This is a genomic window from Cupriavidus pauculus, from assembly GCF_008801835.1.
Classification (GTDB): Bacteria; Pseudomonadota; Gammaproteobacteria; order Burkholderiales; family Burkholderiaceae; genus Cupriavidus; species Cupriavidus pauculus.
Window position 1 is genome coordinate 1 of sequence record NZ_VZOW01000023.1, and the last position, 56,636, is coordinate 56,636.

Below are 56,636 nucleotides of genomic sequence, written 5' to 3' on the forward strand. Positions count from 1 at the left end.
AGCCGACTCCACTCGACGCTGGGCTACGTCAGCCCCATGACGTTCGAGAAAAACTGGTCCGCAGCTCAGCAACACCGGGCTGCCTAATTCCCTCGGTTATGGGATTCGTGGAACAGGGGCAAGGTCATTTTTCCTCACGCAAAGACTTGGGTGCACCGGCAAAGTCTCTTAAAACCATGCAGTCCGTAAATCCAATCTCCAGATTATTTGCTAATGTGCGAACGGCCGTCGCGCCGCCAAAGTAGGAATCCACGTCTTCGTTCCAAATTTCGACGGCGTCAAAGCCAGCATTCTTTGCTGCACGCAGTTTTTCCTCCGTATTTCCTCCCAAAACGATCAGATTCAGAAACATTTCGTTTTGCAAGTGCGAGCCTGCCACTGCCATATTCAGCTCCAAAATAAGTCTATCGAATTTCGCACATGCACAAGGACCGTGCCCTCGCCAACTAGCCGAGCATCATTGGCAACGCGTTACAGCATCCCTTCAATGCGGATTCTTTCGTTTGCGACGTACGACAACCAAAGCCGTTAGGACGACAACAATCAATATTGAAACAGCTACCCGCTATTTTACGGTAGAGACTATGTCCGCAGATTCAAGGGGCTGTTCCAGTGGCTTAAACATAGTCGTAAGACTACCTCATAATTTAAGCGTTACCAGTGTCCGTTTTTTGCGGGGGCCGGCCCACTGCAGACGACGCTGCGCTATAGCAGTGGTACGCACTAAGCCAGTATGCAGTGGGTACTCCGTGCGGAAGAAGCGCAAGAAGGTGACAACCAAGGGCAGGCTGCGCTACCAGATCGCGGAGGGGCCATCTCAAAGCGGAAAAGATCAGGAACACGTGCGAGCTGAAGGGGTCACCGGTACAGGAGGCACGCAAAGGCCAGTCTGCGGGCGAAGTTGGTGCGACCTGATCTCACCCCAGATACGCACTTACCGAACAGAAACTCAACCGGCCGCGCGAACCGGCGACCATAAGGCGATGGCCGACGAGGGGAGTGATCTACCTTGAAAGGCTGTACTGGCCGCCGCGACGGATTGCGGCCCGATAGGCGGGGCGTCCGTGGAGTCGATTGATCCATCCGTCGAGATTGGGTCGATCGTGCCGTAACCCATACACACCGGCAAGCTCTCCGACAAAGCTCATCTGGACATCAGCAGCACTGAATTGCTCCCCCAGAAGGTAACGCCGGCCTTCGAGGGAAGACTCAACGTAGCCCAAGTGATTGGTCAGCTCACTTGTTATTCGCGGGTGCAATGGTGCGCCTGCATCACCGATGCGATCGACATAGAGCTTCAGCAACAGCGGAAGCATCGCGGAACCCTCAGCATAGTGCAGCCACTGCACGTATCTTTCATAATCAGGACTGTCCGGATCCGGCTGGAGGAAACTGCCGTATTTCCGAACCAGATAGTCGATGATGGCTCCAGACTCGTGAATGACGGTGTCCCCATCCACGATCACAGGCGACTTTCCTAGCGGATGGATGGCGGCCAGTTCTGGAGGCGCAAACCGAGTTGACGAATCACGCGTGTAGAACTGGATTTCGTATTCTCGACCGAGCTCTTCCAGAAGCCAGAGAACACGTTGCGATCGGGACTCGTTGAGATGATGGACAACGATCATTGATAGACTCCAACCCCGCAGACGGGGACCATTAAAGTGGGATAGCGATCCACACGATGCCTGTCGAACTGGCTATTCCAAACCAGCTTTGAGCGCATACGAACTGGTCGAAGCGACCCTCATGTGTGGCGGCGCCTGATGCGGGCTACTGTAGCATAAATTACCGTCTGGTAACTTATGTCGGTAACCGGGACATCGCAAGTCATAGGCACTCGCCATTGCTGGACAAACTCAGGGCCTGCGCGGAGAAACGTGGCCGACTCGCCCAATCAGGATGACAGACAGCGGCATGCACCATAGCTTGCCAACGATGGCATCGTCGCTTATAATTTCGTCATTATGCGAAATCTCGAATGCCCATGATCGAACTGGTAGAGCAGTTCAAGGCGCTTTCCAGCGAAGTGCGGCTCCAGATTCTGGAGTGGCTCAAGCAGCCTGAATATAACTTTCCGCCAACCCATGCCCCGAATGGCTGGGCCGAAGGTGTGTGTGTCACGCATATTCAGCAAAAGGTCGAGATGTCGCCCTCAACAGTCTCCACGCATCTGTCGATTCTCCAGCGTGCCGGTCTGGTCGAAACGAGTCGCGTGGGTCAGTGGACGTATTACCGCCGTAACGAAAAGGCCATCGCTCAGTTGGCCCGACGCATTGGAAAAGATCTGTAATGATTGGTTGCCCCCTTTATTTAGCCCATAATTTCGTTAATTTCCGAAATTAAGAATTGTAGCTGCATGATTTCCCGGCAAAAGCAGCCCGCCACTCACCCCATGTACCAATCGAGGACATACACATGACTCAAGACCTGCTTTTCAGTCCTACGCGGCTTGGCCGCATCGAGATCGCCAACCGCATCGTCATGGCACCACTGACACGCAGCCGCGCAGACGACGCCACAGACGTCCCATCTCCCTTCGCCGCCGACTACTATTCCCAACGCGCGAGCGCAGGTCTCGTGATCACAGAGGCAACCCAGGTCAGCCTCATGGCCAAAGGCTATGTTGCGACACCCGGGATCTACAATGACGATCAGGTACGCGCCTGGGCGAAGGTGACAGATGCTGTGCATGCCGCCGGGGGCAAAATTGTCCTCCAGTTGTGGCATGTCGGCCGCAGCAGCCACCCTGACCTCCTGCCGGGACATGCCTCGCCTGTCGCGCCGTCCGCCATTCAGGCGGATTCCATTGCGTTTACGCCTGAAGGTCCAAAGCCTTGCGCAGTGCCGACAGCGCTTGACCACGCGGGCATCCGCGAAACAGTGGCGGACTTCGCCAGGAGTGCCGCGAACGCGCGTCTTGCTGGTTTCGACGGCATCGAAATTCATGGCGCAAACGGTTACCTGATCGACCAGTTCATCCGTGACCGCACCAACCAGCGCACAGACGAGTACGGTGGTTCGGCAGAGAATCGGGCGCGCTTTGCCGTGGAAGTCGCAACGGCGGTTAGCGAGGCCTGGGACGCTGGCAATGTAGGTATTCGCCTGTCGCCTTTTGGCACCTACGGAGACATGGGGGACAGCAATCCGGAAACGACATTCAGCACCGTAATCGAGCTGCTCAATCCGCTCGGCCTCGCCTACCTTCACATGGTCGAGGAGTTTCCGTTCGCCAACATCCAGATGGATTCGGGTCGTCCCGCGGATCAAAGCCAGCACGCCGTCTTTGACCGGCTCCATGCACTTTGGAAAGGTGCCTACATCTCGAATGGCGGCTTCACAGCCGATAAGGCCCGCAGCTATCTTCAACGCGGTCGTGCCACTGCGGTTTCGTTTGGCCGGCCGTTCATCGGCAATCCTGACCTTGTCGAGCGACTGCGCGGCAACCAGCCATTGGCGGCTGCTGACAGCAGCGTCTATTACGGCGGCGGCGCCAACGGGTACACGGATTTCCCCACTTTTTCCGGCTGATCATTTTCGGAATTCCCGAAATACAGAACCCGGATAAATGGGAACTCGGGTGGCGGTAACTGTAGCGGTAACCAGAAACCATCACGGTTTGCTGGCACAGCCAGCTGCCGCCCGCGTTTGTACGCTGCCGGCGAGAGAAGCAGACACGCATACCAAGCAGATAAGCCGTTGAGCGCGAATCTTCCTCTTGAGAAGCGGCTGCTGCTGTCCGGGAAGCGTCCCTGGCATTGCGCAGCAAGCGCTCTATTAATAGCTTTTAACTGTCATCATCAACTTGCCCGATGATTGTAGACGACCGGTCTAGTTTCAGGGTAAGATACAAACCATGACTAATGCCACGAACGACGTCCGCCAACATATCCTCGATACCGCCCGGATCATTATCGCGGGAAAGGGCTTCAGCGCCGTGGGCCTGAACGAGGTTCTCCAGGCTTCCGGCGTGCCGAAGGGTTCCTTCTACCATTACTTCGGCTCCAAGGAGGCCTTTGGCGAAGCGCTGCTGGAGGATTACTTCGCCGATTACCTGGCTTCGCTCGATAATCTGCTGAGTCGTCCTGATCTTTCCGCAGCACAGCGACTGATCGCCTATTTCGAGTACTGGCTGGAGACCCAGGCAGCCTGTGACCCGAAGGGCAAGTGTCTGGCGGTCAAGCTGGCTGCGGAGGTCAGCGACCTCTCCGAGGCGATGCGTTTAGTTCTTGAACAGGGCACCACGCGAGTGATCGCGCGTTTGGCCAGCGCCATCGAGGATGGCGCCAGCGACGGCTCGCTTCCGGTTGAGCTGGATGCCAGTACAACGGCGAACACGTTGTACCAGTTGTGGCTGGGCGCGAGCCTGCGCGCCAAGCTCACGCGCGACCGTGTACCCATGGAGGCCGCGCTGGCTGCTACGCAGGGCCTGCTAGGCCTGTCTTCTCATCTTCGACGCTGCGCCTGACAGACAGAAAAAAGTCCTCGTAGCTTTTGTTTTTTTGCCCAAACTGCATACGACCGGTCTAATTCAATCAGATGACAAACTTTGCTTCCACGCACGCACATGAGTCCGTTTCGGCCGTCCTTTTCAGGAGTCAGCGATGACCACTGCGATCCTGCAAACCCGCATCGTACTTGCCTCACGCCCCTCGGGTGAGCCGACGCCAGACGACTTCCGGCTGGAACAGGAATCGCTGCCTGAGCCAGGCAAGGGCCAGCTCCTGCTGCGCACGCTGTACCTCTCGCTCGACCCGTATATGCGGGGGCGAATGAGCGATGCTCCGTCCTATGCTCCACCCGTAGCGCTAGGCGAGGTGATGACCGGCGGCGCGGTGAGCCGGGTGGAGGTTTCGCACGACCCGGCATTCAAGGTTGGCGACCTGGTCGTCGGCGACACGGGTTGGCAGAGCCATACGCTTTCCGACGGTCGTGGACTGGTCGTGCTCGATTCCCGGACCACGAATCCTTCGCTGGCGCTGAGCGTGCTCGGCATGCCCGGCTTCACCGCCTACCACGGCCTGCTGAACATCGGCCGGCCGCAGCCGGGCGAGACTGTGGTCGTCGCCTCCGCCATCGGCGCGGTCGGCTCGGTAGTTGGGCAGCTTGCCCGGCTAAAGGGCGCGCGCGCCATCGGCATCGCCGGCGGGCCGGAAAAATGCCGCTACGCGCGCGAAGCGTTCGGCTTCGATGTCTGCCTCGACCACCGCGCGCCCGACTTTGCCGAACAACTGGCTACCGCGACGCCGCAGGGTATCGACGTCTACTACGAGAACGTCGGCGGCACGGTGCTCGACACCGTGCTGCCGCGACTGAACGTCGGCGCCCGCGTGCCGGTGTGCGGGCTGATCGCCCACTACAACGACACCGACCTGCCACCTGGCCCGGACCGCATGCCGATGATGCTGGGGCTGGTTCTGCGCAAGCGCCTGCTGCTGCAGGGTTTCATCATCGGCGACCACTACGCCGACGGTTTCGCGGCGTTTCAGCGCGACATGGGCGCATGGGTCGCCGAGGGCAAGGTCTCGGTCCGCGAAGACTTCGTCGAGGGCCTGGAACATGCGCCCCAGGCGCTGATCGACCTGCTCGCCGGCAGGCACTTCGGCAAGGTCGTGGTACGAGTCGGCACCCCCTGAGTCTTTCACTTCGAACCTCCAAAGGAGAGCCGCTATGGCCAATATTCTCGTCATCCTCACTTCGCACGACCAACTCGGCAACACTGGCAGGAAAACCGGCTTCTGGCTGGAGGAACTGGCTGCCCCCTACTATGCCTTCCTCGATGCCGGCGCGAAGCTGACCCTGGCCTCGCCCAAGGGCGGCCAGCCGCCGCTCGACCCCAAGAGCGACGAACCCGACGCCCAGACCGAGGCGACCCGTCGCTTCCTGGCCGACGCTGACGCGGTCAAGGCCCTGGCCAACACCCGCAAGCTGGCCGAGGTCGCCATCGGCGACTTCGATGCAGTGTTCTATCCCGGCGGCCACGGCCCGCTATGGGACCTGGCTGAAGACCCGGTCTCGATCGGTCTGATCGAAGCGGCGGTCAAGGCGAACAAGCCGGTCGGAACGGTCTGCCACGCACCTGGCGTGCTGCGCCACGTCAAGGATGCCGACGGCAAGCCGCTGGTCGCCGGCAAGCAGGTGACCGGTTTCAGCAACAGCGAGGAGGCTGCGGTTGGCCTGACCGATGTGGTGCCGTTTCTGGTCGAGGACGTGCTCAAGGCCAATGGCGGTCATTACAGCAAGGGCGGCGACTGGCAGTCCCACGTGCTGACCGACGGCCTTCTGGTCACCGGCCAGAACCCTGCCTCGTCCGCCGACGCCGCCAAGGCGCTGCTCGCCCTTCTGTGAGGAGATTGAACATGTCCGCTTACGTGGTTTTCCTGCGCGAACGCACCCTCGACGCCACCGAACTTGACATCTATGCGAGGCAGGCTCCAGCCGCGCGCGAAGGACACGATCTGACGCCGCTGGCGTTCTATGGCGATTTCGAGGTGCTGGAGGGACCGGCGATCGAGGGCGGCGTGATCCTGCGCTTTTCCGACATGCAGGCCGCACGCGCCTGGTATCACAGCCCCGCTTACCAGGCAGCACGGGTGCACCGGTTCAAGGGCGCGGACTACCGCGTGCTGTTGCTTGACGGCATCGGCGCGACACCTGCGGCCTGAGTCCCCTAACACGCACAGGATTCTGGAATGACTTCCCATCAGATCGACCCAGCCTCCGCATGGCAGGCCCGCTATGGCGAGGCCGCCGCCCTGCCGCTGCCCCCTGTTCCCGCCGCGCTGGCCGCGCTGCTGGAGCACCGATCAGTGCGCGCCTACACCGATCAACCGGTCGACGACGAGGCACTTCAACTCGCCATCGCTGCCGCGCAATCAGCCTCCAGTTCGTCCAACCTGCAGCCATGGAGCGTGATCGCCGTGCGCGACCCCGCGCGGCGCGCCCGCCTGGCCGCGTTGGCCGGCGGTCAGCGCCACGTGGCCGAGGCACCGCTGTTTCTGGCCTGGGTCGCCGACTGGTCGCGGCTGCGCCGACTCGGTGCCGCGCAGGGTGCCGCGACCGACGGTATCGATTACCTGGAGAGCTACACCGTCGGAGCGGTCGACACCGCGTTAGCCGCGCAGAACGCGGCGAACGCCTTCGAAGCCCTGGGGCTGGGTATCGTCTACATCGGCGGCATGCGCAACCATCCAGAGCAGGTCGCCGCTGAACTGGGGCTGCCGCAGGACAGTTTCGTGGTGTTCGGCATGTGCGTGGGCCATCCCGATCCGGCCCGCCCGGCCGAAGTCAAGCCGCGCCTGGCACAGCCGGCGGTGCTGCATCACGAACGCTACGACGCTGCCGGCGAGGCCGCCGCGGTGGCGCACTACGACCCGCTGATGCGCCGCTTCCAGCAGGAGCAGCAGCGTGACGACCGGCCCTGGTCGCAAGTGTCGGTGCAACGCATCGGCAGCCCCGGCGCGCTGATGGGCCGCCATCGCCTGCGCGAAGCCCTGAACGCGCTCGGCTTCACCCTGCGCTGAATTCCTCGTCCGCGCTCCGGCTCTGCAGGCCGTGACGCCTTCCTCCATCCACTGTCACAAGGAATCATCGAACATGGCATACGCCACCATCAACCCCTACACCGGCGAGACCCTGAAGACCTTCCCGGACGCCACCGACGCCGAGGTGGAACAGGCCATCGCCGCTGCGCACGAAGCCTTCCTGTCCTGGCGCGAGCGCTCGTTCACCGAGCGCGGTGCCATCCTGCAGCGTGCCGCAGACCTGCTGCGCGCCAAGGCTGGCGACTACGCGAAACTGCTGACCCTGGAGATGGGCAAGATCACCGCCGAGGCACTGGCCGAGGTCGAACTTTCCGCGCGCATCTTCGAGTATTACGTGAAGAACGCCGAGGCCCTGCTGGCACCGGAGAAACTGACCGTGGCCGATCCCGCCGAGGGCGACGCGTTGCTGGTACACGAGCCGCTGGGTGTGATCCTGGCGATCGAGCCGTGGAATTTCCCCTACTACCAGATCGCCCGCATCCTGGCCCCGCAACTGGCCGCGGGCAACACGCTGCTGCTCAAGCACGCCTCCAACGTGCCGCAGAGCGCGGATGCCTTCGAGAAGCTGATGCTCGAAGCAGGCCTGCCCGCGGGCGCCTTCAAGAACCTCTATGCGGCGCGGCACCACATCGAGATCATCCTCAACGACCCGCGCGTGCACGGCGTGGCGCTGACCGGCTCGGAAGGCGCAGGCGCGGTGGTCGCCGCCCAGGCTGGCAAGGCGCTGAAGAAGTCCACGCTGGAACTCGGTGGCGCCGACGCCTTCGTGGTGCTGGCCGACGCCGAGCTGGACAAGACCGTGAAGTGGGCGGTGTTCGGCCGCCACTGGAACGCCGGCCAGGTCTGCGTGTCCTCCAAGCGCATCATCCTGGTCGAGGCCATCTACGATGAGTTCCTGCGCCGCTACACCGAGGGCGTGGCCGGGCTCAAGGCGGGCGATCCGTTCGACCCCGCTACCACCCTGGCGCCGCTGTCCTCGCAGAAGGCCGCCGACGACGTCAAGGAACAGATCCGCCAGGCCGTCGCCCACGGCGCGACCGCGACCGAGGTGGGGCCCAAGGTGCCGGCGCAAGGTGCCTTCGTGCAGCCGACGATCCTCACCGGCCTGACTCCGGACAACCCGGCCTACTACTGGGAATTCTTCGGGCCGGTATCGCTGGTCTACCGCGCCCACGACGAGGAAGAAGCGATCGCCATCGCCAACGACTCGCCGTTCGGCCTGGGCGGCTCGGTGTTCACCGCCGACGCCAAACATGGCGCCGAAGTCGCCAAGCGCATCTCCACCGGCATGGTGTTCGTCAACCACCCGACCATGGCCAAGGCCGACCTGCCGTTCGGCGGCGTACGCCGCTCTGGCTACGGCCGAGAGTTGCTCGGCCTGGGCCTCAAGGAGTTCGTCAACCACAAGCTGATCGACGTGGTCGACATCGACGCGCCGTTCTGATGCAAGCGGGCCGGCGGCACGGTACCGCCGGCCGCCGTTTCGCGTCCACGGGCGACGTTCAACGTTAACCGAACTTAGGAAACCCTCATGAGTACATCCGATCTGATCACGCGCCTGCCTGGCGTCGTCGCGGCGATGAAGCAGGCGCACCTGAGCGATGGCCCGGCGGACGCCGAACAGCGGCGGGATCGGCTCGCTCGCGCCGAACGCCTGTTGTCCGATAACCGCGCGCAGCTGGAATCGGCCATTCGCGCCGATTATGGCCACCGCAGCCCCTATCAGACACTGGCCACCGATGTGCTTGCGCCCATCAAGAGCATGCGCCACGCGCGCGAGCAACTCGAACATTGGATGCGACCCGAAGCGCAAGACGCCGGTATGCCGGGCGTGCAGGCACGCGTGGAATACCAGCCACTCGGTGTAGTAGGCATCATCAGCCCCTGGAACTTCCCGATCAACCTCTCGTTCGGGCCACTCGCAGGCGTGTTCGCCGCCGGCAACCGCGCGCTGCTCAAGCCGTCCGAACTGACGCCCCGCACCTCCGATCTGCTGGCCGAGCAGATTCCGCGCTATTTCGATGCGCTCGAATTCGGCGTCGTGCTCGGAGACGCCGAAGTCGGCGCCGCCTTCACCGCGCAACCGTTCGACCATCTCATTTACACGGGCAGCACGGCAGTGGGGCGTCTTGTGATGCGCGCCGCGTCCGAGAACCTTGTACCGGTAACGCTGGAACTTGGCGGCAAATCGCCCGTGCTCGTCGACGTGGACGCCGACATCAAGATAGTGGCCGAGCGGGTGCTCACATCCAAGACATTCAACGCCGGGCAGATCTGCATCGCCCCCGATTATGTGCTTCTGCCGCCGTCCGCACGCGAGGCGTTCATCGAGCACGCCCGCGCGTTCGTTGCGGCCACTTATCCAGATCTGGGAAGCAACACCGATTACACCGCCGTTGTCAACGATCGGCACTTCCAGCGCCTGCAGGTGTTGCTCGATGACGCCCAGGCCAAGGGAGCAACCGTCATCAGTCTTGCACCGGACGGCGAAGCAGATGCCGATCCTGCGACCCGCCTGCTGGCACCGACGCTTGTACTGGATCCCGACGATACGATGCGCGTGATGCAGGAAGAAATCTTCGGGCCGGTCCTGCCGCTGGTGAACTGCCCGGATCTTGACCATGCCATCGACTACGTCAATGCCCATCCGCGTCCGCTGGCCGCGTACTACTTCGGCAGCGACGCAACGCGTCAAAAGCGCTTCACCGAACGCACCACCTCGGGTGCAGCAGTGATCAACGACACGCTGATCCACGCTTTTATCGAGGATCTGCCGTTTGGCGGTATCGGCCCTTCCGGCATCGGCGCCTACCACGGCATCCATGGGTTCCGGCGTTTCAGCCACGCCAAGGCCGTGGTGATGCAGAGCCCGGACGGGACCTCCAGCCTGGCGCTGCGCGCGCCCTATGCCGACAAGCAGAAAGCGGTCGAGGCACAGCTGAGCGAATGATTTTTTCCTGGGCGGAGCACACCGCCCTTCGTAAACCTACGGAGCTGAATACCATGAAGATTTTCTACAAGACCCGCGCCACCGCCGTCGGCGGCCGTTCCGGCCGCACCACGCTGGACGATGGCAGCCTCGCGCTGGATATGGCCATGCCGGGGTCCGGCAAGGCTGGCGTCAACCCCGAGCAACTGTTTGCCATGGGTTACGCCGCCTGCTTCGACAACGCGCTGCCGGTGGCGGCCAAGCAACTGAAGCTGGCACCTACTGCCACCAAGACCTCGGTCGAGGTCGGCATCGGCCAGAACGCCGAGGGCGGCTACAGCCTGGACATCGACCTGTATGTGGAAGTCCAGGGCCTGAGCGAAGCCGACGCGCAGAAGCTGGTGGAAACCACCCACCAAGTCTGCCCGTACTCGAACGCCACCCGCGGCAACGTCGACGTGCGCCTGCACACCAGCGTCGCCTAAGCGACGGTAGGCCTACGAGGAGAAACACCATGACAGTAAAAGCCTATGGCACCCATGCCGCTGACACGCCGCTGGCGGCGCTCGACATTGTTCGCCGCGAGCCGGGGCCGCACGACGTCAAGATCGACATCGCCTACTGCGGCGTCTGCCATTCCGACCTGCACCAGGCCCGCAACGAGTGGGCCAACACGCTGTACCCCTGCGTGCCCGGGCACGAAATCGTCGGCCACGTTTCGGCCATCGGCAGTGCAGTGACCAAGTTCAAGATCGGCGACACGGTCGGCGTCGGCTGCCTGGTCGACAGTTGCCATCATTGCCCGGCCTGCGACGCGGGCCTGGAGCAGTATTGCGAGCACGGCCAGGTCTTCACCTACAATGGCCCGACGCATGATGCGCCCGGCCACACCCTGGGCGGCTATTCGCAGCAGATCGTAGTTAAGGACGACTTCGTCCTGAAGGTTTCGCACCCCGAGGCGCAACTGGCCGCCGTGGCGCCGCTGTTGTGCGCCGGCGTCACCACCTGGTCACCGTTGCGCCACTGGAAGGTCGGTCCTGGCCAGAAAGTGGGCATCGTGGGTATCGGCGGGCTTGGCCACATGGGCATCAAGCTGGCACATGCCCTGGGCGCACACACCGTGGCCTTCACCACCAGCGAGAGCAAGCGCGCCGCTGCGCTGGAACTGGGCGCCGACGAAGTCATTGTCTCGCGTAACGCTGAAGAGATGGCGGCGCACGCCAACAGTTTCGACTTCATCCTCAACACGGTCGCAGCCAGCCACGACCTCGACGCCTTCACTGGCCTGCTCAAACTCGACGGCACCATGACCCTGGTCGGCGTACCCGAGCACCCGCACCCGTCGCCGAGCATCGCCAATCTCATCTTCAAGCGCCGCAGCATCGCCGGCTCGCTGATCGGCGGCATCGCCGAGACCCAGGAGATGCTCGACTTCTGCGCCGAGAAAGGCATCGTCGCCGAGATCGAGATGATCGCCATCCAGCAGATCAACGACGCCTACGAGCGCATGCTCAAGAGCGACGTGAAGTACCGCTTCGTGATCGACAGCGCGAGCCTGGCCGCCGCCTGAGGCGAAACAGCCTAACCGTTGCGGGCCGCTTCCCGGCGAGGCGGCCCGCGCGAAGCAACAGGAGATTCCAGATGAAAGCCATCGTGACACGCAGCCCCGGCGGCCTGGACTGCCTCGAACTACGCGAACTCCCCGACCCCGGCCAGCCTGGTCCAGGTCAGGTCCGTGTGAAGCTGCACGCCAGCTCGCTCAACTTCCACGATCTGCTGGTCGCCAACGGCGGCATCCCCGCCGCCGACGGACGGGTACTACTATCCGACGCCGCCGGCGTCGTCGAAGAGGTGGGCGAAGGCGTGAATGAGTTCAAGCCCGGCGACCACGTCGTCTCCGGCTTCTTTCCGCAATGGACCGACGGCCTGCCGTTCGCCGCGGTCGGCAACTTTCAGGGCACGCCGGGCGACGGCATCGACGGCTACGCCACCGAAGTCGCGGTGCGCGCAGCCGCCGACTTCACCCTGGCGCCGCGCGGCTGGAGCCACGCCGAGGCGGCGACCATCACCACCGCCGGGCTGACCGCCTGGCGCGCCCTGGTGGCCGACGGCCCGCTCAAGGCCGGCGAGAGCGTGCTGGTTCTGGGTAGCGGCGGGGTTTCGGTGGCGGCGCTGCAAATCGCAAAAGCGATGGGCGCGAGCGTGATTGCCACCTCCTCGTCGGATGAAAAGCTCGAACGTCTGCGCTCGCTCGGCGCCGACCACCTCATCAATTACCGCCGCACGCCGCAATGGGGCAAGCGGGTGCTGGAGATCACCGGCGGGCGCGGCGTCGATCACGTCGTGGAAGTCGGCGGCCCGGGCACGCTGGCACAGTCCATTCATGCGGTGCGCGTGGGCGGTCATATCGCGCTGATCGGCGTATTGACCGGCCGAGGCGGCGAGGTGCCGACTGCCGTATTGATGGCCAGGCAGGCACGCCTGCAGGGCCTGATCGTCGGCAGCCGGCGCCTGCAGCAGGAGTACGTGGCGGCGCTGGAGCAGACCGGCATCCACCCGGTGATCGACCGCAGCTTCCCGTTGGAGCAGCTTGCTGAGGCTTTCCGCTACCAGGAGAGCGGCCGCCATTTCGGCAAGGTCGTGGTGGATATCTGATCACCCAAGCCCTGTCCGTCCAGCTGCGCTGGCGGACGCGGCGCCCGGGACGCGCCCGGCTGCATACCGGACCCGGGCGTGGATATTTGAAGAGAGGAATGACATGACCGAACACGTCCTGTCGGTCGCATTGGACGATGCCTACCGGCTGATCACCCATGGTCCGACCGTCCTTGTGTCGGCCCGCCACAGTGGAGTCGACGACGTCATGGCCGCCGCCTGGGCCTGTGCGTTGGATTTTTCGCCACCCAGGCTGACCGTGGTGCTGGACAAGATCACACGAACGCGCGAACTGATTGAGGCCAGCGGTGAATTCGTCATCCAGATTCCAACTGTCGCGCAAGCGCGGCTGGTGCACGAGGTAGGCTCCCGGAGCCTGCATCAGGATCCGGACAAGCTCCAGAACTGCGGCGTGGAGCTCCTGCGCTTCGACGGCTTCGACCAACCCTTCGTGGCCGGAGCTTCGGCCTGGCTGGCGTGCCGGCTCATCCCGGAAGTGCGCAATCAGGAGACCTATGACTTGTTCATCGGCGAGGTGGTCGGCGCCTGGGCGGACGCGCGGGCGTTCAGCGATGGCCGCTGGCGCTACGAGCATGCCGACCCGGTCTGGCGCAGCTTGCATCATGTCGCCGGCGGGCATTTCTATACCATCGGCGATGCCCTGGACGTGCCTTTAACGCAACGCTAAACCTTTGGTCGCCCAGGTGGAGCGGCAACTGCCGCACCTCCGTAAAGTGCCCACCGATTACAGGAGAAAAGCATGAAGTCACGTGCTGCCGTCGCCTTCGGGCCAGGCAAACCGCTTGAAATCGTCGAGATCGACGTCGCTCCACCAAAGGCCGGTGAAGTTCTGGTCAAGATCACCCATACCGGCGTCTGCCACACCGACGCCTTCACCCTGTCGGGCGACGACCCCGAGGGCCTCTTCCCTGTCGTGCTGGGCCATGAAGGCGCCGGTATCGTGGTCCAGGTCGGCGAAGGCGTCACCAGCGTCAAGCCGGGCGACCATGTGATCCCGCTCTACACCGCCGAATGCGGCGAGTGCCTATTCTGCAAGTCGGGCAAGACCAATCTGTGTGTGGCCGTGCGCGCCACCCAGGGCAAGGGCGTGATGCCGGACGGCACCACGCGCTTTTCCTACAACGGCCAGCCGATCTATCACTACATGGGCTGCTCGACTTTCAGCGAATACACCGTCGTCGCGGAGGTTTCGCTGGCGAAAGTCAATCCGCAGGCCAATCCGGAACACGTCTGCCTGCTGGGTTGCGGCGTCACCACCGGCATCGGTGCGGTGCATAACACTGCGAAAGTGCAACCCGGCGACTCGGTCGCAGTGTTCGGCCTGGGCGGCATCGGTCTGGCGGTGATTCAGGGTGCGCGCCAGGCCAAGGCCGGGCGCATCATCGCCGTGGACACCAATCCGTCCAAGTTCGAGCTGGCACGCACCTTTGGCGCGACCGATTGCATCAATCCCAGGGATTTCGACAAGCCCATCCAGCAGGTCATCATCGAGATGACCGGCTGGGGCGTCGACCACTCCTTCGAATGCATCGGCAACGTCAACGTGATGCGCGCGGCGCTGGAGTCAGCCCATCGCGGCTGGGGTCAGTCGGTCGTTATCGGCGTGGCTGGCGCCGGACAGGAGATCAGCACCCGCCCGTTCCAGTTGGTCACTGGCCGACGCTGGCTTGGCACCGCCTTCGGCGGGGTCAAGGGCCGCTCGCAGCTGCCGGGCATGGTCGAAGACGCCATGAAGGGCGAAATCGACCTCGCGCCGTTCGTCACCCACACCATGCCCCTCGATGAGATCAACGAAGCCTTCCACCTGATGCATGAAGGCAAGTCGATCCGCAGCGTGGTGCATTACTGACCCGGAATCCCCCGGTTATTTATTGTTATCCAGTCAATCTGAAGGAGATTTTTATGGCAACTCCAGTCATTTCCGGCGACGGCGTTTTTTCGCACGCGTTCCTCGGCGCCATCGACATCGAAAAATCGGTCGCGTTCTACGACGCCACGCTGGGCGCGCTGGGCATCAGGAATCTGGGCCCGTTCGGCAATGGGTGGGTGCTGTATGGGCGTGACAAGCCGGCCTTTATCATCACCCGTCCCAGCGATGGCGGAGCGCCTTCGTCCAATGGCGTCACGGTAGGCTTTGCCGCGGCCACGCCGGCCGAGGTAGATGCCTTCCATGCCTCCGGCCTGGCCGCAGGTGGTACCGATGAAGGCCAACCCGGCCCGCGCGGCCACCTGCCTGGCGCCTATGCCGCCTACCTGCGCGACCCGGCGGGCAACAAAATCTGCTCGTACACCTTCATCTGAAGATGGAGCGCATCGAACACCGCGCCTGCTTCGGCGGTTGGCAGGAAGTGTACCGGCATGAGTCGCGCGCACTGGGATGCGCGATGAATGTGGGCGCATACCTGCCGCCGCAAGCCGCGCATGAAAAGCTGCCGGTGCTGTACTGGCTATCCGGCTTGACCTGCACCGAGCAGAATTTCATCACCAAGGCTGGGGAGCAGCGCTACGCTGCCGAGCGCAGCATGATTCTGGTCGCTCCCGACACCAGTCCACGCGGCGAGGATGTGGCTGACGACAACGCCTACGACTGGGGCAAAGGTGCTCGCTTCTACGTCAATGCCACGCGCGAGCCGTGGGCGCGGCACTTCCGCATGTACGACTGCGTCGTTGAGGAATTGCCGCAGCTCATCGAGGCAAACTTCAACGCTGACGGTGCGCGTGGCATTAGCGGCCACTCGATGGGCGGCCATGGCGCACTGACCATCGCATTGAAGAATCCGGGACGCTACCGCAGCGTTTCGGCGTTCTCTCCGGTCGTCGCGCCTTCGCAGATGCCATGGGGCGAAAAAGCCTTTTCCGCGTATCTGGGTGACGACCGCAAGGCGTGGAAGCAGCACGACGCAGTCGAGCTGATCGCCAGTGCGCAGGAGCGCCTGCCGTTGCTGATCGACCAAGGCGATGCGGACGAGTTCCTCGATGAGCAGCTCAAGCCGAAATTGCCCGCGCAAGCCGCGCAGGCAGCAGCATATCCGGTCACGCTGCGGATGCAAGCAGGCTACGACCACAGCCATTACTTCACCGCGAGTTTCATTGGCGAACACCTCGCCCACCATGCCCATACGCTGAAGTAGCGCCGCGGACGCGACGCATCGATCTTGGAAGTAAGCCCATGCCATCGGGCTTGCAAGCGACCTACGACATGAAAGGAACATGACATGAAAGCTGCCATCTACGAACAACCTGGAAACCCCTCCGTCCTGCACCTGGCCGAGGTTCCGGATCCGGTCGCGGCGGACGACGAACTGCTCATCCGCGTTGAGGCCATCAGCATCGAGGGCGGTGATCTCGTCGGTCGCCGCGAAACCACACCCAGCGGCCCGACCGACATCCTTGGCTATGCTGCCGCCGGCGAGATCCTGCAGGTTGGACGCGCCGTGACCGGCTTCAAGGTCGGACAGAAAGTCACGGGGTTCAATTTCAAAGGCTCGCACGCCGAACTGCGGGCTGTGCCCGCGGCGACCAGCTGGCTGGTCCCGGATGGTCTCGACATCAAGGTCGCGGCGGCGATCCCAGCGGGTCCGGGCACCGCCGCGTACACCTTGAAACTGGGAGCTCTCAAACCTGCCGAGACGGTACTGATCCAGGGCGCTGCGGGCGGCGTGGGGCTGGCTGCCGTCCAGCTCGCGGCGAAAGTGGGAGCGCGGGTCATCGGCACCGGCACGCGCTCTGAAACGCTCGAAGAACTCCACGGATATGGACTTTCCGATGCCATCGTCGTCACGGCTGACAAGCCTGCTAGCGAGCAGATCCGCGCGCTTCTCGGTGGCAACGCGGTTGACCTGTTGATCGACAATGTTGGCGGGACGGCGCTGGTCGATGGTCTCCATGTGGTGAGGGACGGCGGGCGCGGCGTCATTGTGGGCGTATTCGGAGGCCGCAACCAGCCGATCGACGCAGGACATCTCCTGGTCCATCGGCAGACGGTGATCGGCTGCCTGCTCGGCCCGGTCATGGGCGAACCGGATGTCCATGCGTTAATCGACGATCTGCTCCAGCAGGCTCTGCGAGGCGAACTAAAAGTGCCGATCGATGCGACCTTCACGCTTGCGGAAGCAGCAGCGGCCCATCGCCGGGCAGAGGAACGCGGCCGCATTGGTCGCGTAATCATGGTGCCTTGATTCCAGGTCAGACCTACCGAAACAAGATATGAATGAAGTGAAAACGCCACTTACCAACAGCGCCTTGCAGCATCTCCCATTTTGTAGGTTGCTTGCTTGCCCACAAGCCATTTCCTGTCGGAGGGAAAGGGAGTAAGTCCAACGAAATGAACATAAAGGAGCAGCCCATGGAGCTGCGACACCTACGCTGCTTTGTCGTCCTGGCTGAGGAACTACACTTCACCCGAGCCGCTGAGCGCCTCCACATCGACCAATCTCCACTTTCCCGAGCAATCAGGGAATTGGAGGATGAGTTAGGCACGTTGTTATTTGATCGGGACCGTCGTGGAACTCGACTGACCCAGGCCGGCACCGTATTTCTACAGGACGTGCGCCGTGTGTTCACCACACTGGATCAGGCTCGCGAAAACGTCAAGGCTGTATCCGCCGGTTATCGAGGTAGTCTGCGAATCGCGGTATCCGATGGCGCGATCGACCCACGCTTTTCCGAATTCCTGACACGCTGTCGAGAGGAAGAGCCTGAAATTGAGGTCCGGCTCTCCGAAGTCTCATTCTCGGAACAATTGCGTGGACTACGATCAGGAGACTTCAGCATCGGCTTTGCGCATACCAATAGCGTCGGAAGCGGAATCGTGGCCGAAGCTATCTGGCATACACCTATCGTGGCGGCGCTCCCAGCTCGCCATCCACTGCTCGTTCATAAAGAAGTTCCGCTAGACGAACTAACGCGGTTTCCCTTGATCATGGTCGCCCCCCAAATGTGTGAAGGCTATTTCCGAGAGCTGACCAAGCTGCTGCATGCCCAAGTGCATGAACCCAACGTTATCGAGCACGCAACCTCGCTGGACGTAATGCTTACGCTCGTTGCTGCGGGCTACGGCATCGGTTTTAGCTCTTTCGCTAGGGTAGCTACTTGCCGACACCCCAACATCGTGATTCGGCCTTTGGCAGTTGGATCGGCCGTTATCACGACCTTTCTACTCAGGCCCGACAGTGAACACCCGTGCTTTCTACTAGAGCGATTCATGGCACGCCTACATCCTCTTAGCGACGAGTAACCGTAGTCAATTCAATTTTGTTGAATTGCTGGAGGTATGCTCGAGGCGCCTGCTGACGCCATCGCGCCGCACGCAGGTGTCCAAGTCAATTGGAACCCGAACTTGGCGGCGATCACGACCTGATCCCGGATGCCCCTGAAGGCTTCACCCAACAGTTTTAGTTCACGAATGGCCATAGGCTACGGCGAGGTTTCGAAGATTGTCACAGCACGATCCACCGCCGTTCCCAGCAACGAGATCGTTTCCTAAGCATCGTACAGCGGCACGGGATTCAGCGGCCCGTGGTGGCAAGCAGGTGCGCCGGATAACGCTCGCCTTCAATGTCGATGGCAGCAAGCGCATCGGTGATGGCAGTGAGATCAGTGGCCGTCAGCACCACGTCTGCGGCGGCGATGTTTTCCTCCAGACGGTGGAGCTTAGTGGTACCTGGAATCGGCACGATCCACGGCTTCTGCGCCGACAACCATGCGAGCGCGATCTGAGCTGGCGTCGCATCCTTTTCTCCAGCGATGCGACGCAACAAGCCGATCAGTGCCTGGTTCTTCTCCATCGCCTCGGGCGTGAAGCGCGGCAGCAACTTGCGGAAATCGCCATCGCCCAGCGGGGTGTCCTTGCTCATCGCGCCCGTCAGGAAACCCTTGCCGAGCGGGCTGTAAGGCACCAGGCCTATGCCGAGTTCTTCGCAGGCCGCGAGAATGCCGTTGCTTTCCGGCCCTCGCGTCCATAAAGAGTATTCGTTCTGAAGCGCCGAGATCGGCTGTACGGCGTGAGCGCGGCGCGCGGTCTCGGCACCGGGTTCGGACATACCGAAGTGTTTTACCTTGCCCTCGGCGATAAGCTCCTTGACAGTTCCGGCCACATCTTCGATCGGTACGTTTGGATCGACGCGATGCTGATAGAACAGATCGATCACCTCGGCACCAAGCCGTTTCAAGGAGGCATCGCAGACCTTGCGAATCTGCTCGGGCCGGCTGTCCATGCCAGCCATTTTTCCGTCCACGATGTTGAAGCCAAACTTGGTCGCGATGACAACTTGATCGCGCACCGGCTCCAGTGCTTCGCCGACAAGTTCTTCGTTGGTATAGGGGCCATAGACTTCGGCGGTGTCGAAGAAGGTGACGCCACGCTCGACTGCTGCACGGATCAAGGCAATGCTGTCTGCCTTCCCGAGAGAATGACCGTAGCTGAAGTTCAAGCCCATGCAGCCAAAGCCGATGGCAGACACTTCCAAGCCATTGGTTCCGAGTTTTCGCGTTTTCATGGATTGTTCTCTCAAGACGAGATCGCCATAGAGGCAGTCGTGATGTAACGGAGGAGCACCAAGATAGATTGATGGTGCGAGGTCCTACACTTTAATTTGATGTATTAAACTCAACAATTATGTTTTTATTTCACAACCTGTTAAGGAAAGTTCATCAATGGTGCAAGCCGGGTTGTCCGAACTCACCGCGTTCATAGCTATCGCCGAGCAACAAAGTTTTCGCGCGGCGGCGCGCGTACTCGGCACATCCCCGTCCGCCTTGAGCCATGCGATGCGCAGCCTCGAGGCGAAGCTATCTGTGCGCTTATTCAACCGCACGACGCGCTCCGTCGCGTTGACCGAGGCCGGTGAGCAGCTTTTAGGTCGCGTGCGTCCAGCCATGACTGATTTGGAAAACGCACTGAACGAGGCGGCTTCGGCTCGCAACCGACCTTCAGGGACAATCAAGATCAGTACATCCGAATCGGGAGCAATCCCATTGATGCGTCATGTGCTGCCCGAGTTTCTTGAGCGCTACCCTGACATTCGTATCGAGTTCATCGTGGACTCGCGCTTTATCGACATCGTGGCAAATGGGTTTGATGCAGGTGTTCGCCTGCACGGTGACGTACCAAGGGACATGATTGCTGTTCGGTTCCAGCCGGATATGGTGCTCGCCGTCGTGGCATCGCCGGAATATCTGCAACGGTACGGTATTCCCGGGGAACCGTATGATCTTGCACGCCACCGCTGCATCCGCTCCCGGTTTGAGAACGGCGCCCTGCTTCAATGGGAATTGATTCACCGGGGAACGAGCACACATGTGGATGTTGATGGCCCCTTGACGCTAGTGCGTGCTAATTCGGTCTTGGCCGTCGAGGCCGCGTTGGCCGGCCTCGGTATTGCCTGGCTTCCACTGAACTATGTTCACGAGCACTTGGAGGCTGGTCGGCTGGTCCACTTGTTGCCCGAGTGGAGCCCCACATTTGCAGGACTTAGCCTTTATTACCCTGCCAACCGGCACCTGCCGACCGCCGTGGCGTTGTTTGTAGAGGCGGTACGAAGCCGGTTTGTTGTAAGCAACGGCGTGAATATTCGCACATAGGAAGTGCCTTCGCTGATCGGTGTCAGTATTGACTAGACATGATCGGCCCAAACTCCGAGGAATGGCTGGCGATAATCCCCGGAGGATGTATTGTCACTCCCACGAATTGTTCACGGCTTTACGCCTGAACGCAGGTTGCGTTCCGTAGCAGCTATCAAGTCAGCCGCACTCTGATCCAAAGCACCGGCGATTCTCAGGATCATCGCCAGCGTCGGCATGTGCTCTCCGCGTTCGATCTTGCCCAAGTGAGAGCGCTCGATGCTCGCCACGACGGCGAACTCATCTTGAGCGATACCTTTTTCCAGCCGGGCAGTACGGACGGCTAGACCAAAGGCCATTGCAGGTTCAGCTTCGTAGGTGATCGTGCCGGCAGGACGACCTCGTTGGACAGTGCGCTTTTGCATTCGCAAAAGCGTCAAATATCTACGTAAATTAAACCACGTTAACTTTAACCCTTGCTATGATATTTGCCTGTTTTTAGGCCTCTGCCGCTCCTTTTTTGGAGGGAGTCCATGAGCAGCTCCCAATGGTCCCTGACGCTCAAGCTCGTGGCTTCGCCCGGCGTGCTGTCTCCGCTGTTGGCGAACCTGCTCGCGCTACAACGCGCAGAAGAACCCGAGACGCAAGTGCTGCTGGAGGAGGCTGCACCCGAAAACGTCCTCCAAGGCATTGGGAACGGCCGTTACGATCTCGGCATCACGTGGACGCCCCCAAGAGTGCCCGCTCTATGCGGCCAACCGCTCTGGCACGAAGAGTTAGGTATCGCCGTCCCCTCACGATCACCATTGCTCGCACACGCGGCAATTCCGCTGGAAGTGCTGCGGCATTACCCCTTGATCCAAGCCTGCATCGCGCCGAACGATGAATTGCTCAGGCAGTTGGACTGCCCAACACAGTGCGCCAGTTCGTTCGAATTGATGGCCGTACTGGTCGCAGCAGGCTACGGCGTCGGGGTATCCCTAAGCTCACGCATTTCGCAGGCGCATAACTGGGGCATCGTCGAGCGACCTCTGGCCGGGAAGGCTCATTCGATCAGGGCGCAGATGCTGTGGCCTAGCTCCAGGAAGGAGCCGGCCATCGACCGTTTTGCAGAACGGGCAGCGAAGATCACTGCCGCTTCCTGCGCTACATGACTGCATCACGGGTAGCAGACGGCCTCGTGGACCACACGCGCTGCTTCCTGAAGCGTGCCTGACGTCACCGCTTCGATCGGGGAGCGGCCACCCAGTCGCTCCTGCGGCGCGACCAATGCGCGATAGAGCTGCCACGTGTCCAAGCGACCATCCATTGATCGCATCACTTCCCTCGCCAGCTTCTGCTTGATGGGATCGAGCTGCCAGTCGGGGATGCGTTGGCCGCGGTTCCCCATGCTCAGGGAGAGCAGCTTGCCAGTCTTGATCTCCCGGTTGACCTGATCCTTGGACTTGCCTGCCAGCTTGGCGAACACCGGAACCGGCAACTTGTCCGGCGCTTCATAGATTCCCAACATCTCCTGACGTTCGCGCTGAATGTCAGAAATGACAGGCTCCTCTTCCTGCTCCCGCTCTCGTAGCAGCGGCAAAGGCGACAACCGATGAAAAACCTGGCCACCCGCGTTCGGCCCAACGACGATGGGCGACGCCATCACCGGGAGCATGGGGTCCCCAGCACCTTCCGGCAAAACCAGCATCGAGTCGGCCTCGCCATCGATCACCGTAGGTACACCCTCGATATGGATTTTTAGGTGCGTACTGGCGGCCTCGACATGCCCCTGCTCCAGCAGGTCTAGCCGGTCGGCCCAGTCCTGCATCATGCGCCGACGCGGCTCGACGTACAGAGCATGGTTGTAGGCGGCGCTGACCCGGTTGGGGTCCGAGTGCGAAAGCTGAGCATCCACCCAGAGCTTCGGGTAGCCGATCTCGTTAAGCGCCGTCGAGATCGTGCCGCGGATGCCGTGGCCAGTCAGCAGATCCTTGTAGCCCATGCGGGTCAGGGCACTGTTGAGAGTGTTCTCGCTGATCGGCCTCTTCAGGTCGCTGCGATGGGCAAGCAGGTGCTTTTGGGCTGGCTTCACCAGTTCCAGCAGGAAGCGAGCGATCTCGATAGCTTGCGCTGATAAGGGAACGATGTAGGGTGGGATGTCCTGCGGGCGCTTGTTGTGCTTGCGCATGTCATCCTGCAACTGTTTGACGATCTCCGGCGGGATGATCCATAAACCCTGATCCAGATGGAACTGGCCAGGCTCGGCAAACCGTAACTCCCCGGTTCGCACACCCGTCAGGAACAACAGCCGAATGCCGAGCTGGGTAATGAGCTGGCCGCGGTAACGACGCAGCCTGTGGAGCAAGTCGGGGACTTCCGGCAACCGCAAGTAGGGGTTGTTCACGACGGGCGGTTTCGGCTTCGCCACTGCATCCAGGTCCGTGGCTGGATTACCCTCCAGACCCGGGATCTTCACTTTGGCGAAGCGGAACAACTGGTTGAACCAGATGCGTACCTTCTCGGCCGTCGTCAACGCATCGCGCTCTTCGATCTTCTTTAGCACTTCCTCCAAGTCCGCGCTGCGCACGTCGATCATCGACATCGTGCCGAGTCGGGGCAGCACGTCCTTCTTGAAGATGCGCTGGATCTGCGACAGGGTGCTGTTGCGTCCCTCCTTGAGTTCCAGCTTGCGCTGCTCAAGCCAACGGAGATAGACCGCCTTGAAGCTGTTTTCGTCTGCCAGACGAACGGCTTGGCGCTTGCGCTTGCGATCGACCTTGGGATTGATGCCCTTGGCCAGTAAGGCGCGTGCCTTGTCGCGCTCCTCGCGCGCCTCCCGAAGACTGACCTCGGGATAGGTTCCCAGCGACATGCGCTTTTGCTTGGCGGCCCAATAGTAGCGGAAGTGCCACGCCTTACTGCCGGTGGCTGATACGAACAGCCCGAGGCCGTCGAAGTCAGAGAGGGAATAGTTTTTGCCGGTGGTCTTGGCCTGCCGGACGACCAAATCTGAGAGTGCCATGCTCTAGCTCCTGAACATGAGTCAGGGCTCGATACTGGCCGCGTCAACCGCGCTCCCCCAGCAACAATCCGCCTTCAGCGCTTCCGTAAAGATGGCCTCAAAAATGGCCTTAAACGTCGTGGCTGTGGCTGGATTTCGGTGGATGTTGCTGGAACGAAAAAAGGAGCTTTCGCTCCTTTTTTCAACGACTTACAGACGTCGATGGAAGTCTGTAGATCTTAAATTGGAGCGGGAGACGAGTCTCGAACTCGCGACCTCAACCTTGGCAAGGTTGCGCTCTACCAACTGAGCTACTCCCGCGTACAACTTTTATTACCGTGGCAGTCTGACTGCCATTCCGCCGATCCAGCCGATACGCTGCCAGATCACCGGATGCTTGCGTCCTGGAGCGGGAGACGAGTCTCGAACTCGCGACCTCAACCTTGGCAAGGTTGCGCTCTACCAACTGAGCTACTCCCGCAGGGCCCTGCATCTTACCGAAAAGCAGACTATCGCGCAACTTCTTTTAACTACGCAGCTTTATGCTGGCAATTAACGCTAAGTGCTACTTATCTTGCTGCTTTCGATTTCGTCGTCAGCAGCGAGAACGAGATTATTGCAAAGGACGAACCGGCTCGTCAACAACTTTTTGCAGCAAGATTCATTTTTGTGCCCGCGCTTCGCCTAGCGCATCGCTGCGCTCGCGAATCTGCGGCCAGGCCAGCTTCATGTAATAGAACATCGACCACAGCGTGAGCACCGCCGCGAGATAGATCATCCAGCCGCCCAGCACCGAAGCGTCGATGCCGAAAAGCGTGTCGTTGAACAGGAGCAGCGGGATCGCAATCATCTGCACCGTGGTCTTGAGCTTGCCGAGAAAATTCACGGCGACGCTCTTGGACGCACCGATCTGAGCCATCCATTCGCGCAGCGCCGAAATCGTGATCTCGCGGCCGATAATGACCAGGGCGATCAGGTCGGCGACACGCCCCAGCGCCAGCAGCGACAACAGCGCCGCGGTGACCATCAGCTTGTCCGCCACGGGATCCAGAAATGCGCCGAACGACGAAGTCTGGTTCCAGCGGCGGGCCAGGAAGCCATCCAGCCAGTCGGTGACGGCCGCGATAATGAAGAACGATGCCGCCGTCACGTTCTTGGTATGCATTGGCAACCATGCCTCGGGCAGGTAATAGACTCCCACGACAAGCGGGATCATGGCCACACGAAGCCAGGTCAGCAGGATGGGAATGTTCAGTGGCATGGGCAGTACGATTTTGTGCCGAAAATCTGGCCGGTCCGCGGTGACGTCGCAAGACGAATGGCGCGATTGTCGCCGATTTCTGCTTGAACCCGTAATTTTCAGGGCGAAAGCCGCACGGAACATGCGGCGGGCGCATCAGTGCAGTTGGCGGTAGATCTCTTCGGCCAGCGTGCGCGAGATGCCTTCCACACTAGCCAGTTCGTCGATGCTGGCGGCCATCACGCCGCGCAGGCCGCCGAATCGCGTCAGCAGCTTCTGGCGTCGACGCGCGCCGATACCCTCGATCTCTTCCAGCCGGGACGTGTTGCGCGCTTTGGCCCGCTTCGCGCGCATGCCGGTGATAGCGAATCTGTGCGCTTCGTCGCGGATCTGCGCCACCAGCATCAGCGCAGCGCTGCCCTGCCCGAGTTCCAGCGACGGGCGGCCATCGGCAAAGATCAGCGTTTCCAGCCCGACCTTGCGGCCCTCGCCCTTCGCCACCCCCACCAGCAATCCGATATCGAGACCAAGTTCCTCGAACACCTGTCGCGCCACCTCGACCTGCCCCTTGCCGCCGTCGATCAGCACCACGCGCGGCATGCGCGGCACGCCGTCGCCAGCCCCTTCTCCGTTGGGATCGCCGCCGTCCTCCTGGATCTGCTCCACCAGCTTCTGATAGCGACGCGTCAAGACCTGACGCATTGCCGCGTAGTCGTCGCCGGGTGTGATGTCGTTGATATTGAAGCGGCGGTATTCGCCGTTCTGCATCTCATGGTGATGGAATACGACGCACGACGCCTGCGTGGCCTCGCCAGCCGTGTGGCTGATATCGAAGCACTCGATGCGCAGCATCGCCAGGTCTTCCATGTCCAGACCGATGGTTTCGGCTAGCGCCCGGGTTCGAGCCTCCTGGCTGCCCTGCTCGGCCAGCCGGCGCGCGAGCGCCAGATTCGCGCCCTGGGTCGCCATTTCGAGCCACACCTTGCGCTGTCCCTGCGGCTGGCGAACCAGTGCCACCTTGCGCCCCGCCTGCATCGACAGCGCCTCGACCACGGCGCCATCGGCGGGCAGATGGCTGACGACGATGATTGGCGGCGCAGCCTGGTCAAGGTAGTGCTGAATCATGAAGGCGGACAGCACGCGCGCCGCGATACGGTCCACCGATAGCGCCACGCTCTCCACCGCGCTGCCCGCGTCGCCGCCGGACGGCTCCGCCGCAGGCACGGGATCCGCGTCCGCCAGCGATCCGGCCGCTTCGTCACCGGCGTCGTCGCTCTCCTCGACAATCATCGCGGCCTCGTCGGCATGCGCCGGAAAATAGGCCTTGTCGCCGAGATGCCGGCCGCCGCGAACCATGGCGAGGTTCACGCACGCGCGGCCGCCCTGAACCGCGACAGCAAGGATGTCGATATCGCGCGCCTGTCCCACTTCTTCTACGGCTTGCCGCTTAAGGACCGTCGACAGCGCGGCAATCTGATCGCGCACCGCAGCGGCCTGCTCGAACTGCAACTGCATCGCGTGGTTTTCCATCTTGCCCTGCAAACCTTCGAGCACTTCGCTCTCGCGGCCTTGCAGGAACCGCGCGGCGTTACCGACATCGCGCGCGTAATCTTCCTGACTGATCGCGTTGACGCACGGCGCCGTACAGCGATGGATCTGATGCAGCAGACACGGGCGCGTACGATTGTTGAAGACCGTGTCCTCGCATGTCCGCAACTGGAACACCTTCTGCAGGATCTGCATGGACTCGCGCACGGCGTGTGCACTGGGGAATGGCCCGAAATACTGGTGCTTGCGATCGGTGGCGCCGCGGTAATACGCCATGCGCGGAAATTTGTGCCCTGTCAGTTTGAGAAACGGATAGGACTTGTCGTCGCGAAACAGGATGTTGTAGCGCGGCGCCAGCGCCTTGATGAGATTGTTCTCAAGCAGAAGCGCTTCGGCCTCGGTACGCACCACCGTCGTTTCGATGCTGGCGATCTTGCCCACCATCATCGCGATACGCGGCGACAACTGCGTCTTGTTGAAATAGCTCGACACCCGCTTCTTCAAGTCGCGCGCCTTGCCGACGTAGAGCACCTGACCCTGGGCGTCGATATACCGGTAGACCCCGGGCAACCCCGGCATGCGCGCGAGAATCGGCCGCGGATCGAACTCCGGCGCATCGGAAGGTTCCGTATCGGCGGTCGCGATATCGGCACGCTCCGGCAAATCGGCAGTCGCTGGCGGATGTGGGAGCGGCTCGGGCGAGGTTGGACCAGATACCGGATCGATCGGAGGGGCGGGTTCCTGCACGGGCATGGAGTCAACTGGACAAATGTGGCACGCCAGACATGGCAAAGCCTAGAATCGCAAGTTTAGAGCAATTCGTCCGTGAGACCTTTCTGAAAGCGGACCTTCCTCCACGCCATGCCAATCCGCTCCTGGGACATTTTCTGTACTGTCATCGACAACTTCGGCGATATCGGCGTTTGCTGGCGACTGGCGCGCCAGCTGGCGCAAGAGCACGGCCATGCGGTACGTCTGTGGGTCGACGATCTTGGTAGTTTTGCCCGGCTTGCGCCCGAGATCGACGTGACACGCCCGTCGCAACGGCTCGGCGGCGTCGAGGTGCACGCCTGGGATCCACAAGGGGGCGCCCCCTTTGACGCCCCGGTTCCGCATGACGTTGTGATCGAGGCATTTGCGTGCCATCTGCCCGAGCCGTTTCTCGCGGCGATGGCCGCCGCGCCACGCAAGCCGGTCTGGATCAATCTTGAATATATGAGCGCGGAAGACTGGGTCGCGGAGCATCACGGCATGAACTCGCCGCATCCGAGGCTGCCGCTGGTCAAATACTTCTTCTTCCCGGGATTCGCCCATGGCACGGGGGGGCTGCTGCGGGAGTCGATGATTGGCGCTTCCCGCGACGCGTTCCGTGATAGCGCGGCCGCGCACGCCACGCTGTGGCATCGCCTTGGCGTCCAACCGATGCGCGACTCACTGAAGGTGAGCTTGTTTGCCTATACCAATCCGGTCATGACAGCGCTGCTGGAGCAATGGCGCGATGGTTCGACGCGGATCGAATGCTTCGTGCCCCAGGGCCCGGCTGCCACGCAGATCGAGCAATGGCTTGGCGCGTCGCTCGCGCCCGGGTCGACGCATCACCGCGCGAACCTCGTCGTGCACGGCATTCCGTTTGTGCGCCAGGAACACTACGACGAGTTGCTGTGGGCGTGCGATGTCAATTTCGTGCGGGGCGAGGATTCCTGCGTGCGCGCCCACTGGGCCGCGCGGCCGATGATCTGGCAGATCTACCCACAGGATGACAACGCACATCACGTCAAGCTGGACGCGTGGCTGCAGCGTTTTGGCCGCGCCGGTGTGTCGCCCGAAGCATCCGCGGCACTGACGGCGTTTTCGCACGCCTGGAATGGCTACGGCGCGGCGCCCGACTGGGCGTCGCTGCAGGCACAATTGCCAGCGCTGAACGCAGGAATGGACCGCTGGCAGCGGCAATTGCAGCACTTGGGTGACCTCGCGGCGAATCTCGTGGCCTTCAGCGAAAATCAGGTAAAATAGCCGGTTGATTTGATGGCGAGCCAAGTTTCATGGCCCAAGAACCTGCTGCCGGCAGCGCGCCTTCGCCATACCGATTCCCGGGCATACACAGATCCCGGATCTTTTTTTCAGGAAGACATTTCAGATGAAAATCGCACAGGAACTCCGCGTCGGCAACGTGTTCATGATCGGTTCCGACCCGATGGTGGTGCAAAAGGCCGAGTACAACAAGTCGGGCCGTAACGCAGCTGTCGTCAAGATGAAGTACAAGAACCTGCTGACGGACGCCCCGGGCGAATCCGTCTTCAAGGCCGACGACAAGTTCGAGGTGGTTGTGCTGGAGCGCCGCGAGTGCACCTATTCGTACTTCGCCGACCCGATGTACGTGTTCATGGACGCCGACTACAACCAGTACGAAGTCGAGAAGGACAGCATGGGCGACGCGCTGAACTACCTCGAAGACGGCATGGCTGTGGAAGTGGTGTTCTACAACGACAAGGCCATCTCGGTAGATATGCCGACCACGCTGGTGCGTGAAATCGTCTACACCGAGCCGGCCGTCAAGGGCGACACGTCGTCGGGCAAGGTCCTCAAGGGCGCCAAGATCAACACCGGTTTCGAACTGCAAGTACCGCTGTTCTGCAACATCGGCGACAAGATCGAAATCGACACGCGCACCGGCGAATACCGCAGCCGCGCCAACTAAGCTTTAGGGCGATCGCGATAACAAGGGCAGCTTCGGCTGCCCTTTGTTTTGCCCTTCATTCACGCAATCAGTTCGAGTTCCTTCAGAAGGCGCTGGGCGGCGCGGTACTCGCCTTCCTGCTGCAGCTTGTTCCAGTCGAGCGGCTTCTTGCGGCCAAACAGCTTGCGGATGCGGCGCTGCGAGGTCTTGTCGATCGACACGTCGAGTTCGCTCAGCAACTGGTCCGCCCGATCCGGATGATTGCAGATCAGCACCATATCGCAGCCAGCACTCAACGCGCTATGCGCCGCCTGCGTCACGGTTCCCGCCACGCTGGCGCCTTCCATGCTCAGATCGTCGCTGAAAATCACGCCTTCAAACCCGAGTTGCGCACGCAGGATGTCCTGCAGCCAGAAGCGCGAAAAGCCTGCCGGATTCGGGTCGACCTTCGGGTAGATGACGTGCGCCGGCATCACTGATGCTAGCGCCTGCCCCATCCAGTCATACGGGCGGGCGTCATGCGCCAGGATTTCGTCGAGCGTGCGCTCGTCGACCGGAATCGCCACATGGGAGTCTGCCTCGACGTAGCCGTGTCCCGGGAAATGCTTGCCGCAATTGGCCATGCCAGCCAGCAGCAGGCCGTGCGTCAAATGATTGGCGAGCATCGTCACCACGCGCGGATCGGCATGAAAGGCGCGATCGCCGATCACGGCGCTGCGCCCGAAGTCCAGATCCAACACCGGCGTGAAGCTCAGATCGATATCGCACGCACGCAGCTCGGCCGCCAGCACATAGCCGCAGGCAATCGCCGCCTTGGTGGCCAGCAGCACGTCACGGTCCCATAACCCGCCCAGCCGCGCCATCGCCGGCAGATGCGTAAATCCATCGGTCTTCGCACGCTGCACGCGGCCACCCTCGTGGTCGATGCAGATCAGCACGTCGTCGCGCACTTCGCGAATCGCACGCGTCAGTGCGGTCAGCTGGGCTCGCGATTCGAAATTGCGCGCAAACAGAATCACGCCGCCGGTCAGCGGATGCGCGATACGGCGCTCGTCTTCAGCGTTGAGCTGCTTGCCGACAACATCGAGCACCACGGGGCCCGGGCGCTTGCCCGACACTTTCTTGTTCATATCGATTCGGTTGAAACAGGTTCAGATGCCAGACCGGCAGCGCCGATCCGCTCCGCGATCGCGAAGGCAACCGCATATTCATGTTCATCACTGACACTGACGCGAATGGTGAGTCCGCGTTCCCTCACCCAGTCCGCCAGTTCACCTGTGCACTGCGGGGTGGGCTCGCCGGAGGGCAAGTTCAGTAGCTCCATCGCGCGCCATGTCATCGGCCAGCGCATGCCCAGGCCGATCGCCTTGGAAAAGGCTTCCTTTGCCGCGAATCGCGTCGCCAGGAATGCCAGGCCGCGCTTTTCCGAGCGAGCCTTGCGCGCGTGGTAAATCTTGAGCTCGCGCGGGCCCAGCACCTTTTCGGCGAAGCGTCCGCGCGTGCGATCCATCACGCCCTGCACGCGATCTATCTGGATGATGTCGGTACCGACGCCGTAAATCACGCCGATTGTCCAGGGACTGGATAGCGCGTGCCAAGACGCGCCGCAACCATGATGGCCTTCATCTCGCGCACCGCATTTTGCCAACCGGCAAATACCGCATGGGCGACGATTGCGTGGCCGATGTTCAGTTCCTTGATGCCCGGAAGCGCGGCAATGCGCTGCACGTTGGTGTAGTGGAGGCCATGACCGGCATTCACGATCAGGCCATGTTTCTGGCCCGCATCGACACCTTCGGCAACCCGCTGGAATTCGGCATCCTGCTCTTGCGCGTCTTGCGCATCGGCATAGCGACCGGTGTGGATTTCGATGACCGGCGCTTTGCACGCCGCGGCGGCGGCAATTTGCTCGGCATCGGCATCAATGAACAGCGACACGCGGATACCGGCGTCCGCCAGCTGGCGGCAGGCGGCGCTGACCTGTTCGAAATGGCCGACCACATCGAGGCCGCCCTCGGTCGTCACCTCGGCGCGCTTTTCTGGAACCAGACAAACGTCCTGCGGCTTGATGCGGCAGGCGATGTCGAGCATTTCGGACGTGATGGCGCATTCGAGATTCATGCGCGTCGCCAGTTTCGGCCGCAATGCATGTACATCGGCATCGCGAATATGGCGGCGGTCTTCGCGCAGGTGCAGCGTAATCAGGTCGGCGCCCGCTTCCTCTGCCTGGAGTGCGGCCTGGATCGGATCCGGATAAACCGTGCCGCGCGCATTGCGCAGCGTGGCAACGTGATCGATATTGACGCCAAGGTCGATGACCCCGGGATTCGCGTGGAAGATCATGCCGACTTACTCAAAGGATTTCGGGAATCAAAGGTATTGCAGATCCATCAGGATCTGCCGCGTTTTCAGCGGCTCGCCCTGCAGATAATAATGCAGCAGAAACCGCATCAGGGCACGACTTTGCGAGACGGTCTGGGCGCGTGCGTAGTCGTCCTGCGCCATGTCCAGCAAGGTCTGACCCGACACGACCGGCCAACTGGACGGATCGCTGCCCTGGGCGCTGCGCACGCCCCGCTCGGGCTGATATACGTAATCGCGCCCCGGCTGCACGCGCTCGCCGGTGTTGGCGCACTGGTCGAAGGCCACGGCGAATCCGGTTTCCTGCAGCAGCACGCGCTCGAAGCTGCGCAATGCGAGACTGGCCGCCTCGCCGTGCGCCAGGCGCGTGAGCGTGATCATATAGTGCTTGAACAGTGCTGGATGCGCGTCTTCGCGCGGGCAGAAGCGCAGGATCAGCTCGTTCAGATAAAAGCCGGACAGCAACGCATCGCCCGCCAATGGCAGCATGCCGCCAACGTACTCGGCCTTGGTCAGCGTCTTGACCTCGCCGCGGCCGGTCCATGACAGGGAAATCGGGTGGAAATGCTGCAACACCGCGCGTAGCGCCGAATGGGGACGCTTGGCCCCCTTTGCGACCATCGCCATGCGGCCGTGGTCCCGCGTGAACACATCCAGAATCAGACTGGTTTCGCGATACGGATAGGCGTGCAGGACAAATCCGGTCTCGTTCGTGACGCGCAGTTCGGACCGCGCAGGCACGATCCGCATCGCGCGGTCCATCATCTCGCGCCCGGCGGCAACCGCTGGATTGAGCGTCGACACCGAACCCGATCCCAGCACTTCAGCCGCTTCCTCGGCAATTGGATCGACGCTGCGCGCACGCGGCGCGGCAGCGCGGCGCACGTCAGGCATCTTGCTCACTCGTAGCCGTACGCGCGCAGTCCGGCCTCGTTATCGGCCCAGCCGCTTTTGACTTTGATCCACATTTCCAGGTAGACCTTGCCGTCGAACAGCTTTTCCATATCGAGCCGTGCTTCGGTGGAGATCTGCTTGAGCTTGCTGCCCTTGTTGCCGATGATCATCGCCTTGTGCGCGTCGCGCTCGACGAGGATGGTGGCAAAGATACGACGCAGGCGCCCTTCGGTTTCGAATTTGTCGATCACCACGGTGCTGGTATAAGGCAGCTCGTCGCCCGTCCAGCGGAAGACCTTCTCGCGAATGATTTCCGAGGCGAGAAACCGTTCGCTGCGATCGGTCATCGCGTCGACGTCGTACATCGGCTCGCCCTCGGGCAGATACGGCCGAATGATCGCCAGCAGCCGCTGGATATGATCGTGCGTCTTGGCCGACATCGGCACCACTTCCGTGAACGGGAAGCGCTGCCCCATCTGCTCCAGGAACGGCATCATGACTTCGGAGCGGCCTTCGCCGATGCGGTCGAGCTTGTTGCACACCAGCAGCACCGGCGTGTTCTTCGGCAGCAACGCGAGCACCTTCTCGTCGTCGGCGCCGAAGTAGCCGGCCTCGACGACAAACAGCACCACATCGACCGACGAGAGCGTCGATGTCACCGCGCGGTTCAGCGAGCGGTTCAAGGCGCTGGCATGGCGGGTCTGAAATCCGGGCGTATCGGCGAACACGAATTGCGCATCGTCGGTAGTCTGAATGCCAACGATCCGGTGCCGCGTGGTTTGCGCCTTGCGTGACGTAATGCTGATCTTCTGGCCGACCAGCGCGTTCATCAGCGTGGACTTGCCGACATTCGGACGACCGACAATAGCCACGGTGCCACATCGGAAATCCGTGACACCGGAGGGTTCCGCCGCTTCCTGCTGCGGTGGGAGAGATTGGGTCATTCCTTCAACCTGAGAGACAACTGGGGATCTGGTGGCACCGGCTGCTTGCGCGTCTTGCCGGTGCGTTCGGCGCGACTGCGCTTGAGCAGTTGCGGCACGAGCTTCTGAACTTCTTCCAATGCGAGCTTGGCGGCCGCCTGCTCGGCAGCGCGCCGCGACGCGCCCGTGCCAAACACGCGTACTTCCAGTTTAGGCACGATGCACTCGACTTCAAATTGCTGACTGTGCGCCGCCCCGTGCGTGGCAACCACGTTGTATTGAGGCAGGGCGATCTTGTGACCCTGCAGATACTCCTGGAGCAACGTCTTGGCGTCCTTGCCGAGGGTGCGCGGGTCCACCTGCTCCAGAATCGGGATATACAGCTTGCGGATCAATCCACGGGCGGCATCGAATCCGCTGTCGAGAAAGACCGCACCCACGATCGCCTCGAGCGCGTCGGCCAGGATCGACGGGCGACGGAATCCGCCGCTTTTGAGTTCGCCCTCGCCGAGCCGCAACGAATCGGAAAGCTGCAGCATCTGGGCGATCTCGTAGAGCGCCTGCTGCTTGACCAGATTGGCCCGCACGCGCGACAGATCGCCCTCGTCCAGCTTTCCGAACATGCCGTACAGCATGTCCGCCACCGCGCAATTCAGAACCGAATCGCCCAGGAATTCCAGACGCTCATTGTGCTGCGCGCTATGACTGCGATGCGTGAGCGCCTGCTGCAGCAATTCGGGCTTGCTGAATCGGTAGCCGAGACGTTGCTGCAAGGCGTCGAGGGTCATGTCTTTACTGCGTTCCCGTATAGGTAATCAAAAAACTTAACGGACCATAGATCTGGACTTCGGTCCGATATTCGAATCCGATGGCTCGAATCCGTCCGGACTCGTCTTCCATCACATCCAGGTCTTCGCCCTTGATCGAGTGAATATTGTCGATCTGGGCCTGCTTGTCGAAATTGGCGGCGATTTCCTTGCGGTTGCTCGAACTGTCGCGCGCATACGTCACCGCACGTTTGACAGAAAAATACTCGAGCATGCTGGGCAACGATTTCAGCCCCGGCAACACCACCGCCAACACAATGGCAATGACTACCAAAAATGACCACAAGGAAAAGCCATGTGCATTTTTAGACACATAGACCCGGGCTTTTCCCCTGCTTCCCAAAAACTGCTGACCCATATTGCGCCTGCCCTCTTTTGATGAGTGTTTTGCGCCGCGCAGTGTCGCCGGATTTTTATTTGAACGACCCCACGCGCCCGAAATTGCCCAGGTTCATCCAGATCAGGAACGCCTTGCCAACAATGTTTCCGGCTGGCACGAAGCCCCAATATCGGGAATCCAGGCTGTTGTCACGGTTATCACCCATGACGAAATAGTGACCCTCCGGCACTTTACATGTCACGCCCTGCTGATTGTAAGTGCAGTTCTCGCGGAATGGAAAATCGGGATCCGCGCCTGCCACAAAAGCGGGACGCTCGACATCGTTCAGGATGCCATGTTCCGGACCGCCTGGCAGCTTCTCGGTGAAATGCTTCGAATATGCCAGGCGCTCTTCGTCAAGATAATCGGGCAGCGCGCTATACTCCGCCGGCTTGCCATTGATCGTCAGCTTTTTGTTTTCGTAGCGCACCACATCGCCAGGCACCCCGATCACGCGCTTGATGTAATCGAGCGATTCGTCTTTCGGGTAACGAAACACCATGACGTCGCCACGCTGGGGATCGCCAACGTCGATGATCTTCTTGTTCAGCACCGGCAAGCGAATCCCGTACTCGTATTTGTTCACGAGAATGAAATCGCCAATCAGCAGCGTCGGGATCATCGAGCCGGATGGAATCTTGAACGGTTCGACCACGAACGAGCGCAGCACAAACACTGCCAGGATCACGGGGAAGAAGCTGGCCGAATATTCCAGCCACCACGGTTGCCGCAGTTTTTCTTCGGCCAGCTTGGCACGGGAACGATCCAGTTCGGCGCCGCCCTGCACGTTCGCCAGATTCTGGCGCTGCGCATCGAACTCGGCCAGCGCCAGGCGCGCAACGCCACGCCTCTGACGTTCGAACACGAGCTTGTCTGCGACCCAGGCAACGCCCGTAATGACCACCAGCACAAAAAGGATCAGTGCAAAATTCATAACGGCTATCGAAGGATGTCGAATTGTTGGTATCGCCGGAACTGCGCGCTTATTTGTCGTCCACCTGCAGGATCGCCAGGAACGCTTCCTGCGGGATTTCCACGGTGCCTACCTGTTTCATGCGCTTCTTGCCGGCCTTCTGCTTTTCCAGCAGCTTCTTCTTGCGCGAGATATCGCCGCCGTAGCATTTTGCCAGCACGTTCTTGCGCAGCGCCTTGACGTTTTCACGCGCGATGATGTTTGAACCGATTGCCGCCTGGATGGCCACGTCATACATCTGACGCGGAATGATCTCGCGCATCTTGGCAGCCACCTCGCGACCGCGGTATTGGGAATTGGATCGGTGCACGATCACCGACAGCGCATCCACCTTGTCGCTGTTGATCAGAATATCGACCTTGACCACATCGGACGGACGATACTCCTTGAACTCGTAATCCATCGACGCGTAGCCGCGCGAGACGGATTTCAGGCGGTCAAAGAAATCCATGACGATTTCCGCCATCGGGATCTCGTAGGTCAGTTGCACCTGCTTGCCGTGATAGCTCATATTGATTTGCGAGCCCCGCTTCTGCGTGCACAGAGTGATCACGGAACCCACATAATCCTGCGGCATATACAGGTTCACGGTGACGATCGGCTCAAGGATCGCCTCGATCTTGCTGGGATCGCGCATCTTGGCCGGATTCTCCACCGTCACCATGGAGCCATCGCGCAGCTGGACCTGATAGACCACGGTCGGCGCCGTCGTGATCAAGTCCATGTCGAACTCGCGTTCCAGACGCTCCTGCACGATTTCCATATGCAGAAGGCCCAGGAAACCGCAACGGAAACCAAAGCCGAGCGCCTGTGAAACCTCCGGCTCGAACTGCAGCGAAGCATCGTTCAGGCGCAGCTTTTCCAGCGACTCGCGCAGTGCTTCGTATTGATTCGATTCCACCGGATACAAGCCGGCAAACACCTGCGGCTTGACTTCCTTGAAGCCCGGAAGCGGTTCTTCTGCACGACGCGCGATCGTGGTGATCGTATCGCCGACCTTTGCGGCCTTCAGTTCCTTGATGCCTGCGATCACGAAGCCAACTTGCCCGGCCGTCAGCGCATCGCGCTGGACAGACTTGGGCGAAAACACGCCGACCTGTTCCACCAGGTGCTGGGCGCCGGTCGCCATCAGCAGGATCTTGTCCTTGGTGCGAAGCGTCCCGTTGACCACGCGCACGAGCATCACCACGCCCACGTAGTTGTCAAACCACGAGTCGATAATCAGCGCCTGCAACGGCGCCGTAGCATCGCCCTTGGGCGGCGGCACCTTGGCGATCAACGCTTCGATGACATCTTCCACACCCTGCCCGGTCTTTGCCGAGCACGGTGTCGCATCGCTCGCGTCAATCCCGATGACGTCTTCGATTTCCTGCTTTGCGTTATCGGGGTCGGCCTGCGGCAAATCGATCTTGTTGAGCACCGGCACCACTTCCACGCCGAGTTCAATCGCGGTGTAGCAGTTGGCAACGGTCTGGGCTTCAACCCCCTGCGACGCATCCACGACCAGCAACGCACCTTCGCACGCCGACAGGGAGCGGCTGACTTCGTAGCTGAAGTCCACGTGTCCCGGTGTGTCGATCAGGTTCAGATTGTAGATTTCACCGTCGCGCGCCTTGTAGCTCAGCGCAGCCGTCTGTGCCTTGATGGTGATGCCGCGCTCTTTCTCAATGTCCATCGAATCGAGCACCTGCGCTTCCATCTCCCGATCGGACAGCCCGCCGCAGCGCTGAATGATCCGGTCGGCCAGGGTGGATTTGCCATGGTCGATGTGGGCAATGATCGAGAAATTACGGATATGGTCCATCTAGTGTTCTGGGAGACGCCGACGCTGCCCAGCGAACCAGGATGGCGCGGGAGCGGCAAAAAAGGTGGGGCGCATAACTTGCGCCAATCCGCGATTTTACCGGATTTTCAAGGACTTCCGGCGTGCGAATGTTGTCAGGCGACGCCCGCGGCGACTCGCCAGGATGGCGGGTGACGCACCCGCTCAAAAACAATCGCGCCGGAGGAGGTCCGGCGCGATCGATGGACGACTAATTTGCAGAATGCGACGTCAGCGCGTCTGAGGGCGCAAGGTCAGAACCTGCGTGGCGTCGCCACGCCGGACGAACACCGCCGCCATCTTGCTCTTGTCCAAGCTCTTTACCAACTCGTTGAACTGCCGCGCACCGGTTATGTCGGTATCGCCAACACGAAGAATGATGTCGCCCGGTCGAATACCGGCGCGAGCGGCGGGACCATCGGCAGTATCCACTTCGACGCCGGACTTGACCTTCAGCTCGCGCAGGCGCGCTTCCGAAAGATCGTTGACGATCAGACCCAGCGCGTTCGGTTTTGTCGCCTGCTGCTGCTCTTCGCTGCCATTGCCGCGGCGCTCGCCCTTGCGTGCCGCCGTCTTGGCGCCATCCGGCTCGAGTTCGGTCACGGTAATGGGCACTTCGCGCGTCTGGCCCTTGCGCCAGACCTGCAGCGGCACACGGGTGCCGGGCTTGGTATCGCCCACCATCCGCGGCAGATCCGAAGCCTTTTCGATATCGCGGCCGTTGTACTTCAGGATGATGTCGCCCGCCTCGATGCCCGCCTTTTCGGCCGGCCCGCCCGGTTCGACGCTGCCCACCAGTGCGCCGCGCGCACGGCCAAGTCCGAGCGAGTCAGCGACTTCCTTGGTCACGTCACCAATCGCCACGGCGATCCGGCCGCGTGTCACCTTGCCGCTGGCCTTCAGTTGCTCGGAGACGCGCATCGCCTCGTCAATGGGAATCGCGAACGAAATCCCCATGTAACCGCCGCTGCGACTATAGATCTGCGAGTTGATGCCGATCACCTCGCCGCGCAGGTTGATCAGCGGACCGCCAGAGTTGCCCGGATTCACGGCCACATCAGTCTGGATGAACGGCAGATAATCGCCGGTGTCGCGGCCCTTGGCCGAGACAATGCCCGCCGTCACACTGTTGTCCAGCCCGAACGGCGAGCCGATCGCCAGCACCCATTCGCCGGGACGGATCTTGTCCGAATCTCCGAGTGCCAGACGCGGCAGGCCAGTCGCTTCGATCTTCAGTAGCGCCACATCGGTGCGCTTGTCCGAGCCGATCAGCTTGGCCTTGAATTCACGCTTGTCCGGTAACGTCACATAGATGGTCTCGGCGTCCGCCACCACATGCGCGTTGGTCATGACATAGCCATCCTGGCTGATGATGAACCCCGAACCGACGCCGCGGCTTTGCTCCTCGCCCTGCGGCGGCTGTTGCGGCTGACCGCGCCGCGGCGGCGTGGGCATGCCCGGCATCGGCACGCCGAAGAAGCGACGGAAGAATTCCGCCATCTCGTCATCTTCAGGCGAGTTGCCACGCGAGCGAATACGTTCAGTGGTTCGAATATTGACCACTGCGGGACTTGCCTTTTCGACCAGATCGGTGAAATCGGGCAAGTTGTAGTTGGCGGCAGCCGCCTGGGCATGGCCCAGTTCGGAAACGGCCGGGCCGAGCACAAGCATGGCAACCATGACCATGGCACGCGCCAGGGCTGGAGATCTGGAAATCATCAACGAACTCCCGGGAGAAATCTGCGAAAAACGAATGCTTCGCGGCGGGCGGGACGCGGCTTGCGAAGCGTCATGTCCAGTGGCCGGCGCGGGACTCGACATCCCCGCCGTCACACCCGAATCTGTTCAGTGTACTGTCTTGGGAGGCGGCCGATACTCGACGCCAGCCGCAAACTGCTTGACCGTTGCGGCCGGCACTTCACCCACCACAGTTATCCAGAAATCGGCGACCCGGCGCACCACGACCTGTGTGGCGCCAAGCGACGCGATGCCCTCGCGACGCGTGCGTTGCTCGGAAACGGGCTCGATGAAGACGGACAAGCCGGTCAGGCCATCGCTGTAGACCACCTGCAATACTTCGAACACACCAGCGGGCTTGCTGCCCTGTGCAGGCGCCCGTAATTCGCCAAGCGGCCGGCGGACCTCGCGGATCTTCTGGAAGCCCTTGATCGGTGTATTGATCGCCCAGCCTTCCTCCACAATGTTTGCGGGCTGGTAGGTGACCTCGTAGTGATTCCAAGAGCTTGCACTCTTGATCGCGCCGAGAATGCGCTGCTTCTCCGACGGCACGCCAATGTCCACTTGCGAGAACGCGACCTGCTCAAGCACCTTGCCGTTTTCGCCAATGGTCTGCGCGCGCATCAGCAGGCCGGAATTCTTGTCGGCCCATAAGCGGACCGCGTAACGGGCCGAGTCGTGAGGCTCTAGCGCGAACACTTCGCATTCGACGCCAGCGACACGTTCGCCGGGCAGCTTGCGCATGTCGTACAGATCCAGCACATCGCCCTTGTTGGTCGCGAGCAGCGCTGGGAAGCGATCCTTTGCCTCCTGCTTCTCCACGACGACGAGCTTTGCCTCGGGAATCAGACTGTGCACGACATCGTTTTGACGCAGTACTTCACGCGGCTTGCCGTCTAGGGTCTCAAGGCGTTCGTACTCGTTGTGAACGAGATCGCTGTAATGCTGGATGCGCGAGGCATGCATAACGCTGCCGCGCTGATAGATCAAGGTCCCGACGTAGTTTTCGCGTTGCGCCGCACGGTGGATCTTGTTGAGCCACGCGGTGGCGTCGCGGCGGGTCAGCGTATCGTCAGACGGCTGCGCTGTGGCAGCGGCAGCAGTCAGACACAAGGCCAGAAAAAAGGACCTGCGCAGGCCCTTCCTTCCGTGTACGTCCGCTACGTTGGCGGACGACCGTCCTTTATGCATGTCCGGCATTATTCCTGCGAATTATCCTGGGAGAAATTGGCGCCGTTGGCCACCGCCCGCATGGTCGGCACAAACGCATCCGTTGCAACAGAAGTACGATGGGCGCGCAGGTATTCATCGAGCCGCGGATCCCGGATCATCTGCGCATTGTCAGCAGAAACCGTCAGGATCCCGCTCGCCGCCGGCGCGGCCTGCATACCGGCCTTCAATGGCGCTGCGGAATTCTGCTCGACACGGGCCACGATGGCATCGGGCGCGCCTGCGTCGCCAGGACCGCGCATCTGCGGCACCACGACCCAGCTCACCGCCGCAACCGCCGCCGCGATGGCCGTGCCGGGAACGACACGACGCACCCATGACGGACGGACCAGCAAACGATGACGCCCCGCGGCGGCCACCGCTGGCACGAGCACGTGGGGCTCGGCATCGAGACGCGCGGAAAAGCGGGAAAGAAAATCTTCAGTCGAGCCAGCGTGCGTGAGTTCTTCGGAACGCAAGGCGTCACCGATCAACTGGTACATCGACCATTCGGCCATACCGGCATCGCCCTTGGCATGTCCGATCGCCGCGTCGACTTCGTGCGCAGCCAATTCGCCATCCACCAGAACAGAAATCTGTTCCGCCGCTTCCATTACATGAACCGACTGCTTATGAGCCTGACCCATTTCCAACCCCAAGAAATTCCATTGAACACCGATAAATCCCGTCTCTACCGCTTGTCGTTTATCGATGCAGGAATAGGCTGCAACGCTGGCTGCACGACATTCTCACTTACCACCGCTTTCCCTCTGCCGTTCCCAGCAAGGGCCGCAATTTGTCGGCGATCGCTTCGCGCGCCCGAAAAATTCGCGAACGCACCGTACCGATCGGGCACCCCATCGCCTCCGCGATCTCCTCGTAACTGAGACCTTCGATCTCGCGCAGCGTGATGGCAGTGCGTAATTCTTCCGGCAATGCCTCCATCGCGCGGTTCACTGTATCGGCTACCTGGCGCGTGTGGAGCATGGACTCCGGCGTATTGATATCCCTTAGTTGCTCACCGTCCGCAAAAGTTTCAGCCTCTTCGGCATCGATGTCACTCGACGATTCCGGGCGGCGCCCCTGCGTGGCAAGGTAGTTCTTCGCGGTGTTGACGGCAATGCGGTACAGCCACGTGTAGAAGGCGGATTCACCCCGGAACTGGGGAAGCGCGCGGTAGGCCTTGATAAAGGCATCTTGCGCCACATCCTCCACCTCTGCGGGGTCCCGGACAAGGCGCGAAATCAGGCGAATGATCTTGCGGTGATACTTGGTCACCAGCAGTTCAAAGGCCCGCTTGTCGCCCTGTTGGACGCGTTCAACTAGAAGCTGATCGGCTTCGCGCTCGCTCACGAATGGTTCACCTGCTGCAGTGTATCTCTTGGTTTTGTCGTCACGACAAGCGTTGTATTTTACCTACGATCATGGCGGCCCCGGGTGCCGCGAAGCGCATGGTGTGACTGTAGCTTCGCACTTAGGTTCCGGCGTCGGAGGGTTGGTTGCACCGTCGTGCAACCTTTCTCTGTCAGAAATCAACCCGACCGCAACGCGAATTGGCCGGGGCGGGGCAACAAGGCCCCGGCATCCTGACGATCGTCTCTTCGCAGGATCAGACGCGGCGGAAGACCAGCGTGCCGTTGGTGCCGCCGAAGCCAAAGTTGTTTTTGACTGCGACGTCGATCTTCATGTCACGCGCCGTGTTTGCCGCGTAATCGAGATCGCACTCCGGGTCCTGATTGAAGATATTGATGGTCGGCGGCGACACCTGGTTGTGGATGGCCAGCACCGTGAAGACGGATTCGAGACCGCCCGCGCCACCGAGCAAGTGCCCGGTCATCGACTTGGTCGAATTGACCACCATCTTGTAGGCATGATCGCCAAACGCCAGCTTTATGGCATCGGTCTCGTTCTTGTCGCCCAATGGCGTCGACGTGCCGTGCGCGTTCAGATAGCTGACTTCGTCAGGATTGACGCCAGCGTTCTTGAGCGCGGCTACCATGCAACGGCGCGGACCGTCGGTGTTCGGCGCGGTCATATGGAACGCGTCGCCGCTCATGCCAAAACCGACCAGTTCGGCATAGATACGCGCGCCACGCGCCTTCGCGGACTCGTATTCTTCCAGCATCATCACGCCGGCGCCCTCGCCCAGCACGAAACCGTCGCGGTCCTTATCCCACGGGCGCGAAGCGGTTGCCGGATCGTCATTGCGCGTCGACAGTGCGCGCGCCGCGGCAAAGCCGCCGATGCCCAACGGCGAGACCGTCGATTCTGCGCCGCCGGCCAGCATGGCGTCGGCGTCGCCGGCCTGGATCAGACGGGCGGCAAGGCCGATGCTGTGCAGCCCAGTGGTGCAAGCCGTCACGGCCGCGAGGTTAGGACCCTTCATGCCGTGAATGATCGACAAGTGGCCGGAGATCATGTTGATGATCGAGCCGGGCACGAAAAAGGGCGAAATGCGACGGGGACCGCGGTTATGCAGTTCCATCTGCGTTTCTTCGATCATCGGCAGGCCGCCAATGCCCGAGCCAACCAGCACGCCGATGCGCTCGGCGTTGGCCTCGGTAATCTCCAGGCCGCTGTCTTTCAGCGCCTGCGAGCCTGCAGCGATGCCGAAATGGATAAACGTATCCATATGGCGGGCTTCCTTGGCCGGGATGTATTCCTCGGCGTTGAAGCCCTTCACTTCGCCGGCGAAATGCACAGCCAGGGCGGAGTGATCGAATTTGGTAACGGTGGCGATGCCGGACTTGCCAGCGACCAGATTGGCCCAGCCTTCGGCAACCGTGTTTCCGACGGGAGACACAAGGCCAAGCCCAGTGACAACGACGCGACGACGGCTCACTATTTTTTCCTACGAGTGCGTGAAACAGCTTCGAATTGGCTCAGCATTTGCGGCCCCCTGCCGATACATGAATATCAGGCCGGGCCGGGCGAAGGCGTTTCGATTCTGCTTCTTCGAACAGACGAAAGCCACAGAAAACGGCATGACAGGGCTACAGCAGCCCCATCCCTGCGCCTTCTGTGGCTCGGAATGCGAAGATGACGGCTTAGGCCTTGACGTGCGCAGTAGCGTAGTCGATGGCTTGCTGCACGGTCGTGATCTTCTCGGCTTCCTCATCGGGAATTTCCATGCCGAATTCATCTTCCAACGCCATCACGAGTTCAACCGTGTCCAGCGAGTCCGCACCGAGATCATTCACGAACGACGATTCGTTCTTGATATCTGCCTCGGCCACGCCAAGCTGTTCAGCCACGATTTTCTTGACGCGTTGTTCGATATTGTCCATGTAACCCTCCAGGGAAGTTCGACAAAAAGTGGGCGCATTTTAGCAGGTTTGGACCACAATGAAGCCGCCTGCCAAGCTTTGCAAGAATCGCGCCCGTTTGGTTTCAAAAACAAAAGCTTCAGCCGGCTTCTTTCAGCTTCTCCATCGAAACTGAAGGGAGCCGACACACTCAATTCATGTACATGCCACCGTTCACGTGCAGCGTAGTGCCCGTGATATAAGCGGCCTGCGGACCGGCAAGGAAAGCCACCGCATTGGCGATGTCTTCCGGTTGACCAAGGCGGCCCAAAGGAATGCGCGTCTTCAGTGCAGCATGCTGCTCCTCCGACAGAACCTTGGTCATATCGGTGTCGATGAAACCGGGCGCAACGCAATTGACCGTCACGTTGCGGCTGCCGATCTCAGCGGCCAGCGCGCGGCTCATGCCTTCCACGCCCGCCTTCGCAGCGGCGTAGTTCATCTGGCCGGGGTTGCCGGTAGAGCCCACTACAGAAGTGATGTTGATGATGCGGCCGGCGCGGGCCTTCATCATCGGACGCAGCACGGCGCGCGCCAGGCGGAACACCGCGGTCAGATTCGTGTCGATGACCGCCGTCCAGTCGTCGTCCTTCATGCGCATGGCGAGTTGATCCTGCGTGATGCCGGCATTGTTGACCAGCACGCCCAGACCACCGTGGGCCTTGACGATCTCATCGATCACGGCTTCGCATCGCGCCGCGTCGTTGACATTCAGAACAACGCCGTGGCCTTTCAGGCCCTCGGCAGAAAGATATTCAGCGATGGCCGCCGCGCCCGCTTCGCTCGTGGCCGTACCGATCACCGTAGCACCCTGGCGGGCGAGTTCCAGCGCAATCGCGCGGCCGATGCCCCGCGAGGCGCCGGTCACCAACGCCACCTGATTGTCCAGAGTCTTGTTCGTCATATTCTATGGTTCCTTCGCTTTACTTCAGCAGCGCCAGCGTGTCCTGCAGCGACGCCGGATCGAATATTGCACCGCCTACCAAATTGCCGTCGATGCGTTTGGTCATACCGGCCAACACTTTGCCGGGACCGCACTCGACCACATGCGTGACACCTTCGGCGGCCATCTTCTGCACGCACTCGACCCAGCGCACCGGCGCAGCGGCCTGGCGCACCAGGGCATCCTTGATCTGCGCCGGATCGCTGACAATGGCGACATCGACGTTGTTCACGAGCGGAATCGATGGCGCCGAGAACGCGAGGTCTGCCATGCGGTCGCGCAGTCGATCCGAGGCCGGCTTGAGCAGCGACGAATGAAACGGCGCCGAAACCGGCAGCGGCAGCGCGCGCTTCGCGCCCTTGCCCTTGGCGATTTCACAGCATTTTTCCACCGCGGCCTTGTGACCGGCGATGACGACCTGGGCCGGGGCATTGAAGTTGACTGCCTCCACCACGCCTGCGCCGGCTGCCGTGGCCTCGGCGCAGGCAGCGCGCACGTCGTCGTCGGACAGACCGAGGATCGCCGCCATGCCACCTTCGCCGACGGGCACGGCTTCCTGCATCGCCTGCGCACGGAAACGGACCAGCGGCACGGCATCGGCAAATGGAATCACGCCGGCGGCAACCAGCGCCGAATATTCGCCCAGGCTGTGGCCCGCCACCAGCGCCGGCGGCGGTCCGCCCGCATCGAGCCATGCGCGATACACGGCCACAGCAGCGGTCAGCATGACCGGCTGGGTGTTCGTCGTCAGATTCAGTTCCTCTGCAGGGCCTTCGGCAATCAGCTTGCCAAGGTCCTGGCCGAGGGCGCTGGAAGCTTCCTCCAGCGTGGCGCGAACTACCGGATTGTCGGCAAATGCATTGAGCATGCCGACCGACTGCGAACCCTGACCGGGGAAAACGAATGCGAATTTCATCGGAAATCCAGTCCTAGCTATTCATTGTGTCGAACGGTGCGCGGCATCTGCCACGCCACGCGCCGGCCGCATATTACATGCGCAGCAGCACCGCACCCCAGGTAAAGCCGCCGCCCACGCCTTCCATCAGCACGGTCTGACCCGGCTTGATACGGCCGTCGCGCACCGCCACATCGAGCGCCAGCGGAATCGAGGCCGCCGACGTGTTGCCGTGTTCGTGCACCGTGGCGATCATGCGTTCGCTAGGCAAGCCGAGCTTCCTGGCCGTGCCCTGCATGATGCGGATATTTGCCTGGTGGGGAATCAGCCAGTCGATGTCTTCCGCGCTCAACTCGGCCGCAGCAATCGCTTCGCGCGCAACCTTGTCGAGCACATTTACGGCCAGCTTGAACACCGCCTGGCCATCCATGTGCAGGAAGGCGTTACCGGTAATGGCGCCGCCTGATACGTTGCCCGGCACGCACAGGATGCCGACATGGCTGCCGTCCGAATGCATGGCCGACGACAGGATGCCGGGCTCGTCCGACGCGCTCAACACCACGGCGCCAGCGCCGTCGCCGAACAGCACGCAGGTCGTGCGATCGTTGAAATCCAGAATGCGCGAAAAGACTTCGGTGCCGATCACCAGCACGTTCTTGTGCGAACCGCTGCGGATAAACTTGTCCGCGGTCGACATCGCATAGACAAAACCCGAGCACACCGCCTGCAGGTCGAACGCCGCGCAATGATTAGTAATGCCAAGCTTGTTCTGCACGATGCAGGCCGTGCTTGGAAAGACGAAATCGGGCGTGGAAGTGGCGACGATGATCAGGTCGATATCCTGACGCTCGATGCCGGCGACGGCGATGGCCTGCTCCGCGGCCTTGACGGCCAGGTCACTCGCCGTGACATCGGACTCGGCCCAGTGGCGCGCCGAAATGCCGCTGCGCGAGACGATCCACTCGTCGCTGGTTTCGATGCCCTTTTCGGCAAGCTGCGCCGCCAGGTCGTGATTCGTGACGCGACGCGGAGGCAGGTAGCTCCCCGTACCGATGATTTTTGCGTACTTGGTCATGAAATTGTCGGATCGTGGTGTCCACCGGCCGCTGAATACGAACGCTTCAGCCGCGCACCCTTGGCGGGCGCACCGCTTCAAGCGGCACGGGTATCGGAATGAGGGTCCGGTGCGTCTGTCTCCGGGCCGCCGGTCGCGGCGCCTGCGGCGCCGGACTTGTTGGCAAAGGCCTTTGCAATGCGTTCGATGACGCCATTTCTGGCCGCATCATACCCGCGTTTGATCGCCCACTCAAAAGAATGGGCATCGGCAGATCCGTGGCTCTTGATCACCAGCCCGCGCAACCCCAGAAGCGACGCGCCGTTATAGCGCGCCGGATCCAGCCGGCGGGCAAGGCGCGACAGCACGGGCATGGCCACGGCCGCAAGCAGCTTGGTGAACCACGACCGCGTGAACTCTTCCTTGATCATGCTGCCGATCATCTTGGCCAGACCTTCGGTGCTCTTGAGCGCGACGTTGCCGACAAAGCCGTCGCATACGACGATATCGGTCGTGCCCTTGAAGATGTCGTTGCCTTCCACGTTGCCGTAGAAGTTCAGCTCCGAAGCGCGCAACAGTTCTCCGGCGGCCTTGACCACCTCGTTGCCCTTGATGACTTCTTCGCCGATATTGAGCAGGCCAACGGTGGGATGATCCTTGTGATCGACCACGGCAACCATGGCCTCCGCCATCCGCGCGAATTGGAGCAGATGCTCCGGCTCACAATCGGCGTTGGCGCCAAGATCGAGCACCGTGGTACCCCAGCCCTGCTCGTTTGGAATGGTCGTGGCGATGGCAGGACGCTCGATGCCTTCGAGTGTCTTGAGCACATAGCGCGACACCGCCATCAACGCGCCGGTATTGCCGGCGGAAATGCAGGCGCCGGCCTTGCCTTCCTTGACCTGGGTGACGGCAACGCGCATCGAAGAATCCTTCTTCTTGCGCAGCGCCACTTCCACCGGGTCATCCATCGTGATGACCTCGGTTGCCGACACGATGCTTACGCGCGGATGATCCGATGCGTGCAGCTTCTTGAGCTGCGCGCCGATGGCCTCGGGCAGGCCGACCAGGATCATCTCGGCGTCGTCGTGACGGGAAAGAAAACTGATCGCCGCCGGCACCGTCACGGAGACTCCGTGATCGCCGCCCATGCAGTCGATAGCGAGCTTGATCGTCATTGTTTCCTGATACGGAAAGCGCGCCGGCCTCCGCCGCATCGGTGCGCGCAGACGCAACCAGCCGGACGCGCGGATACGTTGCCGCGCGGGCGCCGAGCGCCCAACAAAAAAGCGGCAACGAGCTTGCCGCTTTCCTGTTTCATACCTGACAACGTGCGCGAGCGAGACACAGGGTCACGCCAGACGACTGATCAGTCGTTCTTGGTCTTGATGACCTTGCGACCACGATAGTAGCCGTTCGGGCTCACGTGGTGACGCAGGTGGGTTTCGCCGGTGGTCGGCTCGACCGCCAGGGGCGCAACCGACAGATGATCGTGCGAACGGTGCATGCCGCGCTTGGACGGCGACTTCTTGTTCTGTTGAACAGCCATGATGACTCCTTCGAGAATTTTGCGATATTAACACACGCATCCTGCACGAGGCGTAGCCGGGGCCCGGCCGGATGCTTGACTAGCTACGGTGAAAACGCCGCATCGGCTGCTGTCGCGCAGCGTCAATGCTTCGTCTTCAGGCCAGCCAGCGCCGCAAAGGGCGATGGCCGCTTTTCTTCTTCGGGTGCAGCCTCAGGCTCCACCTCGCCGTCCGCACCGGTCACGAGCGATTCGTGCACCACCGGGCAGACCACATGCTTCGGTGCCGTTGGCAAAGCCAGCAGCACTTCGTCTTCAATCAATTCCAGGGTCGAGAACTTCTTCGACCCGACCAGCACGTCGAGTTCGTCGTCGTCCATCGGCGCCGCGTCGGCGGCGGCTTCACTGGCGACAACCTCGAAACGCATCTGTGTGGCGATCGGTTCTGGATATACCGTCAGGCACCGCTGGCAATCAAGCCAAACCCGGCCGTTCACCGTCACGTCGATGAATAGCCGTTGCGACACCGGCGCGCCGGGTGCCACCGCTTCCTCGCGAACAAAACCGGTCAGCGTGTACGCAAAGGCCTCGTACGGCGCGCTTGCTGGCGCATCCGGGGCCGTCTCGGCTAAGATGCGCGGCAAATCGCGCACCTGCACCTCGCCCGCCACATTGCCACCCTTGCGGCAGAAGGCAAAGAGATCGGTTTCACGCAGATCGAATGCTGGGGCGGACGCCGCAGACTGGGTCAGCTGACTCATAACGGCTGATTCGCAGAAAATGCCTTGTTTGCCACACTGTGCGGCAACCGAATGTGCCTGTGCAGCCAAACGCGCGATTATACGTTACGAATTGAAGCGTCGTCAAAGTATACCGGCGACGTATCCTCGTCAAAGCAGTTTTCCGGCCACTATCTCCATGTCCTCCGACGCCCGCCCTCCCCTGATCCTCGGGTCCAGTTCCCCCTACCGGCGCGAGTTGCTGTCGCGCCTGCGCATTCCGTTCGAAACGGCGTCGCCCGATATCGATGAGTCGCCGCTCGCTGGAGAGCAGCCAGACGTCACCGCGCTGCGCCTGTCGCGCCTCAAAGCGGAGGCCATCGCGGCACGTCACCCCGGCGCGCTGGTGATCGGCTCCGATCAGGTGTGCACACTGGACAACGTACAAATCAGCAAACCTGGCACACATGAAAAGGCGCTGGCGCAATTGCAGTTGATGCGCGGGAGAACTGTGACTTTTCACTCCGCGCTATGCCTGCTCGACACGCGAACCGGCGCATCGCACCTGGCTGATGTGCAGACGCACGCCACGTTCCGCGACCTTTCCGACGCCGAACTGGATGCCTATCTGCGCGCGGAGACCCCGTACGATTGCGCGGGCAGCGCCAAGGTCGAGGGATTGGGCATCGCGCTGTTGTCGCGGGTGGAATCGGACGACCCCACCGCCCTGATCGGCCTGCCGCTGATCGCGTTGACCGGCATGCTGCGTCGCGTTGGCTACACGTTCTTTGGAGCCTGACCGATGCGCGGCACCCTTTATCTCATTCCCAACACGCTCGGCAAACGCGACGAGTTCGATCCGGTCATGGACGTGATTCCGGTCGGTGTCCAGCAGATAGCTGCCCGGCTCGACTACTTCGCCGCCGAAAACGCCAAGACGGCACGCGCATTTCTGAAAAAACTCGGCGAAACCGCGCCACTTGCGCATGCCATTCAGCAGATCGAGATACGTGAGCTGAACGTCAACACCAAGTCCGATGCGATCGCCGCGCTGCTCGACCCGATCGCAGCAGGACGCGACTGCGGGCTGCTGTCCGAAGCCGGCGTGCCGGCCATCGCGGACCCGGGTGCCGATCTGGTGCGGCTCGCGCATGCACGGGGCATCACGGTGCGCCCGCTGGTGGGCCCGAGTTCGATCCTGCTGGCGGTAATGGGATCGGGCCTGAATGGCCAGAGCTTCGCGTTCAACGGCTATTTGCCGGTCGATGCCGACGAGCGCGCAAAGCGGCTGCGCGATCTGGAGCAGCGCTCGCGCAAGGCGCATCAAACGCAGGTCTGGATCGAAACACCTTATCGGAACGGCGCACTGCTGGAAGCGTTGCAGCAGCATTGCGCCGGCGCCACATTGCTGTCGATCGCGGTGGATCTGACGCTGCCCACCGAAACGATCGTCACCTTGCCGATCTCGGCATGGCGGCCCGATCGTATCGATCTGCACAAGCGGCCGGCCATATTTTCGCTACTGGCCCAACAGTAAGAAGCAGAAATCAGAAAGCCCCTCGAATCCAGGGGCTTTCTTCCATCAAATGCCGGTACCCCAATCGATCAGCGGATCACCTGGTTGCTGCTGCTCATCAGCATAATCTTCATTGCAGCAGAGCCCATGGCCGCGCCAAAGCGCTTGGCCACCCGCTCGGCAATGTTCTCCTTCACCGTGTAGTCGACGATGTCTTCGGCCTTGAACAGGTCGCGCGCCACGTAGTCGGCGTTGCCCAGGCCGTCGGCCAGACCCAATTCCACGGCGCGCTCGCCAGACCAGAACAGCCCGGAGAACATTTCCGGATCGTTCTTGAGCCGATCACCGCGGCCTTCCTTGACCACATTGATGAACTGCTGATGGATTTCCTTGAGCATCGATTCCGCGTACGCCTTCTGGCGCGGCACCTGCGCCGAGAACGGATCGAGCATCCCCTTGTTGGCGCCGGACGTGTACAGCCGGCGCTCGATGCCGAGCTTGTCCATCAGGCCCGTGAAACCAAATCCGTCCATCAGCACGCCGATCGATCCGACGATGCTTGCCTTGTCGACATAGATCTTGTCGGCCGCGGCCGCCACGTAATAGCCGCCCGAAGCGCACATTTCTTCCACTACGACGTAGAACGGCTTATCCGGGTAGATCTTGCGCAAACGGTGCACTTCATCGTTGATCATGCCAGCCTGAACCGGCGAGCCGCCAGGTGAATTGATCTTCAGGATCACGCCGGCAGCGCTGGCATCGGCGAAGGCCGCTTGCAGCGAGGCGTTGATCGACTCCGCACTGGCCGGCGTGCCGGCGGCAATTTCGCCGTCCAGCGTGACCATGGCCGTGTGGCGGCCGGTTGTGCTGGTCAGCGCATCGCCCTTGAAATCGATCACAGCAAACACGATCAGGCCGATGATCGCGAGACCTACGAGGCGAAAGAAGATCTTCCAGCGCCGCGCCGCGCGCTGCTCGCGCAGGCTGGCCATCAATACCTTTTCGAGAACGTCCCGCTCCCATCCGCCCGCGGCTTGACCGCCGACCGGCCCGGGCGCCTTGCCGGACATCCGTGCACGGCGCTCCTCGGCTTCGCGGCGCGCGGCGGCGTCGCCCGCCTTCAGATCGTGCTCCAAGGGGTAGTCCGCGTGCTGCACCGTCTCCAGCTTCTCGCCGCTTGCGGCGCGCTCCGAGGCGTTCTCGTCCGATTGACCCGGAGGATTGGATTGCGATGGCGGTTTTTGCTGTTCTGTCATGCAAGTGAACTCAAATGTCAGACGACAAACCCGATCCCGCTAATCGGCATCGGGTGGAAAAAAAGGCGCCTCGGGGAACCAGAACACAGCCCCCTCGATTTCCTCGACTCGGAGTTTCGCCAACGTGGCGCCACGGCATGGACCGCTCACGCAAAGGCCGGTATCGGGCGCGTACGTCGCGCCATGTGTCGCGCACATCAAGTATAGGCCCGCGCTATCGAAGAACTGCCCTTCCTGCCAATCCAGTTCCATCGGAACATGTGCGCACTGGTTCAGATAGCCGTGGACCGCACCGTCGTATCGGATCACAAATGCGCTGATTTCGCGCGATCCGAACCGAACGGCAAACCTGACGCCGGCGCCGCCGTCGACCAAAACCTCGGCGGCGCACAGATGACGCGCCCCGTGCTGCATGTCAGGCATGTTCGAGCAGCCAGGCCTGGAGATCGGCAATGGATGTGGCGCAATGCACGGGCGACATTGCGCGCAGCGAATCGGCGGGGTGGGCGCCGTAGCAAACCCCCAGCCCCTGCGCGCCGGCATTCTGCGCCATTTGCAGGTCGTGCGTGGTATCGCCGATCATCACCGTACGACCGATATCCTGGCCGAGCTCGCGCGTAAGCTCGTGGAGCATGGCCGGGTGTGGCTTGGAAAACGTCTCGTCGGCGCAACGGGTGGCGTCGAACAGCTGGCCGAGGCCGGTGCTGGCCAGCGCGCGCTCGAGTCCCACGCGCGTCTTGCCCGTCGCCACACCGAGGAAATAATGCTCGGTATGCAGCGCCTCCTGCATCTCGCGCACGCCGGGAAACAACACCAATTCGGCATCGCGGGTCAGGAAGTGATAGCGATAGCGCTCGGCAAGCCGCGGATAATCGGCGGGATCGAGCGTCGGCACGGCATATGACAGCGCATCCTTCAGTCCCAGCCCGATGACATGGCTGGCCGCGCTGTCATCCGGCACCGGCAGCCCAAGGTCGCGGCTGGCCAGTTGAATACATTTGGCGATAGTAGGCGTGGAATCCATGAGGGTTCCATCCCAGTCGAACACGATCAGGTCGAAGCGCTGCCTGGCCATTGAGGTCCTTGGTCGATGCGAAAAATGTGACTGCTACAGCGCGGCAAATGCGGTCTATCAAGACGCGTCGCCGAGTTGCTGCAATTGTTGCAGAAAATCAACACATTCGGCGGGCAGTGTCGCCGACACGGTGATGGGCTCGCCGGTGGCCGGGTGCGTAAAGGTCAGGCGGTGCGCGTGCAGGAACATCCGTTTGATACCGGGTCGCGCGCCACTGCGCGACAGCGCCTTGTTGAGCGCAAAGTCGCCGTACTTGTCGTCGCCGACGATCGGAAATCCGCTGGATTGCAAATGCACGCGAATTTGATGCGTGCGCCCGGTTTTCAGTTCGGCTTCCAGCAACGTATATCCCTGGAAAGCTTTCACTCGGTTGAAAACGGTATGTGACGGCAAGCCATCCGCCTGCACGCGTACGCGGCGCTCCCCTTCGGGCGTGCTGTATTTGAATAAGGGCAACTTCACATGCTGGCGGGCATTCGGAAACTCCCCCGCGACACAGGCGAAATATCGCTTGTCCATGGCGTTGCCGCGGATCTGCTCGTGCAGGTTGACCAGCGCGGCACGTTTCTTGGCCAATACCAGGACGCCGGACGTTTCCCGATCCAGGCGGTGCACCAGTTCCAGGAATTTTGCTTCGGGACGGCTGCGGCGCAGTTGTTCGATGACGCCGAAAGCCACGCCCGACCCGCCATGCACCGCAACGCCCGCGGGCTTGTCGATCACCAGCAACTGGGCATCCTCGAACAGGATCGGAAATTCGCCGGTCGGCACGAACTGGGCCGATTCGGCCGGCTTTTCCGCCACGCGCATCGGCGGAATCCGGACAATATCACCCAACTGCAAACGATAGGTTGCGTCTATGCGTCCCTTGTTCACGCGTACCTCGCCCGAGCGCAAGACGCGGTAGATATGGCTTTTAGGTACGCCCTTGGCAACCTTCAACAGAAAGTTGTCGATGCGCTGCCCTTCGGATTTTTCGTCGACCGTGACATACGCCACCTGGAGGCCGCTGGGGCGCGAATGCGGCTCCGTTTCAATTTGATGGCGTAACTCATTCATTTTCAATATAATTTCCCGGCCGTTCCCGGCCAAAGACCGGTGACGCACGACCTGTGTAGCGATGTTTGGCGCGAACCCGATCGAAATGCCAGCCATATTTGCGGCAATCCGATCCGGAACATGCAGGGTCCCAGACGTTGTCTTGGGTATTCCCACCAGTATTCGCGCAAGATTTCGCATTTTACACTTCGGGTTGCCATCGACCCGGCCCGTTTTCCGCATGTTGCGTACCCCGCAGGCGCGAAATGGGCAAATGGTGGCAATCAGCAGCACGCACGCGCCGCACCGATCCGCAGGAAGTCGCCCAGAGGCGGCTTCGGCAAACCATCGGCCGGCACGTGGGAACTGAGTGTTCAGGTAGAAAAGAATTCAATGTGGATGCCAGACAGAGGCATCCACATCGGTGAGAGAAGACCGCCCGCACCGGGAATCGGTGCCGGCTCGGCAGGCACCCCTGCCAACTGACCTGAAGTATCGGCCGCAATCATCGCCATTCGACGTATTTTGTCGAACCGGCACCGGCGCCCGGACGCAGAACGCCAACAAGCCGCGGCGCGCCCGTCAGCGGACAGGTCAGTTTGGTGCGGGGCATTGCGCCTGCCGCGTCCGGATTACTTGCTCTTTGACGCGTCCTGGCTGTCCCGCCCGGCCGCGATGGGAAGCGAAGCTTGTGCCGATGGCACGGCCCGCTGCATCTCGTCGCCCGGCATGCCGACATCCGCCGGAAGTCGCTGTATCAGGAGCAGTGCCCATTTGCCCTCTCCCGACCCAGCGGACCGTCCGCAGTCTTTGCGGATGGCCAGTACGCCGACAGCCTCTCCTTTCACCCGCGCCCCGCCGGCAACTGCGTTGTAGTACGCACCGGCATCATCGGCAATTCTCCCGCCCTCGCTCACTTTCCTCGCGTGCTCCCTGGACCGTCGCGGGCATGAACCACTCATGACCCATTGGCCGCCCGCGACATTGAAGTGAGGTATTGCGATGAAACGCATGCTGTTCAACGCGACGCAGCAAGAGGAGTTGCGCGTCGCCATTGTCGATGGTCAGAAACTGATCGATATCGACATCGAAACTGCCGGGCGCGAACAGCGCAAAGGCAATATTTACAAAGGCGTCATTACCCGCATCGAGCCGTCGCTGGAGGCCTGCTTCGTCAATTACGGCGAAGAACGCCACGGTTTCCTGCCGTTCAAGGAAGTGGCCCGCGCCTACTTCAAGGATGGCGTGGACGTGCGCAACGCACGCATCCAGGACGCGCTGCACGAAGGCCAGGAACTGATCGTCCAGGTGGAGAAGGAAGAGCGCGGCAACAAGGGCGCCGCCCTGACCACGTTCATCTCGCTGGCCGGACGCTATCTGGTGCTGATGCCGAACAACCCGCGCGGCGGTGGCGTTTCGCGCCGCATCGAGGGCGAGGACCGCCAGGAACTGCGCGAAACCATGGCGCAGCTGCAAGTGCCGGACGGCATGAGCATCATCGCGCGCACGGCGGGCATCGGACGTGCGGCCGAAGAGCTGCAGTGGGATCTGAACTACCTGCTGCAGTTGTGGAAGGCCATCGACGGCGCCGCCGGCGACAACAAGGCCCCGCTGCTGATCTATCTGGAATCGAGCCTGGTGATTCGCGCCATCCGCGACTACTTCCAGCCCGATATCGGCGAGATCCTGATCGATACCGACGAGATCCACGAGCAGGCCCGCGCCTTCATGAGCGTGGTAATGCCGGACAACCTGAACCGCGTGAAGAAGTACCGGGACGACGTGCCCCTCTTCTCGCGCTTCCAGATCGAACATCAGATCGAGTCGGCTTATTCGCGCATGGTCATGCTGCCTTCGGGCGGCGCCATCGTGATCGACCACACCGAAGCGCTGGTGTCCGTCGACGTGAACTCGGCTCGCGCCACCAAGGGCGCCGATATCGAGGAAACGGCACTGCGCACGAACCTCGAGGCCGCCGACGAAATCGCCCGCCAGTTGCGCCTGCGCGATCTGGGCGGCCTGATCGTGATCGACTTTATCGACATGGAATCCGGCAAGGCCCAGAAGGACGTGGAAACGCGCCTGAAGGACGCGCTGCGCCACGATCGCGCCCGCGTGCAAATGGGCAAGATCAGCCGTTTCGGCCTGATGGAGCTGTCGCGTCAGCGCCTGCGTCCGTCGCTGTCCGAGGGCTCGCACATCACTTGCCCGCGCTGCAACGGCACGGGCCATATCCGTGATACCGAATCGTCCGCCCTGCAGGTGCTGCGCATCATCCAGGAAGAGGCGATGAAGGAAAACACGGCCGCCATCCACTGCCAGGTGCCGGTGGAAGTGGCCGCTTTCCTGCTGAACGAGAAGCGCCAGGACATCAACCTGATCGAACTGCGTTTCAAGGTGAACGTGCTGCTGATTCCGAACAAGCATCTGGAAACGCCGCACTACAAGCTCGAACGCCTGCGTCACGACGATCCGCGCCTGGAAGAATCGACCGCCAGCTATCGCATGGCCGAGGCGGCCGCGAAGGAACTGGAAGCGGACACCAGCTACAGCAGCCGCAAGAAGGAAGATGCACGGCCCCGCCAGGAAGCCGCCGTCAAGGGCATCACGCCCGACGCGCCGGCGCCGGTGTCGGTGCCGCGGCCGGAGCGCGCCGCGCGTCCGGAAGCTGCCGCCGCCCGTCCTGCCCCGGCCACCCAGCCGGTCAGCGGTGGCGGTTTCATGGCGTGGCTGAAGGGCCTGTTTGGCGTCAAGCCGGCTGAAACGCCGGTGGCCGAGCCGGTCAAGCCTGCTGAAACCTCCTCGCGCGGCGAAGGCCGCCAGGGTCGCGGCGAGCGCAGCCAACGAGGCGAGCGTGGCGACAGCCGTCAGGGCCGTGGCGACCGTTCGGAGCGTGGCGAGCGTGCTGAGCGCGGCGACCGGGCCGAACGTGGCGAACGCGCAGAGCGTGGCGAACGTGGCGATCGCAGCGAGCGCCAGGGCCGTGGCCAGCGTGGCGAACGTGCCGAGCAAACCCGTGGCGAGT

57 protein-coding genes and 2 tRNA genes (1 of these 59 running past the window's edge) are annotated in these 56,636 nt (G+C 61.7%); 25 read left to right on the forward strand and 34 right to left on the reverse strand.

Features of this window, described 5'->3' with window-relative positions:
- Positions 1–124 precede the first annotated feature (124 nt).
- Together F7R19_RS20475 and F7R19_RS20480 are read right to left on the reverse strand one after the other, a co-directional pair.
- Positions 125–385 carry a hypothetical protein gene (locus F7R19_RS20475; protein WP_150981810.1) on the reverse strand — a complete coding sequence of 87 codons (261 nt, stop codon included), beginning with the start codon at positions 383–385 and terminating at the stop codon, positions 125–127.
- A 619-nt stretch (positions 386–1,004) separates the two neighbouring features.
- A complete protein-coding gene (locus F7R19_RS20480) occupies positions 1,005–1,628 on the reverse strand; it encodes a glutathione S-transferase family protein (protein ID WP_150981811.1) in 624 nt (207 codons plus the stop codon).
- A gap of 362 nt (positions 1,629–1,990) precedes the next feature.
- Here F7R19_RS20480 and F7R19_RS20485 point away from each other — a divergent pair, with 362 nt between their 5' ends.
- The 18 genes from F7R19_RS20485 to F7R19_RS20570 all read left to right on the forward strand — a co-directional run bounded on the left by F7R19_RS20485 (position 1,991) and on the right by F7R19_RS20570 (position 18,385).
- On the forward strand, positions 1,991–2,293 hold the full coding sequence (locus tag F7R19_RS20485) for an ArsR/SmtB family transcription factor (protein ID WP_208449515.1): 303 nt from the start codon (positions 1,991–1,993) through the stop codon (positions 2,291–2,293).
- A 125-nt stretch (positions 2,294–2,418) separates the two neighbouring features.
- Positions 2,419–3,531, forward strand: coding sequence for an alkene reductase (locus F7R19_RS20490; protein ID WP_175994343.1), 1,113 nt, complete (start codon positions 2,419–2,421; stop codon positions 3,529–3,531).
- A gap of 325 nt (positions 3,532–3,856) precedes the next feature.
- Positions 3,857–4,468, forward strand: a complete 612-nt coding sequence (locus F7R19_RS20495; protein ID WP_150981814.1) for a TetR/AcrR family transcriptional regulator — start codon at positions 3,857–3,859, stop codon at positions 4,466–4,468.
- 136 nt (positions 4,469–4,604) lie between these two features.
- Positions 4,605–5,636, forward strand: a complete 1,032-nt coding sequence (locus tag F7R19_RS20500) for an NADP-dependent oxidoreductase (RefSeq protein ID WP_023007044.1) — start codon at positions 4,605–4,607, stop codon at positions 5,634–5,636.
- A gap of 34 nt (positions 5,637–5,670) precedes the next feature.
- Positions 5,671–6,348: a type 1 glutamine amidotransferase domain-containing protein gene (locus F7R19_RS20505; protein ID WP_034030322.1), complete on the forward strand. Its 678-nt coding sequence runs from the start codon at positions 5,671–5,673 to the stop codon at positions 6,346–6,348.
- Positions 6,349–6,359: 11 nt separating this feature from the next.
- Positions 6,360–6,665, forward strand: a complete 306-nt coding sequence (locus F7R19_RS20510) for a DUF1330 domain-containing protein (RefSeq protein WP_023007046.1) — start codon at positions 6,360–6,362, stop codon at positions 6,663–6,665.
- Between the two features lie 27 nt (positions 6,666–6,692).
- Positions 6,693–7,523: a nitroreductase family protein gene (locus tag F7R19_RS20515; protein ID WP_034030325.1), complete on the forward strand. Its 831-nt coding sequence runs from the start codon at positions 6,693–6,695 to the stop codon at positions 7,521–7,523.
- Between the two features lie 73 nt (positions 7,524–7,596).
- Positions 7,597–8,988: an NAD-dependent succinate-semialdehyde dehydrogenase gene (locus F7R19_RS20520; RefSeq protein WP_058131069.1), complete on the forward strand. Its 1,392-nt coding sequence runs from the start codon at positions 7,597–7,599 to the stop codon at positions 8,986–8,988.
- A gap of 87 nt (positions 8,989–9,075) precedes the next feature.
- Positions 9,076–10,494: a coniferyl aldehyde dehydrogenase gene (locus tag F7R19_RS20525; RefSeq protein ID WP_023007049.1), complete on the forward strand. Its 1,419-nt coding sequence runs from the start codon at positions 9,076–9,078 to the stop codon at positions 10,492–10,494.
- A 53-nt stretch (positions 10,495–10,547) separates the two neighbouring features.
- Positions 10,548–10,958 (forward strand): organic hydroperoxide resistance protein, encoded by a 411-nt coding sequence (locus tag F7R19_RS20530; RefSeq protein ID WP_023007050.1) that lies wholly within the window; start codon positions 10,548–10,550, stop codon positions 10,956–10,958.
- Positions 10,959–10,987: 29 nt separating this feature from the next.
- The gene (locus F7R19_RS20535; protein ID WP_023102505.1) at positions 10,988–12,043 is read left to right on the forward strand and encodes an NAD(P)-dependent alcohol dehydrogenase; all 1,056 of its coding nucleotides are present in this window, start codon (positions 10,988–10,990) and stop codon (positions 12,041–12,043) included.
- A gap of 71 nt (positions 12,044–12,114) precedes the next feature.
- Positions 12,115–13,128: a zinc-dependent alcohol dehydrogenase family protein gene (locus tag F7R19_RS20540; RefSeq protein WP_023007052.1), complete on the forward strand. Its 1,014-nt coding sequence runs from the start codon at positions 12,115–12,117 to the stop codon at positions 13,126–13,128.
- Between the two features lie 103 nt (positions 13,129–13,231).
- The gene (locus F7R19_RS20545) at positions 13,232–13,816 is read left to right on the forward strand and encodes a flavin reductase family protein (protein ID WP_023112350.1); all 585 of its coding nucleotides are present in this window, start codon (positions 13,232–13,234) and stop codon (positions 13,814–13,816) included.
- Between the two features lie 72 nt (positions 13,817–13,888).
- On the forward strand, positions 13,889–14,998 hold the full coding sequence (locus F7R19_RS20550; protein WP_058131072.1) for an S-(hydroxymethyl)glutathione dehydrogenase/class III alcohol dehydrogenase: 1,110 nt from the start codon (positions 13,889–13,891) through the stop codon (positions 14,996–14,998).
- Between the two features lie 53 nt (positions 14,999–15,051).
- Positions 15,052–15,450, forward strand: coding sequence for a VOC family protein (locus F7R19_RS20555; protein WP_150981815.1), 399 nt, complete (start codon positions 15,052–15,054; stop codon positions 15,448–15,450).
- A 2-nt stretch (positions 15,451–15,452) separates the two neighbouring features.
- Positions 15,453–16,280 (forward strand): S-formylglutathione hydrolase, encoded by an 828-nt coding sequence (gene fghA, locus F7R19_RS20560; protein WP_150981816.1) that lies wholly within the window; start codon positions 15,453–15,455, stop codon positions 16,278–16,280.
- An 84-nt stretch (positions 16,281–16,364) separates the two neighbouring features.
- Positions 16,365–17,327: a quinone oxidoreductase family protein gene (locus F7R19_RS20565; RefSeq protein WP_150981817.1), complete on the forward strand. Its 963-nt coding sequence runs from the start codon at positions 16,365–16,367 to the stop codon at positions 17,325–17,327.
- A gap of 167 nt (positions 17,328–17,494) precedes the next feature.
- A complete protein-coding gene (locus F7R19_RS20570) occupies positions 17,495–18,385 on the forward strand; it encodes a LysR family transcriptional regulator (RefSeq protein WP_150981818.1) in 891 nt (296 codons plus the stop codon).
- Between the two features lie 271 nt (positions 18,386–18,656).
- On the opposite strand, the gene F7R19_RS20575 is transcribed toward F7R19_RS20570, so the two are convergent.
- Complete coding sequence (locus F7R19_RS20575; RefSeq protein ID WP_150981819.1) at positions 18,657–19,646, reverse strand: aldo/keto reductase; 990 nt, start codon at positions 19,644–19,646, stop codon at positions 18,657–18,659.
- A gap of 157 nt (positions 19,647–19,803) precedes the next feature.
- Between F7R19_RS20575 and F7R19_RS20580 the strand changes: the two genes are divergently transcribed.
- Positions 19,804–20,730 (forward strand): LysR family transcriptional regulator, encoded by a 927-nt coding sequence (locus tag F7R19_RS20580; RefSeq protein ID WP_150981820.1) that lies wholly within the window; start codon positions 19,804–19,806, stop codon positions 20,728–20,730.
- A gap of 110 nt (positions 20,731–20,840) precedes the next feature.
- Here F7R19_RS20580 and F7R19_RS20585 read toward each other — a convergent pair whose 3' ends face one another.
- Positions 20,841–21,134 (reverse strand): helix-turn-helix domain-containing protein, encoded by a 294-nt coding sequence (locus tag F7R19_RS20585; RefSeq protein WP_150981821.1) that lies wholly within the window; start codon positions 21,132–21,134, stop codon positions 20,841–20,843.
- Positions 21,135–21,242: 108 nt separating this feature from the next.
- Here F7R19_RS20585 and F7R19_RS20590 point away from each other — a divergent pair, with 108 nt between their 5' ends.
- Positions 21,243–21,863 (forward strand): substrate-binding domain-containing protein, encoded by a 621-nt coding sequence (locus F7R19_RS20590; RefSeq protein WP_150981822.1) that lies wholly within the window; start codon positions 21,243–21,245, stop codon positions 21,861–21,863.
- Between the two features lie 5 nt (positions 21,864–21,868).
- Here the strand turns inward: F7R19_RS20590 and F7R19_RS20595 are convergent, their stop codons facing one another.
- From F7R19_RS20595 to uvrC, 5 genes are all read right to left on the reverse strand, one after another.
- The gene (locus F7R19_RS20595; protein ID WP_150981823.1) at positions 21,869–23,713 is read right to left on the reverse strand and encodes a tyrosine-type recombinase/integrase; all 1,845 of its coding nucleotides are present in this window, start codon (positions 23,711–23,713) and stop codon (positions 21,869–21,871) included.
- A gap of 224 nt (positions 23,714–23,937) precedes the next feature.
- Positions 23,938–24,013: transfer RNA gene (locus F7R19_RS20600), tRNA-Gly, on the reverse strand.
- A gap of 84 nt (positions 24,014–24,097) precedes the next feature.
- A tRNA-Gly gene (locus F7R19_RS20605) sits at positions 24,098–24,173 on the reverse strand.
- A 180-nt stretch (positions 24,174–24,353) separates the two neighbouring features.
- Positions 24,354–24,953, reverse strand: coding sequence for a CDP-diacylglycerol--glycerol-3-phosphate 3-phosphatidyltransferase (gene pgsA / locus F7R19_RS20610; protein ID WP_061957912.1), 600 nt, complete (start codon positions 24,951–24,953; stop codon positions 24,354–24,356).
- Positions 24,954–25,088: 135 nt separating this feature from the next.
- Entirely contained in the window at positions 25,089–27,233 is a 2,145-nt protein-coding gene (uvrC, locus tag F7R19_RS20615; protein WP_150981824.1) for an excinuclease ABC subunit UvrC, read from the reverse strand.
- A 108-nt stretch (positions 27,234–27,341) separates the two neighbouring features.
- Here uvrC and earP point away from each other — a divergent pair, with 108 nt between their 5' ends.
- Together earP and efp are read left to right on the forward strand one after the other, a co-directional pair.
- On the forward strand, positions 27,342–28,493 hold the full coding sequence (earP, locus tag F7R19_RS20620) for an elongation factor P maturation arginine rhamnosyltransferase EarP (RefSeq protein WP_150981825.1): 1,152 nt from the start codon (positions 27,342–27,344) through the stop codon (positions 28,491–28,493).
- A gap of 124 nt (positions 28,494–28,617) precedes the next feature.
- Positions 28,618–29,178, forward strand: a complete 561-nt coding sequence (gene efp, locus F7R19_RS20625; protein WP_061957909.1) for an elongation factor P — start codon at positions 28,618–28,620, stop codon at positions 29,176–29,178.
- A gap of 59 nt (positions 29,179–29,237) precedes the next feature.
- On the opposite strand, the gene nagZ is transcribed toward efp, so the two are convergent.
- The 21 genes from nagZ to F7R19_RS20730 all read right to left on the reverse strand — a co-directional run bounded on the left by nagZ (position 29,238) and on the right by F7R19_RS20730 (position 48,768).
- Entirely contained in the window at positions 29,238–30,287 is a 1,050-nt protein-coding gene (gene nagZ / locus F7R19_RS20630; protein WP_061957908.1) for a beta-N-acetylhexosaminidase, read from the reverse strand.
- Positions 30,284–30,721, reverse strand: coding sequence for a holo-ACP synthase (gene acpS / locus F7R19_RS20635; protein ID WP_150981826.1), 438 nt, complete (start codon positions 30,719–30,721; stop codon positions 30,284–30,286). The genes nagZ and acpS overlap by 4 nt, the downstream gene beginning before the upstream one ends.
- A complete protein-coding gene (pdxJ, locus tag F7R19_RS20640) occupies positions 30,718–31,500 on the reverse strand; it encodes a pyridoxine 5'-phosphate synthase (RefSeq protein WP_150981827.1) in 783 nt (260 codons plus the stop codon). The genes acpS and pdxJ overlap by 4 nt, the downstream gene beginning before the upstream one ends.
- Positions 31,501–31,527: 27 nt before the next feature.
- Positions 31,528–32,412 (reverse strand): DNA repair protein RecO, encoded by an 885-nt coding sequence (gene recO / locus F7R19_RS20645; RefSeq protein ID WP_061957919.1) that lies wholly within the window; start codon positions 32,410–32,412, stop codon positions 31,528–31,530.
- 5 nt (positions 32,413–32,417) lie between these two features.
- On the reverse strand, positions 32,418–33,356 hold the full coding sequence (era, locus tag F7R19_RS20650; protein ID WP_061957905.1) for a GTPase Era: 939 nt from the start codon (positions 33,354–33,356) through the stop codon (positions 32,418–32,420).
- Positions 33,353–34,123, reverse strand: a complete 771-nt coding sequence (gene rnc / locus F7R19_RS20655) for a ribonuclease III (protein ID WP_061957904.1) — start codon at positions 34,121–34,123, stop codon at positions 33,353–33,355. The genes era and rnc overlap by 4 nt, the downstream gene beginning before the upstream one ends.
- 4 nt (positions 34,124–34,127) lie before the next feature.
- The gene (locus F7R19_RS20660; protein ID WP_150981828.1) at positions 34,128–34,520 is read right to left on the reverse strand and encodes a DUF4845 domain-containing protein; all 393 of its coding nucleotides are present in this window, start codon (positions 34,518–34,520) and stop codon (positions 34,128–34,130) included.
- Positions 34,521–34,575: 55 nt separating this feature from the next.
- Positions 34,576–35,475 carry a signal peptidase I gene (lepB, locus tag F7R19_RS20665; protein WP_150981829.1) on the reverse strand — a complete coding sequence of 300 codons (900 nt, stop codon included), beginning with the start codon at positions 35,473–35,475 and terminating at the stop codon, positions 34,576–34,578.
- 49 nt (positions 35,476–35,524) lie between these two features.
- Positions 35,525–37,318, reverse strand: a complete 1,794-nt coding sequence (gene lepA, locus F7R19_RS20670) for a translation elongation factor 4 (RefSeq protein ID WP_150981830.1) — start codon at positions 37,316–37,318, stop codon at positions 35,525–35,527.
- Between the two features lie 249 nt (positions 37,319–37,567).
- Positions 37,568–39,055 carry a DegQ family serine endoprotease gene (locus F7R19_RS20675; RefSeq protein WP_150981831.1) on the reverse strand — a complete coding sequence of 496 codons (1,488 nt, stop codon included), beginning with the start codon at positions 39,053–39,055 and terminating at the stop codon, positions 37,568–37,570.
- 126 nt (positions 39,056–39,181) lie between these two features.
- Positions 39,182–40,264 carry a MucB/RseB C-terminal domain-containing protein gene (locus F7R19_RS20680; RefSeq protein ID WP_150981857.1) on the reverse strand — a complete coding sequence of 361 codons (1,083 nt, stop codon included), beginning with the start codon at positions 40,262–40,264 and terminating at the stop codon, positions 39,182–39,184.
- Positions 40,265–40,272: 8 nt separating this feature from the next.
- Positions 40,273–40,929 carry a sigma-E factor negative regulatory protein gene (locus tag F7R19_RS20685; protein ID WP_150981858.1) on the reverse strand — a complete coding sequence of 219 codons (657 nt, stop codon included), beginning with the start codon at positions 40,927–40,929 and terminating at the stop codon, positions 40,273–40,275.
- 106 nt (positions 40,930–41,035) lie between these two features.
- Positions 41,036–41,635: an RNA polymerase sigma factor RpoE gene (rpoE, locus tag F7R19_RS20690; protein WP_061957898.1), complete on the reverse strand. Its 600-nt coding sequence runs from the start codon at positions 41,633–41,635 to the stop codon at positions 41,036–41,038.
- 256 nt (positions 41,636–41,891) lie between these two features.
- Positions 41,892–43,124, reverse strand: a complete 1,233-nt coding sequence (fabF, locus tag F7R19_RS20695) for a beta-ketoacyl-ACP synthase II (RefSeq protein ID WP_061957897.1) — start codon at positions 43,122–43,124, stop codon at positions 41,892–41,894.
- 205 nt (positions 43,125–43,329) lie between these two features.
- On the reverse strand, positions 43,330–43,569 hold the full coding sequence (acpP, locus tag F7R19_RS20700) for an acyl carrier protein (RefSeq protein ID WP_008644813.1): 240 nt from the start codon (positions 43,567–43,569) through the stop codon (positions 43,330–43,332).
- A 169-nt stretch (positions 43,570–43,738) separates the two neighbouring features.
- Positions 43,739–44,491 (reverse strand): 3-oxoacyl-ACP reductase FabG, encoded by a 753-nt coding sequence (gene fabG, locus F7R19_RS20705; RefSeq protein WP_061957896.1) that lies wholly within the window; start codon positions 44,489–44,491, stop codon positions 43,739–43,741.
- A 19-nt stretch (positions 44,492–44,510) separates the two neighbouring features.
- The gene (gene fabD / locus F7R19_RS20710; protein ID WP_061957895.1) at positions 44,511–45,446 is read right to left on the reverse strand and encodes an ACP S-malonyltransferase; all 936 of its coding nucleotides are present in this window, start codon (positions 45,444–45,446) and stop codon (positions 44,511–44,513) included.
- A gap of 73 nt (positions 45,447–45,519) precedes the next feature.
- Positions 45,520–46,500, reverse strand: coding sequence for a beta-ketoacyl-ACP synthase III (locus F7R19_RS20715; protein WP_150981832.1), 981 nt, complete (start codon positions 46,498–46,500; stop codon positions 45,520–45,522).
- A gap of 77 nt (positions 46,501–46,577) precedes the next feature.
- Complete coding sequence (gene plsX, locus F7R19_RS20720; protein WP_061957893.1) at positions 46,578–47,657, reverse strand: phosphate acyltransferase PlsX; 1,080 nt, start codon at positions 47,655–47,657, stop codon at positions 46,578–46,580.
- A gap of 191 nt (positions 47,658–47,848) precedes the next feature.
- The gene (gene rpmF / locus F7R19_RS20725) at positions 47,849–48,028 is read right to left on the reverse strand and encodes a 50S ribosomal protein L32 (RefSeq protein ID WP_008644820.1); all 180 of its coding nucleotides are present in this window, start codon (positions 48,026–48,028) and stop codon (positions 47,849–47,851) included.
- A gap of 122 nt (positions 48,029–48,150) precedes the next feature.
- On the reverse strand, positions 48,151–48,768 hold the full coding sequence (locus F7R19_RS20730; RefSeq protein ID WP_150981833.1) for a YceD family protein: 618 nt from the start codon (positions 48,766–48,768) through the stop codon (positions 48,151–48,153).
- Positions 48,769–48,925: 157 nt separating this feature from the next.
- On the opposite strand from F7R19_RS20730, the gene F7R19_RS20735 reads away from it, so the two are divergent.
- Positions 48,926–49,525: a Maf-like protein gene (locus F7R19_RS20735; protein WP_150981859.1), complete on the forward strand. Its 600-nt coding sequence runs from the start codon at positions 48,926–48,928 to the stop codon at positions 49,523–49,525.
- A 3-nt stretch (positions 49,526–49,528) separates the two neighbouring features.
- Positions 49,529–50,263 (forward strand): SAM-dependent methyltransferase, encoded by a 735-nt coding sequence (locus F7R19_RS20740; RefSeq protein ID WP_150981834.1) that lies wholly within the window; start codon positions 49,529–49,531, stop codon positions 50,261–50,263.
- Positions 50,264–50,331: 68 nt separating this feature from the next.
- Here F7R19_RS20740 and F7R19_RS20745 read toward each other — a convergent pair whose 3' ends face one another.
- From F7R19_RS20745 to F7R19_RS20760, 4 genes are read right to left on the reverse strand one after another with little or no spacing between them, the layout of a single operon-like run.
- Complete coding sequence (locus F7R19_RS20745; protein ID WP_150981835.1) at positions 50,332–51,498, reverse strand: S49 family peptidase; 1,167 nt, start codon at positions 51,496–51,498, stop codon at positions 50,332–50,334.
- Between the two features lie 39 nt (positions 51,499–51,537).
- Complete coding sequence (locus F7R19_RS20750) at positions 51,538–51,921, reverse strand: Rieske (2Fe-2S) protein (protein ID WP_150981836.1); 384 nt, start codon at positions 51,919–51,921, stop codon at positions 51,538–51,540.
- Positions 51,914–52,573: an HAD-IA family hydrolase gene (locus tag F7R19_RS20755; protein ID WP_150981837.1), complete on the reverse strand. Its 660-nt coding sequence runs from the start codon at positions 52,571–52,573 to the stop codon at positions 51,914–51,916. The genes F7R19_RS20750 and F7R19_RS20755 overlap by 8 nt, the downstream gene beginning before the upstream one ends.
- A 57-nt stretch (positions 52,574–52,630) precedes the next feature.
- Complete coding sequence (locus tag F7R19_RS20760; RefSeq protein WP_061957883.1) at positions 52,631–53,632, reverse strand: RluA family pseudouridine synthase; 1,002 nt, start codon at positions 53,630–53,632, stop codon at positions 52,631–52,633.
- Between the two features lie 981 nt (positions 53,633–54,613).
- Between F7R19_RS20760 and F7R19_RS20765 the strand changes: the two genes are divergently transcribed.
- Positions 54,614–56,636, forward strand: partial view of an Rne/Rng family ribonuclease gene (locus tag F7R19_RS20765; RefSeq protein ID WP_150981838.1) — the 5' portion only. 1,139 nt of this gene lie beyond the right edge of the window; the window shows 2,023 of its 3,162 coding nt (coding positions 1–2,023); its start codon is at positions 54,614–54,616; its stop codon lies beyond the right edge, outside the window.

Coding starts and splice junctions, on each gene's coding strand:
- F7R19_RS20475 (WP_150981810.1), bottom strand. CDS start 385: ATGGCAGTGGCAGGCTCGCACTTGCAAAACGAAATGTTTCTGAATCTG.
- F7R19_RS20480 (WP_150981811.1), bottom strand. CDS start 1,628: ATGATCGTTGTCCATCATCTCAACGAGTCCCGATCGCAACGTGTTCTC.
- F7R19_RS20490 (WP_175994343.1), top strand. CDS start 2,419: ATGACTCAAGACCTGCTTTTCAGTCCTACGCGGCTTGGCCGCATCGAG.
- F7R19_RS20495 (WP_150981814.1), top strand. CDS start 3,857: ATGACTAATGCCACGAACGACGTCCGCCAACATATCCTCGATACCGCC.
- F7R19_RS20500 (WP_023007044.1), top strand. CDS start 4,605: ATGACCACTGCGATCCTGCAAACCCGCATCGTACTTGCCTCACGCCCC.
- F7R19_RS20505 (WP_034030322.1), top strand. CDS start 5,671: ATGGCCAATATTCTCGTCATCCTCACTTCGCACGACCAACTCGGCAAC.
- F7R19_RS20510 (WP_023007046.1), top strand. CDS start 6,360: ATGTCCGCTTACGTGGTTTTCCTGCGCGAACGCACCCTCGACGCCACC.
- F7R19_RS20515 (WP_034030325.1), top strand. CDS start 6,693: ATGACTTCCCATCAGATCGACCCAGCCTCCGCATGGCAGGCCCGCTAT.
- F7R19_RS20520 (WP_058131069.1), top strand. CDS start 7,597: ATGGCATACGCCACCATCAACCCCTACACCGGCGAGACCCTGAAGACC.
- F7R19_RS20525 (WP_023007049.1), top strand. CDS start 9,076: ATGAGTACATCCGATCTGATCACGCGCCTGCCTGGCGTCGTCGCGGCG.
- F7R19_RS20530 (WP_023007050.1), top strand. CDS start 10,548: ATGAAGATTTTCTACAAGACCCGCGCCACCGCCGTCGGCGGCCGTTCC.
- F7R19_RS20535 (WP_023102505.1), top strand. CDS start 10,988: ATGACAGTAAAAGCCTATGGCACCCATGCCGCTGACACGCCGCTGGCG.
- F7R19_RS20540 (WP_023007052.1), top strand. CDS start 12,115: ATGAAAGCCATCGTGACACGCAGCCCCGGCGGCCTGGACTGCCTCGAA.
- F7R19_RS20545 (WP_023112350.1), top strand. CDS start 13,232: ATGACCGAACACGTCCTGTCGGTCGCATTGGACGATGCCTACCGGCTG.
- F7R19_RS20550 (WP_058131072.1), top strand. CDS start 13,889: ATGAAGTCACGTGCTGCCGTCGCCTTCGGGCCAGGCAAACCGCTTGAA.
- F7R19_RS20555 (WP_150981815.1), top strand. CDS start 15,052: ATGGCAACTCCAGTCATTTCCGGCGACGGCGTTTTTTCGCACGCGTTC.
- fghA (WP_150981816.1), top strand. CDS start 15,453: ATGGAGCGCATCGAACACCGCGCCTGCTTCGGCGGTTGGCAGGAAGTG.
- F7R19_RS20565 (WP_150981817.1), top strand. CDS start 16,365: ATGAAAGCTGCCATCTACGAACAACCTGGAAACCCCTCCGTCCTGCAC.
- F7R19_RS20570 (WP_150981818.1), top strand. CDS start 17,495: ATGGAGCTGCGACACCTACGCTGCTTTGTCGTCCTGGCTGAGGAACTA.
- F7R19_RS20575 (WP_150981819.1), bottom strand. CDS start 19,646: ATGAAAACGCGAAAACTCGGAACCAATGGCTTGGAAGTGTCTGCCATC.
- F7R19_RS20580 (WP_150981820.1), top strand. CDS start 19,804: ATGGTGCAAGCCGGGTTGTCCGAACTCACCGCGTTCATAGCTATCGCC.
- F7R19_RS20585 (WP_150981821.1), bottom strand. CDS start 21,134: ATGCAAAAGCGCACTGTCCAACGAGGTCGTCCTGCCGGCACGATCACC.
- F7R19_RS20590 (WP_150981822.1), top strand. CDS start 21,243: ATGAGCAGCTCCCAATGGTCCCTGACGCTCAAGCTCGTGGCTTCGCCC.
- F7R19_RS20595 (WP_150981823.1), bottom strand. CDS start 23,713: ATGGCACTCTCAGATTTGGTCGTCCGGCAGGCCAAGACCACCGGCAAA.
- pgsA (WP_061957912.1), bottom strand. CDS start 24,953: ATGCCACTGAACATTCCCATCCTGCTGACCTGGCTTCGTGTGGCCATG.
- uvrC (WP_150981824.1), bottom strand. CDS start 27,233: ATGCCCGTGCAGGAACCCGCCCCTCCGATCGATCCGGTATCTGGTCCA.
- earP (WP_150981825.1), top strand. CDS start 27,342: ATGCCAATCCGCTCCTGGGACATTTTCTGTACTGTCATCGACAACTTC.
- efp (WP_061957909.1), top strand. CDS start 28,618: ATGAAAATCGCACAGGAACTCCGCGTCGGCAACGTGTTCATGATCGGT.
- nagZ (WP_061957908.1), bottom strand. CDS start 30,287: ATGAACAAGAAAGTGTCGGGCAAGCGCCCGGGCCCCGTGGTGCTCGAT.
- pdxJ (WP_150981827.1), bottom strand. CDS start 31,500: ATGATCTTCCACGCGAATCCCGGGGTCATCGACCTTGGCGTCAATATC.
- recO (WP_061957919.1), bottom strand. CDS start 32,412: ATGCCTGACGTGCGCCGCGCTGCCGCGCCGCGTGCGCGCAGCGTCGAT.
- era (WP_061957905.1), bottom strand. CDS start 33,356: ATGACCCAATCTCTCCCACCGCAGCAGGAAGCGGCGGAACCCTCCGGT.
- rnc (WP_061957904.1), bottom strand. CDS start 34,123: ATGACCCTCGACGCCTTGCAGCAACGTCTCGGCTACCGATTCAGCAAG.
- F7R19_RS20660 (WP_150981828.1), bottom strand. CDS start 34,520: ATGGGTCAGCAGTTTTTGGGAAGCAGGGGAAAAGCCCGGGTCTATGTG.
- lepB (WP_150981829.1), bottom strand. CDS start 35,475: ATGAATTTTGCACTGATCCTTTTTGTGCTGGTGGTCATTACGGGCGTT.
- lepA (WP_150981830.1), bottom strand. CDS start 37,318: ATGGACCATATCCGTAATTTCTCGATCATTGCCCACATCGACCATGGC.
- F7R19_RS20675 (WP_150981831.1), bottom strand. CDS start 39,055: ATGATTTCCAGATCTCCAGCCCTGGCGCGTGCCATGGTCATGGTTGCC.
- F7R19_RS20680 (WP_150981857.1), bottom strand. CDS start 40,264: ATGCATAAAGGACGGTCGTCCGCCAACGTAGCGGACGTACACGGAAGG.
- F7R19_RS20685 (WP_150981858.1), bottom strand. CDS start 40,929: ATGGGTCAGGCTCATAAGCAGTCGGTTCATGTAATGGAAGCGGCGGAA.
- acpP (WP_008644813.1), bottom strand. CDS start 43,569: ATGGACAATATCGAACAACGCGTCAAGAAAATCGTGGCTGAACAGCTT.
- fabG (WP_061957896.1), bottom strand. CDS start 44,491: ATGACGAACAAGACTCTGGACAATCAGGTGGCGTTGGTGACCGGCGCC.
- fabD (WP_061957895.1), bottom strand. CDS start 45,446: ATGAAATTCGCATTCGTTTTCCCCGGTCAGGGTTCGCAGTCGGTCGGC.
- F7R19_RS20715 (WP_150981832.1), bottom strand. CDS start 46,500: ATGACCAAGTACGCAAAAATCATCGGTACGGGGAGCTACCTGCCTCCG.
- plsX (WP_061957893.1), bottom strand. CDS start 47,657: ATGACGATCAAGCTCGCTATCGACTGCATGGGCGGCGATCACGGAGTC.
- rpmF (WP_008644820.1), bottom strand. CDS start 48,028: ATGGCTGTTCAACAGAACAAGAAGTCGCCGTCCAAGCGCGGCATGCAC.
- F7R19_RS20730 (WP_150981833.1), bottom strand. CDS start 48,768: ATGAGTCAGCTGACCCAGTCTGCGGCGTCCGCCCCAGCATTCGATCTG.
- F7R19_RS20735 (WP_150981859.1), top strand. CDS start 48,926: ATGTCCTCCGACGCCCGCCCTCCCCTGATCCTCGGGTCCAGTTCCCCC.
- F7R19_RS20740 (WP_150981834.1), top strand. CDS start 49,529: ATGCGCGGCACCCTTTATCTCATTCCCAACACGCTCGGCAAACGCGAC.
- F7R19_RS20745 (WP_150981835.1), bottom strand. CDS start 51,498: ATGACAGAACAGCAAAAACCGCCATCGCAATCCAATCCTCCGGGTCAA.
- F7R19_RS20750 (WP_150981836.1), bottom strand. CDS start 51,921: ATGCCTGACATGCAGCACGGGGCGCGTCATCTGTGCGCCGCCGAGGTT.
- F7R19_RS20755 (WP_150981837.1), bottom strand. CDS start 52,573: ATGGCCAGGCAGCGCTTCGACCTGATCGTGTTCGACTGGGATGGAACC.
- F7R19_RS20760 (WP_061957883.1), bottom strand. CDS start 53,632: ATGAATGAGTTACGCCATCAAATTGAAACGGAGCCGCATTCGCGCCCC.